Source organism: Streptomyces sp. JJ36 (genome assembly GCF_021696945.1).
Classification (GTDB): domain Bacteria; phylum Actinomycetota; class Actinomycetes; order Streptomycetales; family Streptomycetaceae; genus Streptomyces.
Map to the genome: position 1 here is coordinate 1 of NZ_JACYHE010000038.1, position 55459 is coordinate 55459.

Annotated in this window: 46 protein-coding genes and 1 pseudogene; 23 read left to right on the forward strand and 24 right to left on the reverse strand. The window is 74.9% G+C overall.

Features of this window, described 5'->3' with window-relative positions:
* The first annotated feature begins 235 nt into the window (after window positions 1–235).
* From HOY81_RS15875 to HOY81_RS15890, 4 genes are read left to right on the forward strand one after another with little or no spacing between them, the layout of a single operon-like run.
* On the forward strand, window positions 236–898 hold the full coding sequence (locus HOY81_RS15875) for a cytochrome c oxidase subunit II (RefSeq protein ID WP_237321067.1): 663 nt from the start codon (window positions 236–238) through the stop codon (window positions 896–898).
* On the forward strand, window positions 895–2589 hold the full coding sequence (locus HOY81_RS15880) for a cbb3-type cytochrome c oxidase subunit I (protein ID WP_237321068.1): 1695 nt from the start codon (window positions 895–897) through the stop codon (window positions 2587–2589). The genes HOY81_RS15875 and HOY81_RS15880 overlap by 4 nt, the downstream gene beginning before the upstream one ends.
* A 3-nt stretch (window positions 2590–2592) precedes the next feature.
* Window positions 2593–2955: a hypothetical protein gene (locus HOY81_RS15885; RefSeq protein ID WP_237321069.1), complete on the forward strand. Its 363-nt coding sequence runs from the start codon at window positions 2593–2595 to the stop codon at window positions 2953–2955.
* Complete coding sequence (locus tag HOY81_RS15890) at window positions 2952–3431, forward strand: hypothetical protein (RefSeq protein WP_237321070.1); 480 nt, start codon at window positions 2952–2954, stop codon at window positions 3429–3431. The genes HOY81_RS15885 and HOY81_RS15890 overlap by 4 nt, the downstream gene beginning before the upstream one ends.
* Before the next feature lie 25 nt (window positions 3432–3456).
* Here HOY81_RS15890 and HOY81_RS15895 read toward each other — a convergent pair whose 3' ends face one another.
* Window positions 3457–5058 carry a cytochrome b N-terminal domain-containing protein gene (locus HOY81_RS15895; protein WP_237321106.1) on the reverse strand — a complete coding sequence of 534 codons (1602 nt, stop codon included), beginning with the start codon at window positions 5056–5058 and terminating at the stop codon, window positions 3457–3459.
* A gap of 206 nt (window positions 5059–5264) precedes the next feature.
* On the opposite strand from HOY81_RS15895, the gene HOY81_RS15900 reads away from it, so the two are divergent.
* Both HOY81_RS15900 and HOY81_RS15905 read left to right on the forward strand, forming a co-directional pair.
* Entirely contained in the window at window positions 5265–6539 is a 1275-nt protein-coding gene (locus tag HOY81_RS15900; protein ID WP_237321071.1) for a cytochrome P450, read from the forward strand.
* Between the two features lie 164 nt (window positions 6540–6703).
* Window positions 6704–8509: a glycoside hydrolase family 15 protein gene (locus HOY81_RS15905; protein WP_237321072.1), complete on the forward strand. Its 1806-nt coding sequence runs from the start codon at window positions 6704–6706 to the stop codon at window positions 8507–8509.
* A 21-nt stretch (window positions 8510–8530) separates the two neighbouring features.
* On the opposite strand, the gene HOY81_RS15910 is transcribed toward HOY81_RS15905, so the two are convergent.
* Window positions 8531–9649: a PP2C family protein-serine/threonine phosphatase gene (locus tag HOY81_RS15910; RefSeq protein ID WP_237321073.1), complete on the reverse strand. Its 1119-nt coding sequence runs from the start codon at window positions 9647–9649 to the stop codon at window positions 8531–8533.
* Between the two features lie 693 nt (window positions 9650–10342).
* Here HOY81_RS15910 and HOY81_RS15915 point away from each other — a divergent pair.
* From HOY81_RS15915 to HOY81_RS15940, 7 genes are all read left to right on the forward strand, one after another.
* Complete coding sequence (locus HOY81_RS15915; protein ID WP_237321074.1) at window positions 10343–11629, forward strand: MFS transporter; 1287 nt, start codon at window positions 10343–10345, stop codon at window positions 11627–11629.
* The gene (locus HOY81_RS15920) at window positions 11626–13680 is read left to right on the forward strand and encodes an alpha/beta fold hydrolase (protein ID WP_237321075.1); all 2055 of its coding nucleotides are present in this window, start codon (window positions 11626–11628) and stop codon (window positions 13678–13680) included. The genes HOY81_RS15915 and HOY81_RS15920 overlap by 4 nt, the downstream gene beginning before the upstream one ends.
* Window positions 13677–13802 (forward strand): hypothetical protein, encoded by a 126-nt coding sequence (locus HOY81_RS27420; protein ID WP_272892874.1) that lies wholly within the window; start codon window positions 13677–13679, stop codon window positions 13800–13802. Before HOY81_RS15920 ends, HOY81_RS27420 begins: the two co-directional genes overlap by 4 nt.
* A 140-nt stretch (window positions 13803–13942) precedes the next feature.
* Entirely contained in the window at window positions 13943–15901 is a 1959-nt protein-coding gene (locus HOY81_RS15925; protein ID WP_237321076.1) for a RiPP maturation radical SAM C-methyltransferase, read from the forward strand.
* An 85-nt stretch (window positions 15902–15986) separates the two neighbouring features.
* Window positions 15987–16634 carry a DUF5825 family protein gene (locus HOY81_RS15930; protein WP_237321077.1) on the forward strand — a complete coding sequence of 216 codons (648 nt, stop codon included), beginning with the start codon at window positions 15987–15989 and terminating at the stop codon, window positions 16632–16634.
* A 398-nt stretch (window positions 16635–17032) separates the two neighbouring features.
* On the forward strand, window positions 17033–17605 hold the full coding sequence (locus HOY81_RS15935; protein ID WP_237321078.1) for a DUF642 domain-containing protein: 573 nt from the start codon (window positions 17033–17035) through the stop codon (window positions 17603–17605).
* A 223-nt stretch (window positions 17606–17828) separates the two neighbouring features.
* Entirely contained in the window at window positions 17829–18152 is a 324-nt protein-coding gene (locus HOY81_RS15940; RefSeq protein WP_237321079.1) for a hypothetical protein, read from the forward strand.
* A gap of 520 nt (window positions 18153–18672) precedes the next feature.
* Here HOY81_RS15940 and HOY81_RS15945 read toward each other — a convergent pair.
* On the reverse strand, window positions 18673–19248 hold the full coding sequence (locus tag HOY81_RS15945; RefSeq protein WP_237321080.1) for a transcriptional regulator: 576 nt from the start codon (window positions 19246–19248) through the stop codon (window positions 18673–18675).
* The gene (locus HOY81_RS15950; RefSeq protein WP_237321081.1) at window positions 19248–20711 is read right to left on the reverse strand and encodes a DNA-binding transcriptional regulator; all 1464 of its coding nucleotides are present in this window, start codon (window positions 20709–20711) and stop codon (window positions 19248–19250) included. Before HOY81_RS15950 ends, HOY81_RS15945 begins: the two co-directional genes overlap by 1 nt.
* Window positions 20712–21202: 491 nt before the next feature.
* Between HOY81_RS15950 and HOY81_RS15955 the strand changes: the two genes are divergently transcribed.
* On the forward strand, window positions 21203–21715 hold the full coding sequence (locus HOY81_RS15955; protein WP_237321082.1) for a hypothetical protein: 513 nt from the start codon (window positions 21203–21205) through the stop codon (window positions 21713–21715).
* A 196-nt stretch (window positions 21716–21911) separates the two neighbouring features.
* Window positions 21912–23492: a PepSY domain-containing protein gene (locus tag HOY81_RS15960; RefSeq protein WP_237321083.1), complete on the forward strand. Its 1581-nt coding sequence runs from the start codon at window positions 21912–21914 to the stop codon at window positions 23490–23492.
* 184 nt (window positions 23493–23676) lie between these two features.
* On the opposite strand, the gene ribA is transcribed toward HOY81_RS15960, so the two are convergent.
* Window positions 23677–24339, reverse strand: a complete 663-nt coding sequence (gene ribA / locus HOY81_RS15965; RefSeq protein ID WP_237321084.1) for a GTP cyclohydrolase II — start codon at window positions 24337–24339, stop codon at window positions 23677–23679.
* Between the two features lie 200 nt (window positions 24340–24539).
* On the opposite strand from ribA, the gene HOY81_RS15970 reads away from it, so the two are divergent.
* Both HOY81_RS15970 and HOY81_RS15975 read left to right on the forward strand, forming a co-directional pair.
* Window positions 24540–25358: a creatininase family protein gene (locus tag HOY81_RS15970; RefSeq protein ID WP_237321085.1), complete on the forward strand. Its 819-nt coding sequence runs from the start codon at window positions 24540–24542 to the stop codon at window positions 25356–25358.
* A 203-nt stretch (window positions 25359–25561) separates the two neighbouring features.
* Window positions 25562–26317 carry a RibD family protein gene (locus HOY81_RS15975; protein ID WP_237321107.1) on the forward strand — a complete coding sequence of 252 codons (756 nt, stop codon included), beginning with the start codon at window positions 25562–25564 and terminating at the stop codon, window positions 26315–26317.
* On the opposite strand, the pseudogene HOY81_RS15980 reads toward HOY81_RS15975, so the two are convergent.
* From HOY81_RS15980 to HOY81_RS16000, 5 genes and pseudogenes are all read right to left on the reverse strand, one after another.
* Window positions 26213–27163: pseudogene (locus HOY81_RS15980) on the reverse strand (lysylphosphatidylglycerol synthase domain-containing protein); the annotation flags it as partial. The gene HOY81_RS15975 and the pseudogene HOY81_RS15980 sit on opposite strands and share 105 nt — an antisense overlap.
* The gene (locus HOY81_RS15985) at window positions 27160–28089 is read right to left on the reverse strand and encodes an SAM-dependent methyltransferase (protein WP_237321086.1); all 930 of its coding nucleotides are present in this window, start codon (window positions 28087–28089) and stop codon (window positions 27160–27162) included. The pseudogene HOY81_RS15980 and the gene HOY81_RS15985, both read right to left, overlap by 4 nt.
* Window positions 28086–29156 carry a glycosyltransferase family 4 protein gene (locus tag HOY81_RS15990; RefSeq protein ID WP_237321108.1) on the reverse strand — a complete coding sequence of 357 codons (1071 nt, stop codon included), beginning with the start codon at window positions 29154–29156 and terminating at the stop codon, window positions 28086–28088. The genes HOY81_RS15985 and HOY81_RS15990 overlap by 4 nt, the downstream gene beginning before the upstream one ends.
* A gap of 47 nt (window positions 29157–29203) precedes the next feature.
* Window positions 29204–29602, reverse strand: coding sequence for a 6-carboxytetrahydropterin synthase (locus HOY81_RS15995; RefSeq protein WP_237321087.1), 399 nt, complete (start codon window positions 29600–29602; stop codon window positions 29204–29206).
* A 161-nt stretch (window positions 29603–29763) separates the two neighbouring features.
* Window positions 29764–30741, reverse strand: a complete 978-nt coding sequence (locus HOY81_RS16000) for a zinc-binding alcohol dehydrogenase (protein ID WP_237321088.1) — start codon at window positions 30739–30741, stop codon at window positions 29764–29766.
* Window positions 30742–30855: 114 nt separating this feature from the next.
* Between HOY81_RS16000 and HOY81_RS16005 the strand changes: the two genes are divergently transcribed.
* Together HOY81_RS16005 and HOY81_RS16010 are read left to right on the forward strand one after the other, a co-directional pair.
* On the forward strand, window positions 30856–31629 hold the full coding sequence (locus tag HOY81_RS16005; RefSeq protein WP_237321089.1) for a CDP-alcohol phosphatidyltransferase family protein: 774 nt from the start codon (window positions 30856–30858) through the stop codon (window positions 31627–31629).
* Window positions 31630–31925: 296 nt separating this feature from the next.
* Window positions 31926–34106, forward strand: coding sequence for a SpoIIE family protein phosphatase (locus HOY81_RS16010; RefSeq protein WP_237321090.1), 2181 nt, complete (start codon window positions 31926–31928; stop codon window positions 34104–34106).
* A 103-nt stretch (window positions 34107–34209) separates the two neighbouring features.
* Here HOY81_RS16010 and HOY81_RS16015 read toward each other — a convergent pair whose 3' ends face one another.
* The gene (locus tag HOY81_RS16015; RefSeq protein ID WP_237321109.1) at window positions 34210–35898 is read right to left on the reverse strand and encodes a sulfatase; all 1689 of its coding nucleotides are present in this window, start codon (window positions 35896–35898) and stop codon (window positions 34210–34212) included.
* 479 nt (window positions 35899–36377) lie between these two features.
* Between HOY81_RS16015 and HOY81_RS16020 the strand changes: the two genes are divergently transcribed.
* Window positions 36378–37688 (forward strand): hypothetical protein, encoded by a 1311-nt coding sequence (locus HOY81_RS16020; RefSeq protein WP_237321110.1) that lies wholly within the window; start codon window positions 36378–36380, stop codon window positions 37686–37688.
* Between the two features lie 81 nt (window positions 37689–37769).
* On the opposite strand, the gene HOY81_RS16025 is transcribed toward HOY81_RS16020, so the two are convergent.
* Entirely contained in the window at window positions 37770–38252 is a 483-nt protein-coding gene (locus HOY81_RS16025) for a potassium channel family protein (protein ID WP_237321091.1), read from the reverse strand.
* Window positions 38253–38521: 269 nt separating this feature from the next.
* Between HOY81_RS16025 and HOY81_RS16030 the strand changes: the two genes are divergently transcribed.
* Both HOY81_RS16030 and HOY81_RS16035 read left to right on the forward strand, forming a co-directional pair.
* Entirely contained in the window at window positions 38522–39295 is a 774-nt protein-coding gene (locus HOY81_RS16030; protein WP_237321092.1) for an IclR family transcriptional regulator, read from the forward strand.
* Window positions 39292–40143, forward strand: a complete 852-nt coding sequence (locus tag HOY81_RS16035; RefSeq protein ID WP_237321093.1) for an SMP-30/gluconolactonase/LRE family protein — start codon at window positions 39292–39294, stop codon at window positions 40141–40143. The genes HOY81_RS16030 and HOY81_RS16035 overlap by 4 nt, the downstream gene beginning before the upstream one ends.
* Before the next feature lie 32 nt (window positions 40144–40175).
* On the opposite strand, the gene mmsB is transcribed toward HOY81_RS16035, so the two are convergent.
* From mmsB to HOY81_RS16095, 12 genes are all read right to left on the reverse strand, one after another.
* On the reverse strand, window positions 40176–41408 hold the full coding sequence (gene mmsB, locus HOY81_RS16040) for a multiple monosaccharide ABC transporter permease (RefSeq protein ID WP_237321094.1): 1233 nt from the start codon (window positions 41406–41408) through the stop codon (window positions 40176–40178).
* A gap of 8 nt (window positions 41409–41416) precedes the next feature.
* On the reverse strand, window positions 41417–42952 hold the full coding sequence (gene mmsA, locus HOY81_RS16045; RefSeq protein ID WP_272892885.1) for a multiple monosaccharide ABC transporter ATP-binding protein: 1536 nt from the start codon (window positions 42950–42952) through the stop codon (window positions 41417–41419).
* A 17-nt stretch (window positions 42953–42969) separates the two neighbouring features.
* Window positions 42970–44094: a multiple monosaccharide ABC transporter substrate-binding protein gene (gene chvE / locus HOY81_RS16050; protein ID WP_237321096.1), complete on the reverse strand. Its 1125-nt coding sequence runs from the start codon at window positions 44092–44094 to the stop codon at window positions 42970–42972.
* Between the two features lie 3 nt (window positions 44095–44097).
* Window positions 44098–45081 (reverse strand): U32 family peptidase, encoded by a 984-nt coding sequence (locus HOY81_RS16055; RefSeq protein WP_237321097.1) that lies wholly within the window; start codon window positions 45079–45081, stop codon window positions 44098–44100.
* 50 nt (window positions 45082–45131) lie between these two features.
* Window positions 45132–46142 carry a zinc-binding dehydrogenase gene (locus HOY81_RS16060; protein WP_237321098.1) on the reverse strand — a complete coding sequence of 337 codons (1011 nt, stop codon included), beginning with the start codon at window positions 46140–46142 and terminating at the stop codon, window positions 45132–45134.
* Window positions 46139–47296 (reverse strand): mandelate racemase/muconate lactonizing enzyme family protein, encoded by a 1158-nt coding sequence (locus HOY81_RS16065; RefSeq protein ID WP_237321099.1) that lies wholly within the window; start codon window positions 47294–47296, stop codon window positions 46139–46141. Before HOY81_RS16065 ends, HOY81_RS16060 begins: the two co-directional genes overlap by 4 nt.
* A gap of 232 nt (window positions 47297–47528) precedes the next feature.
* Window positions 47529–48944 (reverse strand): aldehyde dehydrogenase family protein, encoded by a 1416-nt coding sequence (locus HOY81_RS16070; RefSeq protein WP_237321100.1) that lies wholly within the window; start codon window positions 48942–48944, stop codon window positions 47529–47531.
* A 302-nt stretch (window positions 48945–49246) separates the two neighbouring features.
* Window positions 49247–49924, reverse strand: coding sequence for a class F sortase (locus tag HOY81_RS16075; RefSeq protein ID WP_237321101.1), 678 nt, complete (start codon window positions 49922–49924; stop codon window positions 49247–49249).
* A 193-nt stretch (window positions 49925–50117) separates the two neighbouring features.
* Complete coding sequence (locus HOY81_RS16080) at window positions 50118–50630, reverse strand: hypothetical protein (RefSeq protein ID WP_237321102.1); 513 nt, start codon at window positions 50628–50630, stop codon at window positions 50118–50120.
* 245 nt (window positions 50631–50875) lie between these two features.
* Entirely contained in the window at window positions 50876–51349 is a 474-nt protein-coding gene (locus HOY81_RS16085; RefSeq protein ID WP_237321103.1) for a nitroreductase/quinone reductase family protein, read from the reverse strand.
* A gap of 7 nt (window positions 51350–51356) precedes the next feature.
* On the reverse strand, window positions 51357–52916 hold the full coding sequence (locus HOY81_RS16090) for a GMC family oxidoreductase (RefSeq protein ID WP_308341077.1): 1560 nt from the start codon (window positions 52914–52916) through the stop codon (window positions 51357–51359).
* A 137-nt stretch (window positions 52917–53053) separates the two neighbouring features.
* The gene (locus HOY81_RS16095; protein ID WP_237321104.1) at window positions 53054–53782 is read right to left on the reverse strand and encodes an alpha/beta hydrolase family protein; all 729 of its coding nucleotides are present in this window, start codon (window positions 53780–53782) and stop codon (window positions 53054–53056) included.
* Window positions 53783–54084: 302 nt separating this feature from the next.
* On the opposite strand from HOY81_RS16095, the gene HOY81_RS16100 reads away from it, so the two are divergent.
* Window positions 54085–55452 carry a histidinol-phosphate transaminase gene (locus tag HOY81_RS16100; RefSeq protein ID WP_237321105.1) on the forward strand — a complete coding sequence of 456 codons (1368 nt, stop codon included), beginning with the start codon at window positions 54085–54087 and terminating at the stop codon, window positions 55450–55452.
* Window positions 55453–55459: the final 7 nt, after the last annotated feature.

The window sequence follows — 55459 nt, forward strand, 5'->3', positions numbered from 1 at the left end:
GGGACGGCTGCCGCCGTCCGCTGGGTATCACCGCTCCGGGAGGAGGAAACACCCGCGCGGTGCGGCCGGTGGAACCCGTCTGCGTCCTCCGTCCGGCGGGGTACCGGGACCCTCCGGTGTGTCACCCAGCGTAGTGATCCCGCAGTGCGTAGTGTCCCGGTCACCGCCGGTTGATCTTGCCCGGCGGCTCCGGACGGCACCGGCTTCGGATACCACGCCAGGGAGGACCGGCATCGTGCAGCAGCGAGAGATCTTCGAGCAGGTGTTCACCGTCGAGTCGGTCATGGCCGCGGTGGTGTTCGTCCTGGTGCTGGGTGCGGTGCTCTACGCCGTGTTCCTCCGGCGGGAGAGACGCGGGGTACGGCCCTCACGCCGCTGGGAGCGCAACACCCTGGAGTCGTTCTACCTGGCCGGTCTGGCGGTGGTGGCCGCCTTCCTGGTGGTCTGGACGACCTGGCAGAACAACCGCGACCCGGTGGAGAAGGAGGAGAAGGCGCAGCAGCCCGTGACGGTGGACGTCCTGGCGTTCCAGTGGTGCTGGGCGTTCACCCACCGGGCGGAGGGCGGGGAGCCGCCGGTGGCCTCGGGCGACTGCCGCGACCGCGACGACCTGCCCGAGCTGGTGGTGCCGACCGGCCGGCCGATCCGCTTCGAGATGACCTCCGAGGACGTGATCCACTCCTTCTGGGTGCCCGAGCTGCGGTACAAGCGGGACGTGTTCCCGGACCACGTGAACACCTTCACCCTGACCCTCGACGAGGAGGGCGAGTGGCTCGGCCGGTGCGCGGAGTTCTGCGGCAACCGCCACACCCACATGGACTTCCGGCTCCGGGCGGTCTCCCCGGAGGAGTACGAGACGTGGCTGGACACCCATGAGCCCGCGGGCGCGGCCGCGTGACGGGCACCACCGAGACCCGCCCCGACTCGTCCCCGGTTCCGGACGGCGGAGCCGCGCCGTCCCTGGCCCCCGGCGGCTGGCTGGGGTGGCTGGGCACCACCGATCACAAGCGCATCGGCCTGCTGACGATCTTCACCTCGGTGGGCCTGCTGCTGGGCATGGGCGTGCTGGCGTTGCTGATGCGCAGCCAGCTCGCCCAGCCGGAGCTGACCGTGCTCGACTCGCACACCTACAACCAGGTGTTCACCATCCACGGCTCGGGGATGATCTACCTGGTCATGACCCCGTTCGCGCTGGGCCTGGGCGTCTATCTGGTGCCGTTGCAGGTCGGCGCCCCGGCCATCGCCGTTCCGCGGCTGACGCTGCTGGGCTACTGGCTGTACGTGACGGGAGCGGTGGCGATGTTCTCCGGCTTCGCGACGAGCGGTGGCGCGCACACCAGCGGATGGTTCTCCTACCCGCCGCTCGCCTCCAGCGCCTACAGCCCGAGCCACGGCTCCGACCTGTGGATTCTGGGTGCGTTCCTCTCCGGCAGCGGGATGATCCTGCAGGGCTGGGCGGTGCTGTGGACGGCGCTGCGCAAGCGTGCCCGGGGCATGACGATGCTGCGCATGCCGATCTTCTCCTGGTCGATGGTGGCCACCTGCCTGATGGTGGTGGGCTCCTTCCCGGCGCTGCTGGCGGCCATGCTGCTGCTGACGATCGGCCGGGCGGACCCGTCGGTCTTCGACCAGAACGTGTGGAACATCGGCTACCAGCACCTGTTCTGGTTCTACGGGCACCCGGTGGTCTACGTGATGTTCTTCCCGTACCTGGGGGCGGTCGGGGAGGTGCTCGCGGTCTTCTCCGGCCGGCGCTTCTTCGCCTACCGCGGCACGGTGATCTCGCTGCTGGCCTTCGCCGGGCTGTCGATGAGCGTGTGGGGGCACCACATGTTCGCCACCGGGCAGGCGGAGAACAACTACTACTCGCTGACGTCGATCGTGCTGCTGGTCCCGGCGGGCATCGAGTACTTCGCGCTGGTCGGGACCATCCTGGGCGGGCGGCTGCGGCTGCAGGGCCCGATGCTGTTCGCCCTGGCCTTCCTGCCGCAGTTCCTCATCGGCGGCCTCACCGGCATCATGGTCGGCACCCCGGTCATCGACTACCACGTGACCGACAGTTACTTCGTCGTGGCCCACCTGCACTACGTGCTGTTCGCCGGGAGCGCCTTCGGCCTGTTCGCCGCGGTCTACTTCTGGTTCCCGAAGATGACCGGCATCATGCTGCGGCACCGGCTCAGCCGGCTGCACTTCTGGCTGCTGGTCGTCGGCGCGAACCTCACCTTCCTGCCGATGTTCGCGCTCGGCTTCGAAGGCATGCCGCGGCGGGTCTTCACCTATGAGGAGGGCTGGGGCTTCACCACCTGGAACCTGCTCTCCAGCATCGGTGCCGCGTTCATCGCCGCCGGGATGGCCACCTTCGCGGTCAATCTCTTCTGGTCGGTGCGCAAACCGCTGCCGGCGCCCGCCGACCCCTGGAAGGGTCACTCCCTGGAGTGGGCGACCTCCTCTCCCCCGCCCCGCACGAACTTCACCGACGACCATCCGCTGCCGGAGATCCGCAGCTACGCGCCGCTGCTGGACGAACGGGAGCGGACCGCGGAGCTGACGGCCGGCCCGGCGGCGGCACGCACGGCGACGAGGCGGTGAGCGATGCGCCATCCGGACTTCGTGGTGGTGGCGGGCTGGGCCGTCTTCAACGGCTTCCTGGCCGGGCTCCTGGGCGTGTACGGGGAGATGCCGCTCGCCCTGTGGACCTTCGGCTCCGCGGCGGCGTTCATGCTGCTGGTCGCCCTGGCGGTGCTGGTCTCCTCCCGCCGTAGCCCCGCAGGCTCCCTGCACTACCGGCTGCCGGTGGGCGGGGCGGCGGCCGCGCTGCCCGCGGCGCTGGCCGCGGGGCTGGCCGGGCTGGCGCTCGTCTACGGGCTGTGGCTGCTGGCCCTGGCGGTGCCGCTGGCCGGCGTCTCCGTCGCGATCGGTCTGCGCCGGGTCGCCACCAAGGGGCAGCACACATGAGCGCCGGCCCGGTGGGCATGGCGCTGTCCGGCGGGGCGTTGTCGGTCGCCGTCCCGGCGCTGGTCCTGGCCACCCGGGACCGGCTGCCCTGGGCACGGGTCACGCTGCCGGCGGGAGTGGCGGGGCCCGGTTTCCTGGTGCTGCACGCCCTGGTGGTGCTGGCCATGGGGCTGCGGCACCCCGGACCGGCCGCGGGATGGCTGCTGGAGGCGGTGCTGCTGGCCGGCGGCGTCCTGTTCTGGCTGCCGGTGCTGGCGCACTCCCGGCACCGGCTCGGCGGTGCCGGCCGCTGCCTCTACCTCTTCCTGGCGGCGCCGTCGCTGGACCTGCCCGCGGTGGTGCTCATCGCCCACGGGCACTCCTGGGGCGGCCTGGCCATGATCATCGCGATGCTGCCGCTCGGCGCCGCGGCGCTCCTGGCGACGTGGCGCTGGATCACCGCCGAGGAACGAGTGGAGGTCGCGCGGACCGCCTGAGCCGCGGCCGCCGAGCGGTGGGTGCTCAGCGGTCCTCCGCCGCCGGGGTTCGCGCTCCTGGTTCCCGTACCGGGGGGTGCTCGGGGCTGTGCTCGGCCGGGTCGGTGAGGATCTCCCGGACGGTGCCGCGTTCCTCGGGGGTGACCGGGAGCGGCACCCGGTCGCGGAAGTACCAGCGGTGCAGTGCCCGGCGCACCTTCTCCCGGCGTTTCACGGGCATATGCCCGCCGAGGGTGAGCGGCCGGGGCAGGTCGCGGGCGAGTACCAGACGCTCCTGCTCCTCGGGGAGCGGGTTGTGCTGGAGGGCGTAGCCGCCGCCCGCGGTGCGGCGTACGACGTCGGTCTCGTCCCCGCGGCGCAGCCGGGCCCGGTCCTGGGCCTGCAGGCCGAGGCAGACGCGCCGGGTCAGCCAGAACGCGACCACCGGGAAGAGGATCAGCCCGCTGCGGAAGCCCCAGGTCAGCGCCTCCATGTGGAGGGTGAACACATAGGCGACGACATCCTGCGCGCCGGCGAGCAGCAGTACGGCGTAGAACACGACGCCGGCCACGCCCAGCCCGGTGCGCACCGGCTGGTTCCGCGGCCGGTCGCACAGGTGGTACTCCCGCCCGCCGCCGTCCACCCAGCGTTCGAAGAGCGGATAGGCGTAGAGCACCGCGAACAGCAGCACCGGGATCAGCACGCCCGGGATGAAGACGTCCCAGGGCACGGTGTGGCCCCACAGATTGGTCTCCGCCTGCGGCATGAGGCGCAGGGCTCCCTCGATGAAGCCGACGTACCAGTCCGGCTGGACATCGATGGAGGCCTTGTTCGGGCGGTAGGGGCCGTAGTTCCAGATCGGGTTGATCTGCATCGTCGCCCCCAGCACGGCGAGGATGCCGAAGACGCCGAAGAAGAGACCGACGGACTTGGCGGTGTAGCGGGGGTGGAAGGGCGCGCCGATCACGTTGCGGTTCGTGCGGTCCTTCTCCGCCCACTGGGTGTGCTTCAGGTAGATCACCAGCCCGAGGTGCGCGGCGATCAGCACGATGAGCAGGCCCGGGACGAGCAGCACATGGAGGACGTAGAAACGCTCGACGATGTCGTGCCCGGGGTACTGGCCGCCGAAGGTGAACATCGTCAGGTAGGTGCCGATCACGGGGATCGACAGGAGGATGCCCTCGAAGGTGCGCAGCCCGGTGCCGGAGAGCAGGTCGTCGGCGAGCGAGTAGCCGCAGAAGCCCTCGAACATCGCCAGGGCGAACATCGTCACGCCGATCATCCAGTTGCCCTCGCGCGGGCGGCGGAAGGCGCCGGTGAAGAAGATGCGCAGCAGGTGCAGGCCGATGGCGGAGAGGAAGAGCAGCGCCGCCCAGTGGTGGATCTGCCGCATCAGCAGCCCGCCGCGTACGTCGAAGCTCAGGTCCACGGTGGAGGCGTACGCCTCGGAGACGAGGGTGCCCTGCAGCGGCACGTAGGGCCCGGCGTAGGGGTGTTCCTCCAGGGACGGGGAGAAGAAGAAGGTGAGGAAGACACCGGTCAGCACCAGCACGACGAAGGTGTAGAGGGCGATCTCGCCGAGCAGGAAGGACCAGTGGTCGGGGAAGGCCTTGCGCAGGAACTGCCGGCCGGCCTCCACCAGGGGCATCCGCCGGTCCAGCACGACGGCGGTGCGCTCGCCTGTGGTGCGGGGGCTGCTGACGTCTCGCCGGTCGGGCACGTTCTCCCTCCTCGGGGTGCAGCCATGCCACGCGCCCTGCCCGGCCCAAACCCGCGGGCGGCCGCACGGGTGAACCGGCGGCGGTGGCCGGGCCGGCCCGTTTCGTCCCCGCCCCCGGGGGCACCGGTCGGTCCATGACCCAGCGACACCGGTCCTTCGCGGACCGCACCGCCGCCCTGGCGGCCGCCGGCTACACCTGGCTGCCCGGACTGCTGCGGCGGGCCGGGACCGACTCCGTACTCACCCGGGTCCTGGGGCGGCCCACCGTGGGTCTGCACGGCCCGGACGCGGTGCGCTTCTTCTACGACGAGAGCCACGTCCGCCGCCGGGACGCCGCCCCCGACCGGGTCAAGAGCACCCTGTTCGGGCACGGGGGCGTACAGGGGCTGGACGGCAGGGAGCACCGGGTGCGGCGGGAGCTGTTCCTGTCCCTGCTCACCCCCGCCGACGCGGTGGCCGACCTGGTGACCCGCACGGAGGCGGCCTGGGACGAGGCGGTGCACCGGTGGGCACGGCGGGAGCGGATCGTCCTCTTCGACGAGGTGAGCCGGGTGCTGACGCGTGGCGTCTGCGACTGGGCCGGAGTGCCGGTGGAGCAGGACGACGAGGTGGCACTCGCGCGCGACCTGGTGGCCATGGTGGACGGCTTCGCGGCCGCCGGCCCGCGCCACCGGAGGGCCCGGCGGGCCCGTGCCCGGCGGGAGGAGTGGCTGTCCCGTCTCGTGGCGGATCTCCGTGCCGGGCGCGCCTTCGCGCCCGGGCGCGGCGCGGCGGAGGCCGTGGCACTGCACCGGGACGCGGACGGGGAGCGGCTGCCGCCGCGGGTTGCGGCGGTCGAGTTGCTGAACGTGCTGCGGCCGACCGTGGCGGTCGCCTGGTTCGCGGCCTTCTCCGCGCATGCCCTGCACCACCGGCCGGAGGTGGCCGACCGGCTGCGGGCGTCGGCACGCTCGGAGGACGTCGCGGACCGGTCGGGGTACGTGCACGCCTTCGCCCAGGAGGTCCGGCGCTTCTACCCGTTCGCGCCGTTCACCGGCGGGCGGGCGGTGGACGATCTCGACTGGCACGGGCTGCGGGTGCCGCGTGACGCGCTGATCCTGCTGGACCTGTACGGGCAGGACCACGATCCGCGGTTGTGGACGGAGCCGTACGCCTTCGCCCCGCAGCGCTTCCTCGCCCGCCCGTTCGGCGGCGAGGCGCTGGTGCCGCAGGGCGGCGGGGACATGCAGACCGGGCACCGGTGTCCCGGGGAACCGGCCACGGTGGCGCTGCTGCGCGCCCTGGCCGCCCGGCTGGCCCGGCTGCAGTACCGGGTGCCGCGGCAGGACATGCGGATCTCCCTGCGGCGGATGCCCGCGCGGCCGCGCAGCGGGATGGTGCTGGCCGGGGTGCGGCCGGGGGACGCCTGAGGGGCGGCAAGGCAGCAGCAGGAGAGCGCGAGCCGCCGCCGTGCCGCAGGGAGCACCGGCACCCGCCGCGGCGACGGGCGGCGGGAACCCGGACTCCGCACGCATCGGTGTGGCGCTCCCTCGCGTCACGCTGCGCACAGGAACGGTGACACTAGGGTGGGGTCATGGTGGAGATGCTTCCCCTCGGAGAGTTCTCCGGTGTGGTGTCCCGGCCCTGGGTGCTGCGCGACTACGCGCTCCTCGCGGACGGCGAGCGCGGCGCCCTGGTGGGGCCGCTCGGGGAGGTCGTCTGGCTGTGCGCCCCGCGCTGGGACAGCGACGCGGTCTTCTCCGCGCTGGTCGGCGGCGCGGGCGAGTACCTCGTACGGCCGGAGGACCCCTGGCACGTCTGGGGCGGCTACTACGAGAGCGGCACCCTGATCCGGGTGAACCGCTGGGTGACAGGCAACGGTCTGGTGGAGTGCCGGGAGGCCCTGGCACTGCCCGCCCGGCCCGACCGGCTGGTCCTCCTGCGCCGGGTACGGGCGGTGCGGGACGACGCCCAGGTCGAGCTGCTGCTCGACCCCCGGCCGGACTTCGGCAGGTCCGCGATGGCGGGACTGCGCCGGGAGGGCGACCTCTGGTGCGGTCACGGCCGCGGGCTGCGGGTGCGCTGGGCCGGCGCCGGCGGTGCGGCACCGGCGCCCGGCGGCGGTCTCCGCGCCCGGCTCACCGTCCCCGCCGGGGAGGCGCACGATCTCGTTCTGGAGATCCGTACGGAGGGCGCGAGCGGCGAGGAGCGCGGGGACGCCCTGCACGCGGGCCGCCTCTGGGAGGAGACCGAGCGGCGGTGGCGGGAGCTGGTGCCCGGCTGCGAGGACCTGCCCGCGCCGCACGACGCCCGGCAGGCCTACGCCGTCCTGAACGGCCTCACCAGCTCCCACGGCGGCATGGTGGCCGCCGCCACCACCTCGCTGCCGGAACGCGCCCGCGCCGGGCGGAACTTCGACTACCGCTACTCCTGGCTGCGGGACCAGGCCTACGCGGGTATCGCCGTGGCCGCGCACGGTGACCACCCGCTGCTCGGCCGGGCGGTGGACTTCGCCACCGCCCGGGTGCTGGAGGACGGCGAGGCGCTGCACCCCGTCTACACCCCCGACGGAGGCCGGGTGCCGAAGCAGACCATGCTGTCGCTGCCGGGCTACCCCGGGGGCAGCGACCGGGTCGGCAATGCGGCCGCCCGGCAGTTCCAGCTCGACAGCTTCGGCGAGGTGCTCCAGCTCTTCGCGGCCGCCGCCCGCCACCAGCGATGCGACCGGGAGGTGCGGCGGGCGGTCGACGTCGCAGTAACCGCGGTGGGGGCGCACTGGCAGCTCCCCGAGGCCGGCCTGTGGGAGCTGGAGAAGCGCTGGTGGACCCACTCGCGGCTGAGCGTGGTGACCGGGCTGCGGGCGCTGGCGGCCGCACTGCCCCGGGACCCGGCGGTCGCCCGGTGGCGGGATCTCGCCGACACCGTCCAGCGGGAGACGCGCCGCCGCTGCCTGCGGTCCGACGGCGCCTGGGGGCGGGCGGAGGACGACCGGCGGCCCGACGGGGCGCTGCTCCTGCCGCTGGCCCGCGGCTGTCTCGCCCCGGACGACCCGAGCGGGCCGCGCACCCGGCGGCTGGTCGAGCGGGAGCTGAGTGAGGACGGTTTCGTCTACCGCTTCCAGCACGGCGACCGCCCACTGGGCGAGGCCGAGGGCTCCTTCCTGCTGTGCGGGTTCGCGATGGCCGCTGCGGCCTGGCGTGAGGACGACCGGGTCGGCGCCTACCGCTGGTTCGAGCGGGGCCGGGCCGCCTGCGGGCCGCCCGGGCTGTTCGCCGAGGAGTACGACATCGGTCAGCGGCAGCTCCGCGGGAACCTGCCGCAGGCCTTCGTGCACGCGATGCTCCTGGAAGCCTCGGCGCGGCTGCGTGGCTCCCCGGACCCGCCGTCCGGCGGCTGCTGAGCGCCGGCAGCGACGCCCCCGTCAGGGGACCTGCGGCGGAGTGCGCTCCCACTCCACCGCCAGCAGCGCGGCGTCGTCGGTCAGGCGCCGGCCGGTGTGCCGGCGGACCGCCTCCAGCACGAGGTCGCACAGGTCCCCGAACGGCACCCCGCGCAGCGGCAGTGCCGCCTGCTCCAGGGGGAAGAAGGCGCCCTGTGCGTCGCGCGCCTCGCCGATGCCGTCCGTGTACAGCAGCAGCCGGTCCCCCGGCCGCCAGTCCCAGGACCGGGCCAGGGCCTCCCCGCGGCTGATCTGCGCCAGTCCCAGGGGCGGCAGCGGCTCCTCCGTCTCCAGAAGGACGGGCCTGTTCGGGGTGAGCAGCAGGGGCGGCGGGTGGCCCAGGCTGATCACCCGTACCCGTGGGCCGTCGATCTCGACCAGGGCGGCCGTCACGAAGAGCTCGGTGGCCTCCTGCGTGGAGGCGGCGGCCCCGGAGGGGTCGGTACGCTGCAGCCGCTCCACGGTCTGTGCGCAACGCCAGGCCACGTCCGCCAGACGGGGCTCTTCCAGCGCGGCCTCGCGGAAGACGCCCAGGACGACGGAGGCGGTGTGGATGGCCGGCAGACCCTTGCCCCGGACGTCCCCGATGAGCAGCCGGAGACCGTGCCGGCAGCCGACCGCCCGGTAGAAGTCACCGCCGACGCGGGCTTCGGCGTCCGCGGCCACGTACCGTGCCTCCAGCCGGAGCGGTCCCAACCGGCGCGGAACCGGCGGAAGCAGGGCGAGCTGGGCCGTCTCCGCGACCCGCTGCACCCGGCTGAGCCGCTTCTCCCGCCACTGGCGCCGCAGGGCGCCGAAGACACTTGCGAAGCTGACCACCACGACCGCGCTCAGCACCGTGCTCTGGTAGGCGAGCCCCTCGCCGTCGCCGTAGAAGGTCACCAGCAGTCCCGCCCCGACAGCGCCCGCGGACACCGCGGCCACGTCCCGCGGGCCGCCCCGGATCGCGGCCAGCGCCGGCGCCGGGGACAGCAGCGCGCCGGTGCGCAGCACCGACCCGTACACCAGCTGGTTGATCACTTCGGCCGCGGCGACCCCGATCACCAGCAGCCACGGCAGCAGCAGCCACGCCCCCCGCCGTGCCCCCGCGGCTGCCGTCATGCACCCATTCTTATGCTTCCGGCGCAGAGTGGAGGCATCGGCGGCCCGGGCAGGGGCGGTCACCCGCGTCTCCCCCGGCCGGACTCGGCGTCGTGCGTCCTCGTCCGCCGATCGAGGCAGGCCGGACGCTCCCGGTGGCGGACTCGCCGGGTGGGCCGGACAGCGGCCGGCCCGGTCCGGGAGGGCCCCGGCGGGGCCCGCAGGACGGACCGTGCCGCTCCGCCGAGGTGGCCGGTGGACCCGGTCACCTGGGAGGGGCGGCCGCCAGGCCGGTGAGCAGCTGGAGGCGGTCTTCGAGGTTGTCGCCCGGCCCGGCGGTGCAGGGGCCCGCCAAGCCCGGCGTCACGACGACGTGCCCCCGGGCACCGTCCTGATCAGCGCCCACGACCGGCTCGTCAGCCGGGCCCGGGCACACGGCACCCGGTTCCGCGGCCCCACGCTGCCACGCCGGGTGGCGTGCGCGGGGCACCGGACGTGCACCGGGCACGTCTGGTGCCTCACGTCCCGCGTATTGCGCAAGCTGTCAGCGGCTGATATTTCTCAGGGTGCGCACAGGGGCACCACAGAACCTTCACGCGATCCGACTCGTGAACCGGGGGAATGGTCCATGACGCATCACGGCCGAGGCTGCTTACCCCGCCCGCCGGTACCGTCCGCACCGCCCCCGGCACTCAGGCGCACCTCCACGGCCCGTTGAGCCCGGCGACCGCCCGCTTCCGCAGGCGGGCGACGGGGCCGGGAGTCGCGGACGGGGACTTCCGCCGCTTCTGGTGGGCCGGCACCGCCGACGCCCTCGGCACCCAGGTCTCCGGCCTGGCCCTCCCGCTGCTGCTGCTTACCCTCGGCACCTCACCCGCCGTCGTCGGCACGGTGGCCGGGGTGTCGGCCGGATGCGGCATCCTGGCCGGCCCGTTCGCCGCCGTCCTCGCCGACCACGGCGCCCGTAGGAGTGTGATGGTGGGCGCCGCGCTGGTCTCCGCCGGGGCCATGGCCTCGGCGGCCGTCGGCGTACTGCTCGGCGACCCGCCCCTGTGGCTGCTCGTCGCCGCCGTGCTCGTGGAGCGCACGGCGACGTCCTGCCAGGAGGCCGCCTCCGCCGGCACGGTGGCCGCCCTCGTGCCACCCGGCCGCTATCCCCGGGCCGTTTCCCGGCTCCAGGCCGGTGAGCAGGCCGGGCTCGTGGTGGGCCCGGCCCTCGGCGGTGCGCTGTTCCAGCTCGGCCGCTGGCTGCCGTTTCTCGCCGACGCCCTCTCGTACCTGGTCTCCGCGTTCTGCGTGGCGGCGATCCGTTCCGACCTCGGCCCGCGCCGGGACGGCGTACCGGAGCCCTGCGGCGAGCCGGCCCCCGCAGGTGGGTTCGCCGCAGCCGGCAGGGGCTTCCTCCGGGAACTCGTCGCCGGTGCAGGCCTCGTCCGCCGGGAGCCGTTCCTCCGCTTCGTGCTGCTCTGGTCGGCGGTGATGAGCCTCCTGCTGGCCGCCCTCTCCTACGGCACGATCTTCACTCTCCGGGACGCGGGCGCAGCCGGCGGACCGGTCGGGGCCGTGCTCGCGGTGGCCGGGGCCGCCGGTCTGGCCGGTGCACTCCTCGCGCCCCGCCTGGCGCGTGCACTGCCCCGGGCCCGCCTGGTGATCGCGGTGTCCTGGCTGATGGTGGTGCCCACCGCCGGTCTCGGGATGACCACCCGGGTCTGGGCGTACGCCCTGCTGTTCGGGCTGATCTCGCTGCTGCTGCCCGCGGCGGCCGTCGTCCTTCAGTCCCGGGCGATCGAGGTGACACCGCAGGAGCTCCAGTCCCGCACCGGCACCGTACTCGGCACCGCCACCGGACTCGCCGCCGCCGCGGGCCCGGTGGCCGCGGGAGGGCTCACCGGGACCGCGGGCACCGGCGGCACGGCGCTGTGCTGCGCCGCGGTGCTGGCCCTGCTCGCCCTGTGGTCCACGAGACGTGCACCCGCGGTGCTGCGGAAGGAGAGCGCATGACGACCGGCGGACCGGAGACGGAGGAGCCGGGCAGGGGCGCAGCGCAGGCCGGTACGGGGGCCGGTGCGGCGGAGACAGAACGCGGCTACCGCGTCTATCGCCCCGTCATTCCGGAGGTCTGCCCCACCGATCCGTACCGGATGGTGCTGACGGCCGACGCCGGCGGCCGTTGCGAGGTGTTCGCCCATGACGCCGCGACCGGACGTACGCGCCAGGTGACCGACCGGCCGCACGGCACGCTGCACGGCACCCTGGACCGGGACGGGGCGGTGTGGTGGTTCGACGAGGACCTCGCCGGCCACGGTGTGTGGCGGGTGCAGGACTTCGGCGGCGGCCCGGACACGGTGGGACTGCCGCCGGCCCCGGCCGGTACCCCGCGGGGGCTGGCGATGAACGCCGCCGGGCAGGTCGCGGCCGGCATCGGCAGCCCGGACGGGCTGACCGTCTGGCTCGGGCGGCGCGGCGGCCCGGCGCGCAGGGTCCACCGGGCAACGGGCCCCCGGCGACTGGCCGGGCTCTCGCCGGACGGCCGCCTGCTGGCCGTGGGCGGACCGCCCTACGCCGACCGCGCGGTGACGGTGCTGAGCCCGGACGGCCGCGTCGTGGCGGAGTTCGGCGGAGGCGACCTGCCGCGCCCCGGCGCCGACGTCGGGGCTGTGGCGCTTCCGGCGCCCGGGAGCGGGAAGGCGGTCGCCGACGCCGCTGCGGGGGCCGGGCCGGCCGGCCTCTGGGCGCGGGGCTTCGCCCCCGCCGCCCCACCCGCCTCATCCACTTCACCCACCTCAGCCGCCGAACTGCTGCTGGTCACCGAACACGGCGACCGGTACCGGCTCGCCACCTGGGACGTGCGGCGGGGACTCCGGGAGCACGGCTGGTGCGCCTTCGACACGGAGATCGACGCCCTGTGGTACCCCGACGGCCGCCGGGTCCTGATCCGTCAGGACCGGCACGGGCGGAGCCTGCTGCACACCGCCGACCTGGACCGCCGCACCCTGACGACCGTCACCACACCGCCCGGCAGCATCCCCGACGCCGCCCCGCGCGCCGGCGGGGAGATCCATTACGTGTGGACGGACAGCGCCACCCCGCCGCGGCTGTGCACCACGGCGCCGGAGGGTCCGGACCGTCCGCGCCTGCCGGTGCTCGGCAAGCTGCCCGAGCGCGTCCCCGGTGTGCACAGTGAACTGTGGACACCGGGACCCGACGGTCCGGTGCACACCCTGCTCAGCCTCCCGGAACGCACCGGAGCCCGTCCCGCGCCGCTGGTCTTCCTGCTGCACGGCGGTCCCGCAGCTCACGACCGGGACGCCTACGACGGCGTGGTGCACTCCCTGGTCGCCTCCGGCCTCGGGGTCGCGCGGGTGAACTACCGCGGCTCCACCGGCTACGGGCCCCGCTGGCGTGCTGCCTTCAGCGACGGCGTGGGGCTCACGCAGGTCGGCGACCTGGTGGCGGTACGGGCCGACCTGCTGCACCGCGGCCTGGCGCGGGAGGACGCCGTCGGCCTCTGGGGCACCTCCTGGGGCGGGACGCTGGCGCTGCTGGCCCTGGGGGTGCAGCCGGACCTGTGGCAGGCCGGCGTCGCCGTCAAACCGATCGCCGACTTCGCCGCGGCTCACCGCACCGGCCTGCCGGCTCTACGGGCCCTGGACGAGCGGTTGTTCGGCGGCACGCCGGCGGACGTACCGGAGCTCTACGCGCGGAGTTCGCCGGTGACCTACGCGACCCGGGTCACCGCCCCGGTGCTGGTCGTCGCCGCCGCCCGGGACACCAAGTGCCCGCCGCAGCAGATCGCCGGCTATCTGGCGGCGCTGCGGACGGCGGGGGTACCGCACGCGTCGCTGTGGCTGGATTCCGGCCACGATGGCTACCGGGGCTCCGACCACGTGGCCACGCTGCGCCGCGCCCTGGAGTTCCTGCACGGCCACCTGGGCGCGGGGACGCGCCGGGTGGCCCCCACGACGCCCCGTTCCGACCGGGGCGGGGCCCGTCAGGCCGGTGATCCGGGCATCTCGGGCACCGTCCGCCGACACGCCGAAGGGAGGCCATGACCATGCAGAAGGACGTCATCCACAACAACCCGCTCGAGGACGACGAGGAGAACCGCAAGCCCGGCATCAGCATCACGATCACGGTTCCGATCCGCAACGCGGAGGAGGCCGAGGAGGCCTGATCCGGCGTCCCGGCCCGGTGCCGCAGGCACCGGGCCGGGGTCTCCCCGGCGTCCGCGGCGGAGCCGGTCTCCCGCCGCCGTGGGCCCGCACACCGCACCGCCCGCCCCGCCCGACAGCGACCGTCTCGAGGAGTCCGCCCATGCGTGTGCTGCTGGTCAACATGCCCTGGTCCCCCATCGACGTGCCCTCGCTCGCCCTGGGCATCCTCAAGCGCAGCGCCACCGAGAACCGGCCGGGCACCACCGCCGAGGTGTACCACGCCAATCTCGAGTACACGGACTGGATCACCGAGCGCACCGGGTTCGGCAAGGACGACTACGAGTACTACGCCCTCTCGTCCTACTTCCTCGGCTGCGGCGACTGGGTCTTCTCCTCGGCGCTCTACGACGACCCGGAGTGGCGGGCCGAGGAGTTCACCGCGGCGCTGCGCGGCAAGCTCTCCGCCTCCCGGATGCGGATGAGCCACGAACTCCATCGCCTCGCACCGGAGTTCGTGGCGCGGACCGCACGCGAGATCGTGGCTCGGAAGCCCGACGTGGTGGGCTTCTGCTCGACGTTCCAGCAGAACACCGCCGCCCTGGCGGCGGCCGGGCACGTCAAGCGGCTGGCGCCGCACATCACGACCGTGCTGGGCGGCGCCAACTGCGACGCGGAGCAGGGACACGCAGCGCACCGCAACTTCCCGTTCGTCGACTACGTGGTGCGCGGCGAGGGCGAGACCGCGTTCCCGCGGCTGCTCGGCGTCCTCAAGGGCTCGGGCAGCCCCCGTGCCATACCGGGCCTGTGCTGGCGGGACGACGAGGGCACCTCGGTGGCCAACCCGATGGCCACCTCCCCGCTTCCGCCCGCCGCCATCGTCTCCCCCGACTACTCGGGCTACTTCGAGCGGCTCGCCGCCTCCGCGGCACGGCACTGGGTGGAGCCCAAGCTCGTCGTGGAGGGGGCGCGGGGCTGCTGGTGGGGCGAGAAGCACCACTGCACGTTCTGCGGGCTCAACGGCACCTTCATGGAGTTCCGCAGCAAGACCCCGGAGCGGTTCTACGACGAAATCACGGAGCTCGCGCGGAGGCACCGGGTGCTGGACATGTACGTCGTCGACAACATCCTGGACATGGGGTACGTGCGGACGGTGCTGCCGCGCATCGTGGACAGCGGCTACGACCTGCGGCTGCACATCGAGATCAAGGCGAACATGCGCCGTGACCAGCTCCAGACCCTCGCCGACGCGGGAATGATCTACGTCCAGCCGGGCATCGAGAGCCTCAACAGCCGGGTGCTGGACCTGATGGACAAAGGGGTGAGCGGCTGCCAGAACGTGCGGATGCTGCGCGACGGTGCCGAGACCGGCCTGGCCGTCTCCTGGAACTACCTGCACGGCTTCCCGCACGAGCGCGACGAGGACTACGACCCGGTGATCGCGCAGCTCCCGGCGCTGGAGCATCTCATGCCGCCCGTCGACCTCTCGGCCCGCATCGCCATCGAGCGCTTCAGCCCCTACTTCAACCGCCCGGAACTGGGTTACGACAGGCTGCGCCCGGACGTCCACTACCGCTTCACCTACGACCTGCCGGAGTCCGAGCTCTACGACCTCGCCTACGTGTTCGAGGCACCCGACCGCGGGATCGGGGCGGAGACGGCGGAACGGCTCAACGAGGCCATCAAGGCGTGGCACGAGGCGTACGCGTCCAGCCGGCTCACCCATACCGACCTGGGAGACCGGATCGTGCTGGTCAGCCGCCGCCGGGCGTTCGACTGGCGTACCCGGGAGCTGACGGGACCGGTGGAGCTGGCCGCGTTCCGCCTGCTGGACCAGCCGCACCACCCCGCGGCTCTTGCCCGGAAGATCGCCGAACAGCTCGGGGCGGGGGCCGGCGGGGGCGAGGACGCCCCCGTGGACGAGGCGGTGGTGCGGGCGCTGCTGGAGCGCTGGTTGGAGTGGGGCCTGGTGTTCACGGACGCCGGCCAGTACGTGCAGGTCGCACCGGCGGCCGTCAACGAGGACCTGCTGCGCCTGGAGTTCATGCGCCGTACGGCGGCCGCACCGGAACCGGCGGACGCCGAGGAGCCCGGGACCCGGCCGGCCGTACCGGTCCCCTGACGCCGCCCGGCCCGGGCCCCGTCGGCCCCGCAGCCCGTCCCGCAGCCCGTCCCGCATCCGTCCGCACACCGCACCGAGGAGCACCATGGACACCGTCACCGCCTGGCGCGACTACGAACTCGAGGCCGCCGGCCTGCCCGGCATGGCACTCGGCGAGCTGGAGGCTGCCGGGCCGCCCGCAGAGACCGCCGCCCGCCTGTGGCAGGAGGGCGCCCGGCGGGTCCGCCTGCCCGGCACCGCCGACCTGCGAGCCGACGTCAACGCGGATGCCGCGGCGGCCGCCCGCACGGTACGCACGCTGTGCCTGGTGCGGGAGCTGACTGCGCATGCCGTGTACGTCGAATGGGAGCTGCGCACCGCGCCCGACGCCGACGCGTGGCGGCCGCTCAACCACCTCCAGCCGCCGCTGGCCCTGTCCGGTCCGCCCGACCCGGAGGCAGCCCTGCGCACCTGGCGCGAGGAGCACTACCTCTGCAAGTGCGTCTGGCGGCAGGGGCCGGGCTTCATCCAGATCCGGGACCGGCGGTGGGGCGAGCTCCACCGTTTCACCGTGGACGAGCCCGGCTACCAGGAGGCGATCGCCCTGCTCGCCGAAGGGGCGCCCGCCTCGGCGGTGCCGGCGGTGATCCTCGACGACTTCCGGTCCGAGCAGCTCGTGGGGGACGTCGGCCCGTTGGTGTGGTGGCTGCCGTACCGGGTGCGGCGGTGGATCCAGGAGGCGATGGCCATCTGAGCGGTGCTCCCGTGGCGCCTTCCGGCTTGGGCAGTACGTCAGCATCCGGGTTGTGCACGCCTCGCGCGGACCCGCTGCGCCGCGGAGTGCCCGCCCGGGGCGTCCAGGGCGAGGCCTCCGGCCCTGGTCTCCGGTTCGGCGGCGGGCAGAGCCGGCACCCGCGAGGGTGGCGCAGGGGGTTGTGCGGGGCGGACGGTGGTGCGCCGGTGTGCCGGCCCGGGGTGTTGTGAGCGGGACGGGATCTCTTGCGCATCGCTGGCAGGTGTTCCGTCGGCGGGTGGCCGCGGGAGGAGCGGAAATATCCCCTACGGATCGGCGCTCCGTCTTCCGCGGATGGCCGCGGCCCCCGGATGCGCCGTTCTTCGGACACTGCCGGACCACGGACGGGAGAACAAGGAATGAGAACTGCTGCCCGAACCGCCGCCCTCGCCGCTGCGCTGCTGGTCGGCCTTTCGGCGACGCAGGCCCACGCGGCTCACGGGGCGAACCTGGTCGACAACGGGACCTTCACCGAGCCGGGCGTCCTCAACGGAGGCGAGAACTACAAGGCGTTCAACTGGGATTCGGACGACAAGATCCCCGGGTGGGCGATCATCCGCGGTGAGGTGCACATCTTCTCGCGGACACTGTCCGGCCTGGAGCACTTCCAGGCGGCGAATCTCAGCGGCGGCGCGCCCGCCACTCTCACCCAGGCCGTCGACACCGTCCCGGGCCTGGAGTACAAGCTCAGCTGGCAGGACCACACGGAGACCCACTCCTCCTGCAAGGACATCGACGGCGAGCGCCAGCGGTACAGCGTCACGGTCTCCGGGACGCGCAGTGAGGAGTCCTTCACACCGAAGACGCACTGGCGGGGACGGGACGTGTTCTTCACCGCCGGGCAGGACGACACCGTGCTGACGTTCCACTCGAATTCCCAGGTGGCGAACTGCGGTGCCCTGATCAGCCGCGTCTCCGTTCGCCAGGCCTGACCGCGGGGGCCGGCTCACGCACGTGTGCCGGGTACGCACGACCTCAGGCAGGCGCTATCCGCGGCCACACGGACACACACGGTGGTCAACGGGGGCACGGAGTACGGGCGCGCCACCGGAACATGCGGTGGCGGCCAGGCGCGTCCGGCCGCCGCGGAACACGCCCACGGGCGTGAGCGAGCTGCCCGCGCCACCGACGACCCGAGAGAACAGGGAGAACGACATGAACCTGCGCAAGATCCTGAGCCTGGGAGCAGCATGCGCCGCACTCACGCTGGCGGCCACCGCCTCGCCGGCCTCGGCCGCGTCGTACTACATCGAGATCAACGGCAAGCGCATCCACGCCCCCGGCGGCTGCTACAACATCGCCGACTACGTCGAGCCCGACGCCTCCACCGTGAACCTCATCAACAAGTCCGGCCAGGCGCTGAAGTACCACGACTACGCCGACTGCAAGCATCCTTCCAGCCGGACGCTCCGCAGCGACGGTGAGGACACCCCTGTCGCCCCCCAAGCCAGCTTCTACGTCCCCATGTACCTGGGCTGACCACCCGGCCGTCCGCACGCCGCACCGGCACCGCGGACCGCTCCGCGGCCCCGCCCCGGGGCGAGGAGGGGGCCCGCGGTGGCCGGGGCAGAGCCCACGGGGCCACAACGGGGGCGGCCGGCAAGGGCGCTGGGGGACCACTCGGGGGAACGGTACGGCTCGTCCGCGGCACCGGCCCGCCGGCGCCCGCAGGCTGCCGGCCCCCGTCAGCCCGGCGGGGGCCGGCTCCGGCCCCCGCACGGCCCCCCCCGTTGACCCGTCACCCGGCCGGGTGACGGGTCACACTCGGCAACGGCGTCGGGAGCTGCCCACACGCGGGGCACCGCCGACCAGCGCCCGCTGATCCGGCCCTCATCGTCCCCCGCCCCCGGCATGCTCCGGGACGCAGCCCGCCACTCCCGTGCCTGGTTCGGCGCCGGGCACGCCGCGGGAGTCGCGCGGTCCCTGACACGCAGCTCGCGCCGTCACCGAAGGTCACGCGCCGACCGGGGCGCTGAAGCGGGCGTTCATGGGCGGCCGGTCAGGCGTTCCAGCCGAGGGAGGAGACGTAGGAGTAGGCGTCGTACTCGCTGCCGAGGTCCCGGATGACCTCGTCCCAGATCGCGTCGAGGGTGTCCTCGTCCTCGGCGAGCCAGGCGTCGACCGCGGTGTCCCAGTGGCGGGGGCGCACGGTCAGCCTGCGGACCCGGACGTCGCGGCGGTGGCGCGGGGCGACCCGGGACTGGTCGACGGGGTCGATCTCGATCCGGGTGCCGCCCCGTGCCGTCAGCCGGCGCCTCAGGTCGGCGGCGACGTTGTGGCGGCGCAGGTCCCAGTACGCGGCGTCCAGCCGGGCCCGGTTCGCCCGGTTCGGCAGGCGCTCCTCCGCCAGCCATGCGAACAGGGTCCGCGGCGTCACGCTGATCCCCGCGCGCTCCATCGCCGCGTAGCCCGCGGCGGAACCGGTCAGGTAGCGCAGGCGCGCGGCGACCCCCCGCTCGGTGTCCGGCGGGGAGGCGATCCCGGTGACCATGTTCTCGATCCCGGCACCCAGCGCGTGCGCCCCGGGCACACCGCGGGCGTTGTAGTGACCGAAGTCCCGCCAGCGGCCGGCCATCAGGCGTTCCGCGTGACGGTGTAGGTGACCGGCCGGCCGTCACGGTCCGTCTTGACCTTCATCTGGGCCAGGTCGCGGCCCTCGGACCACACCTGCCGCCAGTCCCCGGCGACGTGCAGTTCGTCGGTGCCGAGGGCGGAGACGACGGTGAGACCGGCCTGATGGGCCTTGTGGGCGCGGGACCAGAGATTCGCGAAGGCCTGGGAGCGGATGAGGTGCATCCAGTCCGGGCGCATCATCTCGCGGTTGTGGGACGACTCCCCCAGGGTGGAGACGAACTTGGCGTACATGGCCTTCACATAGGCGGCGGTGACGTCGTCGCCGGCGGCCAGCGCGTCGGCGCGGGCGGCGGCGAGGAGCCGGCGGAGGCCGTCCAGGAAGGTCTCCGTCGCCGCGCTGGTCCAGGACTCGTGGATGACGGGCGGATCGATGAGGCGGTGCTTCGGTCCGGACAGGCGCAGCAGCAGGCGCAGGGTGGCGTCGGTGACCCACAGCGGGCCGCCCTCCTCCCGGTCGCCCAGCGGGCTGGGCAGCTCCGAATGGGGCCAGGCCGGCGGGGTGATGAGGTGGACGCCGGAACGCTTCCGGTCGTGCACGCCCTCGCTGGAGTGGGTGAGCTTCCCGATCGGCAGCCAGGCCTTCATCGCCGAGAGGTAGGCGGCGTTGACGTCCAGGGCGGTCACCTGCAGGTCGCCGTCGGGGTGGCGGCGGTAGGCCGGGTGGCGCCAGGAGGGGCGGCCCTCCCAGATCAGGTCCGGGTCCGTCCTGCTGGGCTTGCGCAGGATGCCGGGCAGCGCGGGGTAGGCGGTGTACTCGTAGCGGGCGCCGGCGCGGGTGCGGGCGAAGAAGGTCATCACGTCCGGGATCGCGCGTTTCACCAGCGCGGTGGTCGCCGCGTCCGCGTCTCCCCCGGCGCGCTGCAGCTCCTGCTCGACGGCGGCGTGGAGCGTCTCCCGCAGCTCGGAACGCACCTGGTCCGCGGAGGTGGTGCGGCGCCGCGCCCGGTGCCGGGCGTGCCCGGCACGCGCCGCGCGGGCGGCCGGGCTCTCGGTGTGCGGCGCCTGCCCGGGCGGCGGGACGGCGGCCCCCGTGCCGGTGGCGTGACCCGGCGGTTCAGGCGCGGCTCCGGTCCGGGGGCCCGCGTCGGCCGGTACGGCCTCGGGGGCAGGCGGCCCGGTGGCCGGGGTGGGCGCGGATCCGGCGGCTCCGCCCGGGGGGTGGATCTGCGCGAGCCCCTCCAGCAGCCGCAGGTACCGCCCGCGGGCCTGGGGGGAGGGCATCGCGCCGCTCTCCCAGTTCGCCACCGTCTGCCGGCCCACCCCGACGGCCCGGGCCACCTGCTCCAGGGACAGGCCGGCCGCCTTCCGCAGCCGGGCCCGTTCCTGAGGGTCGTCGAAGGCCGCCGCCAGTTTCGCCTCCGCCAGCAGCGCGGCCACTCCGTCCCCGTCACGCCCGCTGTCCATGTCCGCACTCTACAACGCGAGGTGGACGGTGGCTGGACAGCGACTGGCGGCGGAGTGGAAGCGGGTCGGGCCGCGGCCACGGCGGGGAGAGCGGGAAACGCGTCCGCAGGGCCGGGGACGCTCACTCCCGGGTGCGCGCCCCGTGGAAGGCGGATGCGGTGTCGTCCCGCGCCGGAACGGACCGGCGCGACGGCCATACCACCACACAAGACCCTCTGCCGGCTTCCTTACTGACCGGTCACCGGTGAACCGGTCGGCACGGCCGACGGACGGCCCGCGGGTGGTTCCGGCGGCCGTTCTGCTCACGGAAGCACCAACTGCGGGTGGCGGGGCGGGAACTGTGGCACCGTGTGGGACGCCATCTCACCGGCGGGCGGCCCTGCGCGCGGCGGACGCGCCACCGCCCCGACCACCGGAGGCAGCCTGTGTACCGTGACCGGGAGCGGACGGCGCGAGCCGGTGCGCGGCGGGCCGTCCGGGGCCTCGCGGGCGTGCTGCTCTGTCTGTTCCTGGGCGGGGTCAGCCATGCGGCGGCGGGCGGGCGGCTGCCCGGCCCCGCGTGGCTTGCGGGCGCGTTCCTCGTGCTGGCCCCGGCCGGCGTGGCACTGGCGCGCAGGCGGCGCCACCCGGTCGTCCTCGCGGGCGCGCTGGGCGGTGCGCAGTGCGTCGTGCACCTGGTGCTGCACCACGGCGCGGCCGGGGGCGGTACCGGCGGCGGTCGCCACGGCGTCCACGCCGCCGGGCACATGGTGTCCGCGGGGATGGCGCTGGGGCACACCCTCGCCGCCCTCGGGGCCCTCGCGTGTCTGGTCTACGGCGAGCTGCTGCTGCGGCAGCTGGCGGACCTGGTGGTGCCCTCCGTCTTCTTCCGCCGGCCACCGCTGCCGCTGCCCGTACTCCGGCTGGTGCCCCGCGGCCCGGTCGTCCGGACGGCCAGGTTCGGGGTGGTGCTCGCCCGCGCGCTGTGGCGGCGGGGTCCGCCGCCGGAGGCCGTACCGGCCTGACGGCGGCCCCGTTCCGCCCGGCCCCCGGACGCGGCGGGAAGCCGCGCCGGAAGGGGTGCGGCGTGCCACCACACGCACGAGCCGTGAGGTCAGGCCGGACGTGCGGCTCCGGCCGCACGACTGCGCCATCCGCCCCCGGGCGGTTCCCCCCACCGACCTCGCGCTCGGGTTCTGCGAGCGCCTCCCTGGAGTTCTCATGTCCTCCTTGCCGCACCACTCGTCCCGGGCCGGCCGTGAACCGGCCACGCTCCCGGCCGCGGCCGACGCCTCGTCCGTGGCGGCCGGCACCTCCTCCGTGGCGGCCGCCGCACCGCCGCCGCCCGCCCCCGCCGGCGGCCGGGCCCCGCAACGCCGCTCCTGGCAGGGGGTGCGGGCGCTGCTCATACGTCTGCACTTCTCCGCGGGCGTGTTCGTCGCGCCCTTCCTCGTCGTCACCGCGCTGACCGGCCTCCTCTACGCCTTCGCCCCGCAGCTCGACCTGCTGGTCCACGGGGACCAGCTCCGGGTCGAACGGGTCGGGAGCACACCGCAGCCCCTGTCCGAGCAGGTCGCGGCGGCCCGCGCCGCGCACCCGGAGGGCACCCTGGCCTCGGTCGTCACTCCGGCCGCCCCGGAGGAGACCACGCGCGTGGTCCTGTCGGTCCCCGGACTGGGGGAGAAACAGCGGACGGTGTTCGTCGATCCGTACACCGGCGAGGTGACGGGGGCGCTGACCACCTCGTCCGGCTCCACACCCGTGACCACCTGGCTCAGCGACCTGCACGGCAACCTCCACCTGGGCGAGGCGGGCGGTCTGTACTCCGAGATGGCCGCAAGCTGGCTGTGGGTGCTGGCCGGCGTGGGCCTGGTGCTGTGGGCCGCCCGTGGCCGGCGGAAGGGGGCGAAGGGTGCGAAGGGCTTCCGCCGTCTGCTGCTGGGAGACCGGAACGCGCGGGGAGTACGCCGTACCCGCAGCCGGCACGCCGTCACGGGTGTGTGGCTGGCCGTGGGGTTGCTCTTCCTCAGCGCGACCGGTCTGACCTGGTCCGCACACGCCGGGGCCCGCTTCGACGCGCTGATGGAGCGGGTGAGCGCGCCGGCACCCGCGCTGGACACCTCTCTGCGGTCTGCCGCGGGCGGCCCCGGCGACGCGCACCGTGCCGGTGACACGCCCGGGCACGGGGGACACGACGCGTCCGGTTCCGCCCGGCAGGACACGGGTTCCGTGGCCGGCATCGACCCGGTGCTGGACGCGGCACGGGAGGCGGGCCTGGCCGGTCCGGTGGAGCTCACCCCGCCGGCCGGCGCGCACCACGCCTGGTCCGTGGCGCAGGACGACACGGTGTGGCCGGTCCGTCTCGACGAGGTGGCCGTCGACCCGGCCACCGGCGAGGTCACCGACCGCGCCCGGTTCGCCGACCAGCCCGTGCCGGCCCGGCTGAGCACACTGGGCATCCAGGCCCACATGGGCCGGTTGTTCGGCCTCGCCAACCAGGTGCTGCTGGCCGCGATCGCCGTCGGGCTGCTCCTCGTCATCGCCTGGGGGTACCGCATGTGGTGGCAGCGGCGGCCCACCCGGGCCGACCGCGGCGCGGCGCCGGGGCCGGCGCCCCGGCGGGGCGCGTGGCGTCGCCTGCCGCTGCCGGTCCTGGCGCTGGGTGTGCCGGCCGTGGCCTTCGTGGGGTGGGCGCTGCCGGTCCTGGGGGTGAGTCTGCTGCTCTTCCTGGCCGTGGACGTGGCGGCCGGGCTGCACCGGCGGCGCCGCCGGGCGCGTGACCGCATGGCGGCGGACGGCTGAGGCCGGACGCGGCACGCCGAGGTCGGGTGCGGGGCCCGTGCCGGGCTCCCGCGCACGGCCTCCGTGGTGTTGCCGGGCTGCGGCCCGGTGACGGCGGTTCCTGCCGGGTGGCGGCGGGATGCCGCACGCCGCACCGGTGGTGACCCCGGCTGCGGGGCTCGTACCGGGCTTCCCGCCCACGGCCTCAGGACGGTTCGGGCTCCGGCTCCAGGTGCGGGAGATGGTGACCGAGACGCTCCCGCTTGGTGCGCAGATAGGCGAGGTTCTCCTCGTGCGGCGGTATCAGCAGCGGGACCTGCTGGCTGATCGAGATGCCGTGCCGCAGCAACGCCGCCCGCTTGCGCGGGTTGTTGGAGAGCAGCCGCACGGAGCGCACCCCGAGATCGCGCAGGATCTCCGCCGCCACCCCGTAGTCGCGGGCGTCGGCCGGGAGCCCGAGGGCGAGGTTCGCCTCGACGGTGTCCAGACCCTCGGCCTGGAGCTGCATCGCCTGGAGCTTGGCCAGCAGGCCGATGCCGCGGCCCTCGTGGCCGCGGAGGTAGACCAGCACTCCCCGCCCCTCCGTGGCGATCGCGCTCAGCGCCGCGGACAGTTGCTCACCGCACTCGCAGTGCCGGGAGCCGAAGGCGTCTCCGGTGAGGCACTCCGAATGCATACGGGCGAGTATTCCGTTTCCCGCTATATCGCCGCGAACCAGTCCGATGTGTTCTTCCCCGCGACTGCGGTCCAGGTATCCGACAGCGAGAAATTCTCCGTACTCGGTGGACAACCGGACGTTTGCCACACGTTCGACGCCCGGTGTGGAAAGAGCAGCACCGTTGCCACGCGCACCATCACTGTCTGTCATCCCCTCATGTTATGAGGCGGCCCGGCGTGGCGCCGGGAAATTGATGAGAAGTGTCAATTCCCTGCTCGTTCCCCGGCGCCCGCACCGATTTCCGCGTAACCTGCCCCGGGGAAACGTGCGGAGCCGGCGGCCCGCCGTTCGCGCAGCGCGGCGGCGGTGACCGGGCGGTCCGCCCGGACGACGAATGAGGGGCGGAAATCATGCGAGTTCCGGGGAAACGGCCGCCGGGTTCCGGGCTGCTCCCGCAGGGGACGACGGAGGACGTGCGGTCCGGCCGGCCGGAGGTGGCGGTGCTGCCCGTCGGCAGCTTCGAGCAGCACGGGCCGCATCTGCCCCTGATCACCGACACGGTCGTGGCCTGCGCCGTCGCACGGGAGATCACCGCCGTGCATCCGGTCCACCGCCTGCCGCCGGTGACGATCTCCTGCTCGCACGAGCATGCCGCATGGCCGGGGACGGTGAGCATCTCCGCCGCGACGCTCCACGCCGTCGTGCGGGACATCGCCACGTCGCTCCGCGAGTCCGGTATCCGGAATCTCGTCCTGGTCAACGGACACGGCGGAAACTACGTCCTGCGCAACGTGGTACAGGAGGCCGCCGGCACCGGTACCCGGATGGCGCTTTTCCCCGGACCGGCCGACTGGGAATCCGCGCGGCGGCGAGCGGGCGTGCTCACCCCGGCGGTGGCCGATATGCACGCGGGAGAAGTGGAGACGTCGATCCTGCTGCACGACAGTCCGGAACTGGTGGGCCCGGATTTTGCGGCCGCGGACTGCCGCGCCGACGACCGGGAGCATCTGCTCACGCTCGGTCTGCGGGCCTACACCGAGTCCGGTGTGGTCGGGTGCCCGTCCCGGGCCACCGCCGCGAAGGGAAAGGAATTGCTGGCCGGACTCGCCGATTCCTTCGCCGCGTATTTCTCGCTCCTGGTGCCGGAGCCGGCGGCGGGGGCGCACCAGGACACGGCCGCTGCGCCCGGCGGTGCCCGGCGACCCGGCTCCGGCCGGAGGCCGGCGTGACCGCCGGGGCCGGGGGCCGGCCGGCCGGGGTGCTCGGTGCGGCGCCGGCCTGGGAACGGCTGCGCGGTGTCCGGTCGGCGGCGGACGCCGGGGCCGCCGGGCTGCTGCGGGAGGCGGACGGCCGGTACCGGTGGCGGGACGCCACCGCGGAAGCCGAGACGCTCGCCGAGCGGTATCTGCCGCTCTGCCTGGCCGGTCCCCGGGTGGTCTTCGCGCAACTGGGGCAGAGCCTGGACGGCTTCATCGCGAGCCGGACCGGTGACGCCGACTTCGTCACCGGCGCGGAGGACCGGGAGCATCTGCACCGCCTGCGCGCCCTCGCGGACGCGGTGGTGGTCGGTGCGGGCACCGCCGTCGCGGACGACCCGCGGCTGACGGTGCGCCACTGTCCCGGCAGGAGCCCGGTGCGGGTGGTCCTCGACCCGCACCGCCGGGTGCCGCCGCAGCGCCGGGTGTTCACCGACGGGTCAGCGCCCACGCTGTGGATCCGGGGGCCCGGCGGCGACGGTGAGGCGGCTCCGGCCACGCCGGCGACACCGGGCGTGGAGGTACTGACCCTGCCGGAGGGTGCGTTCGCCCCCGGGCGCCTGGTGCGCGAGCTCGCGCGGCGCGGTCTGGGCCGGGTGCTGGTGGAGGGCGGGGGCGTCACGGTGTCGCGGTTCCTGCGGGCGGGGGCACTGCACCGGCTCTACCTCACCGTGGCGCCGGTCCTGCTCGGCGACGGCGTCCCCGGGCTCCGTTTCGCCGGCCCGGAGCGGATGCGGGACGCGCTCCGGCCTCCGCTGCGCCGCACCGTCCTGGGCCAGGACACGCTCTTCGAGCTGGCGCTGGGGACGCCGCAGTGCGCGGCCGCCCTGGACGAGCAGCACGGCGAGGCCGGGGAGGCTCGCGGCGAGGGCGAGGAGCCCGTACACCACGGCGACGGTCAGCCCCTGCGCGGTGCCCATCCCCGCCACTGAGAAGGCCCAGGCGGTGACGCCCTCCCTGGGCCCCCAGCCGGCGACGTTCAGCGGCAGGGCCATGGCGAGCAGGGCCAGCAGCATCAGCGGCAGCAGGTCGGCCGCCGGCGCGGCGACGCCCGCGGCCCGTGCGGCGAGCAGGAACATGCCGAGATGGCCCGCGAGGACCGCGACCGACGTGAGCACCACGCCCGGCCAGATGCCTCGGCCGAGCAGCCCGCGGCGTGCCTCGGTCAGGGTGGTGCGGAGCACGCGCCGGCAGCGCCGCGCTGCCTGCTGCCCGCGGAGCCGGAGGGCGCACACCGCCAGGAGGACGGCGAGCAGTGCGGCGCCCAGCGCCGCAACCACGGTGTGCGGGGTGGCCGCCGTGCGGCCGGCGGCCCGGACGGCCTCCGTGAGGGCCGGTGCCGGCCAGGCGAGCAGCAGCGCCCCGCCCGCCAGGACGAGGACCGCCTGGCCTGCGGTGCGTTCCAGTACGACCGCGCGGACGCCCCGGCCGACGTCGCCGGCGCCCTGTCCGTGCCGCACCGCGCGGTGCACGTCGCCGAGCACCCCGGCCGGCAGGGCCGCGTTCAGGAAGAGGGCACGGTAGTAGTCGGCGACCGCCGGGCCCAGGGACAGCCGGAGGTGCAGGCCGCGGGCCACCAGGCACCAGCGCCAGGCGCTGAGCACGGTGGTGAACAGGCCGATGGCCAGCGCGGCCAGCAGGGTACGGCCGTCGATGCTGCGGAGCCCGTCGAGGAAGGCGCCGGGGCCCTGCCACCAGAGGAGCCCCGCCAGCAGGGCCGCTCCGGCGAGTGCGCCGCCGCGCCGCCCGGCTGCCCGGCGGAGGGTGCGCCGGGTCACGGGGTGTCCCCGGCGGTCCGGGGCAGCGCGAGCAGGTCGTGGTGGTGCACCACCACGCGCAGGGCGCCTGCCGCGCAGGCGTCCAGCCGGCGCCGCAGCGCGGCGTCGGCGCGCTGCGCCAGGTCCGGACGCTGGTCGGCGGCGGCGCCGGTCCAGCCCTTCAGCCACTCCGCCGCCAGGGCGGCCTGGCCGGAGCCGAGCCGCCATGGGCTCGCGTGCAGCCGTACGGTCATGCCGTGCCGCCGGAAGGCGGTGCAGGCCGCTTCCACGGCGTCCGGGCCGAGGAGCCGCCGGCCCTCCGGGTCGGCGCGGCGCTGGTGGGCGTTGAACGCCGCGGTGAGCACGGTGTCCAGGGGCTCCTCCGGGGTCAGTTCGACGCGTCCGGCGACCGAGAGGGTGAGCAGCGCGGGGCACCTGGCGCCGGCGCAGCTCGCCGCCAGGTGCTCCACCTCCTCCAGGGTCAGCAGGTCGAGCAGGGCGGAGGCCGTGACCAGCGAGGTGCCGTGGAGGTCGCCGGCGGTGAGCCGGGCGAGGTCCCCGGCCTCCGTGGTGAGCGTGACCGGGCCGCCGTCGGCGGCGGCCGCGGGTTTCCGTGCGGCGGCCCGGTCGAGCAGCGCGGTGTCGTGGTCGTGCAGGATCCAGTGCTGCGGCCCGGGCAGCCGGGGTGCGAGCCAGCGTCCCAGGGAGCCGGTGCCGGAGCCGAGGTCGCGGATCAGCAGCGGTGCGGCCTCCGGTGCCGTGCTCGCCGGGGCGCGGCGTCCGGCCGGTCGCCGCGCCTGCGGTCCGGCGGGCCCCCGCCGTCCGGTCTGCCGCGCCAGGTGACGCCGCAGCGGCGCCAGCAGTGCGGCGGCCCGGGCGGCGGCGTCGGCGGGTTCGCGCAGCGCCAGCCAGTCCGGGGCGTAGCGTGGTCGGGTGGCGGGGGTCATGGCTGCCTCCGTGGCTCCTGGCGGAGCCGGTCCAGTGCCCCGGCCAGGCTCCGCGCGGTCGTCTCCCAGCCGGCGAGCGCGAGGCGCCGGTCCCGGGCGGCGGCCCGGGCGCGGTCCTGTTCGCCGGGTTCGCACAGCCAGCGGCGCAGGGCCGCGGTGAGGGCCGCGCGGTCGCCCGGGGGCACCAGGGCTCCCGGCACGCTGCCGCCGGGTGCCGCGCCGACCGCCTCCGGGAGTCCGCCCACGGCGGAGGCCACCACCGGGACGCCCCGGGCGAGCGCCTCGGTCGCCACCATTCCGTAGGTCTCGGCGGAGGACGGGAGCACCAGCAGGTCGGCGGCGGCGTAGCTGGCGGACAGCCGGGCGCCGGTCCGGGGCCCCGCGAGATGCACCCGGTCGGCGAGGTCGCACTCCGCGATGAGTCCCCGCAGCCGGGCGGCATAGCCGGGGTCGCGGTCCAGTCCGCCCACGCAGACGCAGCTCCACGGCAGGTCGGAGAGGGCCGCGAGGGACTCCACCAGGCGCTGCTGGCCCTTCCGCGGGATGACCGCGGCGACGCACAGGAGTCGCGGTACGTCGCCGCTGCCGTGCGCGAGGGGCGCGACGTCGGCGCCGGGCGCGGCCACATGGACCCGTTCGGGGAGGAGCCCGTGGTGGTCCACCAGGCGGCCCGCGGCCCAGGTGCTGGTCGCCACCACGGCGGCCGCGGCGCGGAGGGTGCGGCGCTCCCCGAGGTCCAGAATGGTCGCCGATCCCGGGTCGAGTCCCGTCTCGTCCCCCAGCGGCAGGTGCACCAGCACCGCCAGCCGCAGCCGTTCGGCCTCCGGGACGACGATGTCCGGGGCGGCGCAGGCGACCAGCCCGTCGAGGAGCACCAGGCTCCCGTCTTCCGGTCTGCGGAGTATCCGGGCCAGTTCGGCGCGTCCGGAGATCCCGGGCCGCGGCCAGCCGCCGCCGGCGAGGTGCTCGTGGACCTGCCAGCCGATCCGGGGCAGGTCCCGGCACACCCTGCGGTCGTACGCGTTGCCGCCGCTCGGCGCGGACGGGTCGTGGACGCCTTCCGGCATCACCACGTGCACGGTGCGGTCGGGCGGTGCCGCGGCGGCCTCGGGGTTCACAGCGCCCGCTCGTAGCTCGCCCAGGCGAGGTGCGACTCGTGCAGGGTGACCGTGATGCCGGCCAGTCCGCGCGCACCCTCGCCCAGCGCCCCGGCGTGCACCCGGTCCGCGAGCCGGTCGGCGATCACCTTGGCCAGGAACTCCGTCGAGGTGTTGACCCCGGCGAACGCCGGTTCCTCGTCCAGGTTGCGGTAGGTCAGTTCGCCGACCACCGCGCCCAGTGCACCGGCGGCCCGGCCGATGTCGACGACGAGGTTGTCGGGGTCGAGTCGGGGACGGCGGAAGGTGGCGTCCACCACGAAGGTGGCGCCGTGCAGCCGCTGGGCGGGTCCGAAGACCTCGCCGCGGAAGCTGTGGGCGATCATGAGGTGCTCGCGAACGGTGACGCTGAACAACGGGACCTCCAGGTCGACATACGCCTCCGGCCGCCGGGGCCGATGCCGTGCAGCAGTACGGCCCGCGGGGGCGGCGTGTTCACCGTCCGCCCGGGTTCCTCACCGTCGCCTGCGCGCCGGCGGGGTGCCGCCGCCGGTTCCGCCCGTGGTGCGGGGCGTGGCTACGCCGCGTACCGGACGCGGTGGCACAGTCCGGGGATCTCGCCGGCGGCGATACCGGCCAGCGCGGACGGCAGCTCCTCGAAGGCGCATTCGCCGGTGATCAGCGCGTCGAACGCGGGGTCGGCCAGCAGTCCGAGCGCGAGTGCCAGGCGGTCGGCGTAGGTCCGCCGGGAGCGCCGGGCCGGGGAGACCGTGCCCACCTGGCTGCCCCGCAGGACCAGGCGGCCGGAGTGGAAGGCCTCCCCCAGCGGCAGCGCGACGCGGCGGTCTCCGTACCAGCTCAGTTCGAGCACCGTGCCTTCCGGCGCGAGCAGTTCCAGCGCCCGGGTGAGGCCCTCCTCGGTGGCGCTGGCGTGCACCGCGAGGTCGCAGTCGCCGCGGGCTTCGCCGGGGAGCGCGAACTCGGCGCCCAGCGCGGCGGCGACGGAAGCGCGCGCCGGGTCGGCGTCGATCAACTGGACGCGGACGGCGGGGTAGCGGGCGAGGAGGGCGGCGACGGAGCAGCCGACCATCCCGGCGCCGACGACGGCGACCCGGTCGCCGAGCAGCGGCGCCGCGTCCCAGAGGGCGTTGACCGCGGTCTCCACCGTCCCGGCCAGTACGGCCCGTTCGGCGGGGACGGTGTCCGGCACCGGGGTCACGGCGCCGGCCGGGACGACGTACCGGCTCTGGTGCGGGTACAGGCAGAAGACGGTGCGGCCCAGCAGCGGCGGCGGGCCCTCCTCGACCCGGCCGACGTTGAGGTAGCCGTACTTGACCGGCCCGGGGAACCCGCCCTCCTGGAAGGGCGCCCGCATCCGGGAGTACTGGCTCTCCGGTACGCCGCCGCGGAAGACGAGGCTCTCCGTGCCGCGGCTCACACCGGAGCACAGCGTGCGCACCACGACCTCCCCTTCGGCCGGCTCCGGAAGGGCCTCCTCGCGTATCTCGCCGTGGCCGGGGGCGCGGAGCCAGAAGGCGTGTGCTTTCCGCGGCATCGGACCTCCGTGGTGAACACCGGGCCGGGCGGGCCCGTTCTGAGGGGCGGAGGGGCCGCGCCGGAGCGCGGCACCCGACTCTGTCACACAACCGGAGTGCGCAGGAGGTACACCGTGGCGCTGAGCGAGACCTACCGGGCGGGGCTGCTGCGTCAGGAGACCACCGCGGGGGTGGGCGCGCAACTGCTGCTGCTCGTCCTGCTCACCGCGGTGAGCGGGCTGGGACCGGCGGGCTGGCTGGCCGGCCTGGTCTTCACGGCCGGTTCCTGGACCCTGCTGGCCCGGGCGCTGGGCCGCTCGGGGAGCGCGTCCTTCGGGCCCGCCAACGGCGTCACGCTGGCCCGGGCCGTCCTGGTCGGCGGGGTGACGGCACTGGTCGCGGACTCCGTCGTACAGCCGCCGCCGGCCGCCGTGCTGGTGCCGCTCGCCGCCGTCGCGCTGGTGCTGGACGCGGTGGACGGCCGGGTCGCCCGCCGTACCGGCACGGTCTCCGCGCTGGGGGCACGCTTCGACATGGAGGTCGACGCCTTCCTCATCCTGGTGCTGAGCGTCCATGTCTCCCTGTCCCTCGGCCCGTGGGTGCTGCTGACCGGCGCCATGCGGTACGTCTTCGGGCTGGCGGGCGGGGCGCTGCCGTGGCTGCACGGGCCGCTGCCGCCGAGCACCGCCCGCAAGACGGTGGCCGCCGTGCAGGGCGTCGTCCTGGTCGCGGCCGGCTCCGGCGTCCTCCCCCGCCCGGTCGCCGCGGCGGCTGTCCTGACGGCGCTGTCGTTGCTGCTCTGGTCGTTCACCCGGGACGTCGCCTGGCTGTGGCGGGCCGTGGGCCGGGGCCGGGACGTGCGACGGGGTGCTGCGGCCGGCCGGGAGGGCGTCCGCGGCGGCCGCTGAGCCGGACGCGCCGGCCGGGGCTGCCGGGTGACGCAGACACGCCGGGACGCGCCGTGCGGCGGCCCGGCCACGCACGGGACGCGGGTGGGAGCGGCCGGACGGCCGTGCCACGACCGCTTACATGAGACACCGCGCCCGGGGTATCTTCTGAACAGCGGCGAAAGCCGCATTCCGGACAGAGCCCGGGAGGGGCGTCGACGTGCGGCCGGGCGGCACGAAGTACCGGTTTCCCGGTGCATGCGGGCCTGTCCGTTGCCGTCCACCGCCGTCGTCGTCGCTGGAGGAAGGTGGGAACCGTGTGGGGGGACGCTACCGACCCCGCACCGGGTGCTCCGGGCCCGGAGTTCCTGGACGCCCCGCTGGCCGCAGTGGTGCAGGAGACCGGCGCCTCGGTCGGCATGGTCTACTGGCTGCCGCCCGGTGCCGACGTCCTGCGACTGGTCCTGCTCACCGGGGTGCCGGAGGAGTTCGCCGCGTCCTGGGCGAGGGTGAACCTGCGCGATCCGGTCCCGGTGGCGGACGCCGTACGGGAACGCCGGCTGGTGTGGCTGGCGAACCGGGAGGAGATGGCCCGGCACTACCCGCAGCCGGCGCTGGTGCTGCCGTACCCCTTCGCGCTGGCGGCCGCGCCTGCCGAGCCGGACGAGGGCGAGCCGGACACCGCACCCGCCGGGTCGCCGGAGGCGCCCGCCGGGGACACCGCAGGGCCCGGCCCCGTGAACGGCGGGCTGGTGCTGCTGTGGCCCGGCTCGCATCCACCGGAGCTGACCGGTCCGGAACGGCGCGCCGTCCGGGCCTGCTGCCGGGAGCTGGGCACCCGGCTGAGGAGAGCCGAGCAGGCGGGGCTGCCGTTGCTGCACGGTCCGGATCCGCGGCTGCTGACACAGGCGGACGAGCGCGCTCCCCGCGAGGGTGAGGCCGCGGCTGCCCTGTCCTTCATCGACCGCCTGCCGGGTGGGAGCTGCGCCCTGGACCTGGACGGCCGGGTGACCTTCGTGACGCCCGCGGCGGCGAAACTGCTCGGCGCGGCCGAGGACGAGCTGCTCGGGCTCGTCCCCTGGAAGACCCTGCCGTGGCTGGCGGACCCGGCCTTCGAGGACCGCTACCGCGGGGCGCTGATCAGCCGGGAGCCGACGTCGTTCGTGGCGCTGCGCCCGCCGGACCACCGGCTCTCCTTCGAGCTGTACCCGTCGGCGACCGGGGTGAGCGTCCGCGTCACGCCGGCGGAGCGGCGGAGTCCCGAGCCGAGCCGGTCGGCAGTCTCCGGCATGCCCAACCGGGCGACGACCCTCTACCACCTGGTGCACCTGGCCGCCTCCCTCACCGCTTCCGCCGGGGTCGGGGAGGTGGCGGCGCGGGCCGCCGACCAGATCCTGCCCGCGGCCGAGGCGCGGACGCTGGCGATACTGGCGGCCGAGGACGGCAGGTTCCGGCTGGTCTGCCACCGCGGCCGGGAGTCGCGAGTGGTGCACCTGTGCGACGGGGCGCCGCTGGCTTCGACGGGCCCGGCGGCGCAGGTCCTGGCCGACGGCGGGCCGGCGTTCTTCCGCACGGCCGCGGAACTGGAGCGGGCGCTGCCCGGCACCGACTCCCCGGACGGCCTGTCCTCCTGGGCGTTCCTTCCGCTCACCGCCTCCGGGCACGACGTCGGCATGCTGCTGCTGGGCTACGCCCGTCCGCACCGGTTCGCCCCGGAGCGGCGCGCGGTCCTCTCCGCCCTCGCCGGTCTGCTCGCCCAGGCGCTGGACCGGGCCAGGCTGTACGACGCCAAGCACGACCTGGCCCGGAGCCTGCAGTCCCACCTCCTGCCGCACGGGCTGCCCGAGGTGCCCGGACTGAACGTGGCGGCCCGTTACCGCCCGGCGAAGCGCGGCATGGACATCGGCGGCGACTTCTACGACCTCATACGGCTCGACGACACGACGGCGATGGCCGCCATCGGGGACGTCCAGGGTCACAGCGTGCAGGCAGCGGCTCTGATGGGTTCGGTGCGGACGGCCGTGCACGCGACGGCGGAGGCACCGCCCGGCGAGGTCCTCGCCCGCACGAACCGGCTGCTCACCGACCTGGACGGCGAACTCTTCACGAGCTGCCTGTGCGCCCGGATCGACCTGGCGCGGCACCGCGTGCTGCTGGCCTCCGCCGGGCATCCCCCGCCGCTGCTCCGGACACCGGAGGGGCGGGCGGACGTGCTGGACGTGCCGCCGGGGCTGCTGCTCGGCATCGACCGGGACGCCGGCTACCCGACGACCGAGATCGCCCTGCCGCCCGGCGCCGTGCTCGCGTTCTACACGGACGGGCTGGTCGAGACGCCGGGGACCGACCTGGGCGACGCCGTGGCCGCCCTCGCGGACCGGCTGGCGGCGGACGGCGGGCAGGGACTGGACCCGCTTGCCGACTCGTTGCTCCGGGACTCCGGGCGCACGCCCCCGAGCAGTGACGACGTCGCTCTGCTGCTCCTCGGCCCGACCGGCTGAGCAGGGCCGGCGCGGGCGCGGGTGCGCGGCGGGGTCTCCCGTACGCGGACGGGCCGGCCCGGGCCGCCTGGAGGCCCGGGCCGGCGGGCCCGGCCGGCCGTGGTCACCGGCGGGGCAGAAACCCGGGCGGACTACCGGCCGTCGCGGCCGGACGCCGGGCCGGGCGGGGTGGAGCGAGGCCGGGTTGCGGGCCGAAGGCGGCGAGGAAGCGGTCGCGGAAGGCGTCCATCCGCCAGACCGGCGCCTCCGGGCCCGGTTTCAGCCCGCCGTCCCAGCCCCAGCCGGATATCCGGTCCAGCACGGCCGGGTCGTGTGCGACCACGGTGACCGGCACGTCCCGCGACGCGTGCCGTCCGACGACGGTCGAGACCGGCTGGTGGTCGCCGAGGAAGACCAGCACGGTGTCCTCGTCGCCGTACTCCCGGACGTAGGAGATGAGGCTGCGCAGCGAGTAGGCGATGGCGCGCCGGTACTCGGTGCGCACCCGGTCGGGGTCCTGCCACACCTCCTGCGGGTCCTTCCCCGCCTTCTTGAGGGCGTGGAAGACCGAGCCGTCGCCGATCTCGTCCCAGCCGACCATGCGGGGTATGGGCGCCCAGGGGTTGTGGCTGGAGGCGAGGATGACCAGCGCCATCGTCGGCCTGCGGTGGGGCCTGCCGTGTTCCAGCCGCTCGAAGGCGGACAGGCTGAACTGGTCGGGTACCGGCGTCCAGCTGAACTCCGGCCCCCGGTAGCCGAGTTCCCGGGAGTCGTAGACGTGGTCGAGACCGTAGAACTCGCCCTCCGGCCAGGCCCGGGTGACGCCGGGCATGATGCCGACCGTCCGCCAGGCGCCGGTGCGGCGGAAGGCCCGGGAGAGGGTCAGCCGGCTGCTCGAGGTCAGGGTGCGGTAGCGCTGCTGGTTGTCGATCCACAGGCCGGACAGGAGGGTGGAGTGGGCCAGCCAGCTCTGGGCGCCCGTCGTCGGTGCGGTGAGCCAGGCGCTGCGCGCCGCGAAGCCGGCGTCGCGCAGCCGGCGGGTGCCCTTCCCGAGCACGGCGCCGATCTCGGGGGCGGCCGAGGGGTCCTCGAGGGCGTGCCGCCCGTAGCTCTCGATGAAGGTGAAGATCACGTCCTTCCCCCGCAGCCCCGTCAGCAGCCGGTCGCCCGGGGTCCCGCGGAAGCGGTCCACGGCGGCCGCCTCGGCGAACTCCTCCTTGTCCCGCAGTCCGGCCCGGACCTGGTCGACGCGGTTGCCGACCAGCACCGCGTTGCTCCGGGCCGCGAGCGTCACGTCCCCGACCCGGGCGCCGAAGGACGCGGAGACGATCCAGACCGTCCCGAGGACCAGGACGGCCGGGGCCGCCGTCGCCCGGTGCCGGGCGGCCACGCTGCTCAGCCGGACGACGGCGAGCGTCGTCAGCGCCAGCAGGAGCAGGGCGGCGACGGCCACGCCGGTCACGGTGATCAGGGCCTGCGTGGAGCCGGCCGTACCCTCCAGGAACTCCTGCGCGTCGTCGAGCAGGACCCAGTCGAGCACGAGGTCGAACGGCCGGCTGAGGACGGCGTAGAAGCCCATGTCGACGAGCTTCAGCAGGGTCAGCAGGCCGAGGGCCAGTCCGCCGAGCACGGCCGCCACCCGCCTCGTCCGGGCCCGCAGGAGCAGCAGCACGGCCAGTCCGAGGACCGCCTCGCCCGGGAGACGTACGAAGGCGCCGGGGGTGAGGCGCAGTAACCGGTTCGGGAGCAGCAGGGCGAAGAGCACCAGTGCGGCGGCCAGCGCCGTGACCGTCCGGGCGGTCGCCCGCCGCACCGCGGGGTGCCGGTACCACCGGCCGGTTCCCGCGGTCTCCGGGACGAGGCGCTCGTCCGGGGCGGTACCCGCGGCGGACACGTCGTCCCGGTCCGGGGGTGCGTCGTCGCCCGCACCGGTGTGGCGCGGGGCCTCCTCGTCTTCCGTGCCGTGGTGCTCCGCGAGGGGCTGCCGGCGGAAACGCGTCCAGAGAGACAAGCCGAAGGTCCTTCCGTGCGGGGCCGGTGAGGGCGCGGCGGCCGGGCCCGGAGCCCGGTCGCCGCCTTCCTGTACGGACCGGCACCGCCTCCGGCTCACCGCCACGGCACCGCGGGCCGGGTTCCTTAAGGGAGCCTCAACGCCGGCTCAACGCCGCCCGAAGCGTTGTGACCCACGACACAACGCCGGGCCGTGCCGGAGCGCAGCCGGTTCAGGCTGAGCGGGCGCATGGGGCGCCGCGGGTCCCTGCGGCGACGCGAAGGCGGCGGAAGGGCAGGCCGATGGAGAAGGTGACGGACGGCGGGCGGGCCGGGGCGGTCGCGGCGGACGGCGAGGACGGCGGGAACGGCGAACAGGCCGGGCACGGCGGAGACGGCGGAGACGGCGGAGACGGCGGGCACGCCAGGTCGGCTGCGGGCGGGGCGGAGGTCAAGTCCTGCGGGTACTGCGGGCGGCAGGTGGAGCAGCCGGCGGGCTGGGGCTGGCACACGTTCTGCACGGACAACGGCGGGGCGTGCGAGCGGGCCGCGGAGGAACAGCGCCGCCGCAACCGCCATGCGCCCGGGCTGACCGGCCAGGTCGCGGTCGCCTGGGAGATCGTCGACCGGCTGCAGGAGGCGGCGGGGTCGCTCGCGGAGTCGCTGTCCTCCGGCCTCAGCGTCGCCGGGGTGGAGCGGGCGCAGGCCGAGACGCGGGCGCAGGCCGCCGCGGAGGTGGCCGCCGCCCGCGCGGACGCGGACGCCGTCCGCCGGGAGGCCGCCGACGCGTGGGAGCAGGTGGCCACGCTGCGCCGGGACTCCGGGACGCTGCGGGAGGCGGTCGCCCGGCTCGAGGCGGAGCAGGAGGAGCTGAGCGGCGAGAAGCAGCGTCTTGAGGAGGCGCTGCAGCGCTCGGGGCGTGCGGCGCAGGAGGCCTCGGCCCGGGCGGCGCAGGCACTCGCCGAGCGGGACCGTCTGCTCAGCACGTCCCAGCAGGCGGAGGCGGCGCTCCAGGAGTCCCGTACGGAGGCGGCGGCCTGCCGGGAGCAGACCGGGCGGCTGCACGGCGAACTCGAGGCCGCCAAGGCGGAGTACGGCGCGCTCGTACGGGAGGTGCGGCAGGCCCAGCAGCGGCTGGCGGCCGCCGAGGAGGAGAAGCGGCAGTCGGTGCGGACCGCGAAGGAGTCGGAGGCGGCGGCCGCGGAGGCGGCTCAGGCGCGGGCCGCCTCGGATGCCGCGGCGGCGCAGATCCAGCGGCGCAACCGGGAGTTGTGCCAGGAGCGCGACCAGGCCGCCCGGTCGGCCCAGCAGGCGTTCCAGGAGCGGGACGCACACCACAGCCGGTTGCGGGAGGCGCACGACCGGATCAGGGAATTGGAGCGTACCGCTGCCGAGCAGCGCACGGCGCTGGAGGCGACCGCGGGTGAGCTGGAGGCGGCCAGGGCGGAGGCCGAGCGGGCCCGCGCCCGGGTGGACCAGATGGCACGTCACACGGTGGCCGGGGCGCGTCCGCTGCCTGCCGCCGTGGACGGCCCGGCGCCGGAGGGGCCTGCGCCGGCCGCTCCCGCGGCGGTGCGGGAGGAGGCTCCGGCCGGGGCTCCCGCCGCGCGGTGACGGTGCCGGCCGGCCCGTGCCGCCGGCCGGGGGAAGGGGCGGCAGGGTCCGTGCGGGAGGCCGGGGCAGCCGCCCGGCCGCTCAGGGCCGGCGGTCCTCCATGCGTTGTTCCAGGCGGTCGAACCGGGCGTGCAGGGTGCGCATCTGGTCGGCGAGTTCCTCGCTGTGCTCCCGGCGGATGCCGCGGAGCACGGCTCCCATCCGGTGCAGGTCGCGGGCCGCCCGGCCCACGAACCAGGTGGCGAGGGCGGCGGTGACCAGGCTGAAGGTGGTGATGCCGACGAGCATGACCAGGGTGGCGAGGAGCCGGCCGCCCGGCGTCACCGGGTAGATGTCGCCGTAGCCGACCGTCGTCGCGGTCTCGACGGCCCACCACAGCGCCCGGGGGAAGGAGGTGAGGGTGGCGTCCGGCGCGTCGCGCTCCAGCGGGACGATCGCTGCGGCGCTGCCGAGCACCGTCAGCAGGGCGGCGAGGGCCGCACCGACGGCGGCGCGCAGATGGACGTGCCGCCACCAGGGGGAGCCCCGGAAGCGTCTCCACAGCAGTGCGACGGAGGACAGCACGGCGGCACTCCCTCGGGCTCCGGGTGGCGGTGTGCGGCGCTACGCCGGCCGAAGAATACGCATCCGGAGCCGTCCGGCCCGGGCACGACACACGGTGCCGGGGGGGGGCGGGAACGTACGGGTGTGGGCGCCGAGGAGCGGTCGCCGCGGCGTCACCGCGGGCAGCGGACGGCACCAGGCGATGGACGGCGATCCGGCAGCGACACTAGGCTGTTCGCCATCTCGACCGAAGTCCGCTATACCGAACAGACGAGAGAGGCGGTGGCGGCATGGGACGGCAGGTTCCGGCGGTGTCCCGGGCTCTGGACATCCTCGAACTCTTCCTCGACGGCGACGGCACGCTCTCCCCGCCCGAGATCACCCGGAAACTGGACCTGCCGCGGACCACGGTGCACGAGCTGGTGAGCACCCTCACCGCACGCGGCTACCTGACGCCGGCGTCCGGCCAGCCCGGACGGTACCGGCTGGGCGTACGGAACTACCAGCTCGGCAGCCAGTACGCCGAGCAGCTCGACCTCGCCGCCGAGGGGCAGCAGGTCGCCTTCGACGTCGCGCAGACCTGCGGGGAGACGGTCCACGTCGCGATCCTGGAGGACACCGACGTCATCTACATCGCGAAGGTGGACAGCACGCACGCGGTGCGGATGGTCTCGGCCGCGGGACGCCGGCTCCCCGCGCACTGCACCGCCGTGGGGAAGATGCTGCTCGCCATGCTCCCGCCGCAGGAGCTGGACGCCCGGATCCCCGACGACCGCCCGCTGCGGGCGATGACGGAGAACAGCATCACCGCGCCGCGGGAGCTGCGGCGGCACCTGGCGGAGGTGCGCCGGCGGGGCGTCGCCGTGGAGGAGAAGGAGTCGAACCCGGACGTGAGCTGTGTGGCCGCGCCCGTGCGGGACGCCGCCGGGGAGGTGGTGGCGGCGCTGAGCATCTCCGTGCCGACCATCCGCTGGGCGCGGGAACGGCGCCCAGGGCTGGAGGAACTGGCGGTCAAGGGGGCCGGCGAGCTCTCGGGCCGGCTCGGCCACCGGGGCGCCCCGTGACCGGTACCGAGATCGCCGTACGGGAGAAGGCGCGGCTGGGCGAGGGTCCGGTGTGGGACGCCGAGGCCCGGGTGCTGCTCTGGGTGGACATCCTCGCCGGCCGCGTGCACGGCTTCGACCCGGCCGACGGCCGCCGGACGGTCCTGTGCACCCCGCAGCACGTGGGGGCGGCCCGGCCCCGGACCGGCGGCCGCGGCCTGGTGCTCAACCTGCGGGACGGCGTGGCGCTGCGGGACCCCGGCGGCGGCCTCTCCTGGCTGGTGCACGATCCCGCGCCGGGCCGGCGGGGGAACGACGCCGCCGTCGCCCCGGACGGCGCGCTCTGGGCCGGCACGATGCGGTACGACGAGGCGCCGGGGGGCGGCAGGCTGACCCGGGTCGCACCGGACGGTTCGGCGGTCACCGTGCTGGACGACGTGACCGTGTCCAACGGGACGGGCTGGAGCCCGGACGGCCGGCTGATGTACTACGTCGACTCCCCGACGCGGCGCATCGACGTCTTCCGCAGCGGGGACGGCCCCGGGCTCGGCGCCCGCCGGACGCTGGCGGTGATCGAGCGGGGCGCCGGGTTCCCGGACGGGCTGTGCGTGGACGCCGACGGCTGCGTCTGGGTGGCCCTCTGGGACGGCGGCGCGGTCCGCCGGTACACCCCGGACGGCCGGCTGGACCGCACCGTCCCGCTGCCGGTGCGCCGTCCGACGGCCTGCGCCTTCGGCGGTGCGGACCTGAGCGACCTGTACATCACCACGGCCCGCGAGGGGGACACGGACCCGCATCCGCACGCCGGGTCGGTGCTGGTGCTCCCCGGAGCGGGACGGGGCCTGGTGCAGCCGGCCTTCGCCGGCTGAACCAGGCCCCGCCGCCGGGGTCCGCGGCCGGTTCAGGAGCCGGCGCGGCGCTTGTTCCACACGTCGAAGCCGACGGCGGCGAGCAGCACGAGCCCCTTGATGACCTGCTGGTAGTCGGTGCCGATGCCGACCAGCGACATGCCGTTGTTGAGCACGCCCAGGACCAGCCCGCCGATGACGGCGCCCAGCACCGTTCCGACGCCGCCGCTCATCGAGGCGCCGCCGATGAAGGCCGCCGCGATGGCCTCCAGTTCGAACATGAGCCCGGCCTGCGGGGTGGCGGCGTTCAGGCGTGCGGCGTACACGCAGCCGGCGAGCGCGGCGAGCATGCCCATGTTGACGAAGACGAGGAAGGTGACGCGCCGGTCGCGGACTCCGGAGAGCTTGGCCGCGGCCTTGTTCCCGCCGAGCGCGTAGACGTGCCGGCCGATCACGGCGTTGCGCATCACGTAGCCCAGGGCGAGCAGCAGCCCGCAGAGGATGAGCAGCACCACGGGGACGCCGTGGTAGCTGGCGAGCGTCAGGGTGACGGCGACCACGGCGGCGGTGATCGCCACGCACTTGAGCACGAACAGGTCGAACGGCAGCACGTCGAGCTCGTAGGCCGCCTGGCGGCGCCGGTCGCGCCACTGCTGGACCAGCAGCACGGCGATCACCAGCAGACCCAGCAGCAGAGTGGGGTTGTGGTACTGGGTGTAGGGCCCCATCTCGGGGAGGAAGCCCTGCGCGATCTCCTGGAAGCCGTGCGGGAACGGGGCCACGGACCGTCCCTCGAGGACGATCTGGGTGGCGCCGCGGAACAGCAGCATGCCGGCCAGGGTCACGATGAAGGACGGGATGCCGACGTAGGCGATCCAGAACCCCTGCCAGGCGCCCGCCACCGCACCGATCAGCAGCGACAGGATCAGGGCGAGGACCCACGGCATGTCGTGCCGGACCATCATGACGGCGGCGACGGCGCCGACGAACGCGGCCAGCGACCCCACGGAGAGGTCGATGTGACCGGCGATGATCACCACCATCATGCCCATGGCGAGGATCAGGATGTAGCTGTTCTGCTGGATCAGGTTGGAGACGTTGTTCGGCAGCAGCAGTGTGCCGTCGGTCCAGACCTGGAAGAGCACCACGATCAGGCCGAGGGCGACGAGCATGCCGTACTGGCGCATGTTGGTGCGCGCGGCGTCCAGCAGGATGCGCACGGCGGGCCGGTGGGAGGAGGCCGGCGGCGGGGGTGGCGCGGGCGTGCGGGTTTCGGTTGCGGTCATGGCGGGCCTCAGTTCCTGTCCATGGTCATATGGCGCATGAGCACTTCCTGGGTGGCGTCCTCGCGGGGGATCTCACCGGTCAGCCGTCCCGCGGCCATGGTGTAGATCCGGTCGCACATGCCCAGCAGTTCGGGCAGCTCGGAGGAGATGAAGAGCACGGCCTTGCCCTCCGCGGCCAGCCGCGCGATGACGGCGTAGATCTCGTACTTGGCGCCGACGTCGATGCCGCGGGTCGGCTCGTCGAGGATCAGCACCTCCGGGCCGGCGTGGATCCACCGGCTCAGCACCACCTTCTGCTGGTTGCCGCCGCTGAGCCGCTGGACCTGTTCGAAGACGGTGGGCGTCTTGATGTTCATCGACGTCCGGTACTCCTCGGCGACCCGCCGCTCGGCGTGCTCGTCGACGACTCCGCGCCGGGCGAGCGCGGGCAGCGAGGTGAGCGAGACGTTGCGGTGGACGGTGTCGATGAGGTTGAGCCCGTAGGTCTTGCGGTCCTCGGTGACGTAGGCGATGCCGTGCGCGATGGCCTCCGGCACCGTCCTGGTCCGCACCCTCCGGCCGTTCACGGCGACCGTGCCGCCGTCGTGGATGCCGTAGCTGCGCCCGAAGACGTTCATCGCCAGCTCCGTGCGGCCGGCGCCCATCAGCCCCGCGACGCCGACGATCTCACCGCGCCCCACGTGGAGGGAGACGTCGTCGACGACCTTGCGCTGGTGGTCCAGGGGGTGCCGCACGGTCCAGCCGGAGACCTCCAGCGCCGTCCGGCCGGCCCCCTCGCCGGTGTAGGGGGTGCGTTCCGGGAAGCGGTTCTCCAGGTCCCGGCCCACCATCCCGCGGATGATGCGGTCTTCCGGCAGGCTCGGTGCGGCGCCCGGCGTCTCCCGCACGGGCAGGGTCTCCACGCTGCGGCCGTCACGCAGGATGGTGACGGTGTCGGCGATCCGGCGGATCTCGTCCAGTTTGTGGGAGATGACGATGCAGGCGATGCCCTGCTCGCGGAGGCCGAGGATGAGGTCGAGGAGGTTGCTGCTGTCCTCGTCGTTGAGGGCGGCGGTCGGCTCGTCGAGGATCAGCAGTCTCACCTGCTTCGCGAGCGCCTTGGCGATCTCGACGAGCTGCTGCTTGCCCACACCCACGTCGGCGACGCGGGTGGCCGGGTTGTCCGGCAGCCCGACGCGCCGGAGCAACCGGTCCGCGTGCCGCAGCGTCTCGCTCCAGCGGATGATGCCGCGGGAGGCGTGCTCGTTGCCGAGGAAGATGTTCTCGGCCAGGGAGAGGTGGGGGACGAGCGCGAGTTCCTGGTGGATGATGACGATGCCGCGCCGCTCGCTGGCCCCGATGTCACGGAAGGCGACCGGCTCGCCGTCGAACAGGATCTCGCCCTCGTAGCTGCCGTGCGGGTGGACGCCGCTGAGGACCTTCATCAGGGTGGACTTGCCGGCGCCGTTCTCGCCGCACACCGCGTGGATCTCGCCTGCCTGCACGGTCAGGTCGACCCCGGCCAGGGCCGTGACGCCGGGGAAGGTCTTGGTGATCCCGCGCATCTGGAGTACCGGGCGGGTCACGTGAGCTGCTCCTCGGTGTAGTAGCCCTCGTCGACGAGCAGGCGGACGTTGGACTTGTCGATGCTCACCGGCTTGAGCAGGTAGGCGGGGACGGTCTTCTTGCCGTTGTCGTAGTCGGTGGTGTTGTTGAACTCCGGCTTCCGGTCGTTGAGCAGGGCGTCGCCCATCTGCACGGCCTGCGCGGCGAGCTTGCGGGTGTCCTTGAAGACGGTCTGGGTCTGCCGCCCCGCCAGGATCGACTTGATGGAGGCCAGCTCCGCGTCCTGCCCGGTCACCACGGGGAACGGCTGCTCCTCGGTGCCGTAGCCGGCGCTCCGGAGCGCGGAGATGACACCGATCGAGATGCCGTCGTAGGGGGAGAGCACGGCATCGATGTCGGTGCTGCCGTAGTGCCTGCTGAGCAGGTCGTCCATGCGCTTCTGGGCCTTGCCGCCGTCCCAGCGCAGAGTGGTGGCCTGGTTCATCTTCGTCTGCCCGCTGCGGACGACGAGCCGCCCCCGCTCGAGGTAGGGGTGCAGCACCTGCATCGCGCCGTTCCAGAAGTAGCGGGTGTTGTTGTCGTCGGGCGATCCGGCGAACAGCTCGAGGGTGAACTTCTCGCCCTTGTTCTTCTCGAGCCCCAGAGCCTCGACGAGGTAGCGGGCCTGGAGTTCACCGACGCGTTCGTTGTCGAAGGAGGCGTAGGCGTCGACGTTCTCGGTGCCCATGATGAGCCGGTCGTAGGCGATGACCTTGATGCCGGCGTCCTCGGCCCGCTGGAGGACGTTGGTGAGGGCGGAGCCGTCGATGGCGGCGACGACCAGGAGCTCGTGACCCTTGGTGATCATGTTCTCGAGCTGGGCGACCTGGTTCTCCACCTTGTCGTCGCCGTACTGCAGGTCCGTCTTGTAGCCGGCGCTCTGGAACTTCTCGGCCATGTTCCTGCCGTCGGTGATCCACCGCTGGGAGGACTTGGTCGGCATGGCGATGCCGACGGTGGAGCCCTTGCCGCCCTCGGGCTCGTAGCGGCTGCCGCCCCGGGCCTCCTGACCGCAGGCGGTCAGTGATCCGGCGAGCACCAGGGCCGCGGCGACGGCCGCCGCCGGTGCGGTGCGGGTGTGCGGTCGTATGGGGTTGCGCATGGTTCAGCTCCTCTCCGGCAGCGGGAAACGCCGCAGTGCTCCGGGTTCGTGCCGGCCGACGGGGGACATGCCGCCGTCCGCGCCGTGCCGGGCCAGCAGGTCGAGGGCGAGCCGGCCGCGGCGCACCCGCTCGCGGGCGGTGTCCAGCGTCACGTCACGCAGGTGGCTGCCGTACGGGTAGATGCCGGGTGCTCGGCTCAGGCCGAACTTCAGGTAGATCGGTGCGCCGCGACGGATCAGTTCCGCCGCCTCGTACATGCGCACGAAGCCGCCGAGGTCGTCGGGGGCCTCGACGTACAGGTCCATGGGCGCGGGGCTCACCCGCCGGATCTCGGCGATCTGTTCCAGGGACAGGTCGGAGGGGATGTTGAGGGAGTCGGCGCCGAGACCTTCCCAGACCGCGTACGACGCCGGGTTCACCGGGCCGACCAGCGCCGAGACCTTGAAGGTCATCGCGGACGGCAGCGTCCCGGCCGCACGCAGCCGGTGCAGCGTCCAGAGCACGCCCTCGTCGGCGACGAGCAGGCACCGCACGCCGAGTTCCGCGGCGCGCAGCGCGTCCTCGACACATCCGGCGACCGCGCCCTCGCCCCGGGCGCGCAGCCCGCCGCCGCCGGAGGGGGTGCGGGTGGCGGCGCCGATGTCCCAGTTGCCGCGGGGCCCGGTGAACAGGCACAGCTCCACGGCCCGTTCGGCGCAGGCGTCGACCATCTCGGTGATCTCGGCGTCGGTGAGCATCCACACGCCGCTGCCCTGGCTGATCCGGTGCACGGGCACGTCCAGCCGGGTCGTCTCCTTGAGCACGGTCGCCAGGGCCTCGGGGCCCTCGACCGAGGGGATCTCCGTGCGCCAGGTGCCGCCGTCCGGGAAGGCGTACGGCGACGCGTGGGCGGGGTCCTCGGCGGGGGCCGGGTGGCCGATGCGTTCCAGGGCGGCCGCGGCGGGACGTCGCGTGCCGTGGTCCGGGGGCGGGGTGGGGTGGGCCATGAAGCTCCTCGGTGGTGCGGGGTACAGGGGGGTGTCTGCGGGCCGGGAGGTCAGGGGTGCAGCAGGACCTTGCCGACCGCGGGATCGGCGGAGCCGACGAGGGCGATCGCGGCCCCGGAGTCCGTGAGCGGCTTGCGGTGGGTGATCAGGGGGGTGGTGCGGAGCAGTCCCGTCCGGAAGGCGCGGACGGCGTGCGACCAGGCGCGTGGTGGAGCACCGAAGACGGTGCGCACCTCGATGCGCCGGACCACCAGGTCGGCCGGGTCGAGGCCGGCGGCTCCCGGGCCGGGGATGCCGGTCAGGACGAGCCGCCCGCCGCGGCGCAGCAGGGCGGCGGCGGCCTGCGCGGAGGCGGGCGCCCCGGCCGTCTCCACCACCACGTCGTATCCGGCCCGGTCGGGGCCGGGCGGATCGTCCTTGGTGCGGAAGACCCCGGCGCCCAGGGACCGGGCCAGGTCCGCCCGGTGGCGGCTGCCGCCGACGAGCAGCAGTTCGGCCGGTGACATCGCGGCGAGGAACTGCAGGGCGGTCAGCCCCAGGGTGCCGTCGCCGACCACCGCCGCCCGCTCCCCGGGGCGCAGGCCGGCCTCGAGGGCGGCGGCCGCGCTGCAGGCGGCCGGTTCCAGCAGTGCGGCGGCCGTCAGGTCCGCGTCGTCGGGCAGCGTGTGGACCAGCCGGGCGGGCAGGGTGAGGGTGTCCGCCATGGCCCCGGGGCGGGTGAAGCCGGTCTCGTCGTATCCGGCGGTGCACAGGGTGGTGTCGCCGGCGCGGCAGCGGTCGCAGGTCTGGCAGTTGCGGAAGCCTTCCCCGACGACCTTCCGGCCGACCAGGTCGGGGGTGACTCCCTCGCCGGCCGCCTGGACGGTGCCGGACCACTCGTGGCCGGGCGTCACCGGGTAGCGGACATAGCCGTCGGGCCGGGTGCCGTGCCAGAGTTCGCGGTCGCTGCCGCAGACGCCGCAGGCGTGCACCGCGACCAGGACCTCGCCGGGGCCCGGCGCGGTGGGCGGGGTCTCGGTCAGCCGGAAGGCGCCGGGTGCGTCCAGGACGACGGCGGTCATGACGGGGACTTCGGGTCGCGCTTCTCCCAGCCTTCCGCCCACAGGTCGAAGCGGGCCTGCTGCTGGGGGAACTCGGCGGCGGCGTCGGTGTCGAGCTCCACGCCGAGGCCGGGCGTGTCCGGCAGTTCGAAGTAGCCGTCCACGACCCGGGGCGCGCCCTTGACGACATGGGTGATCTCCGCGTCGGCGAAGTCGTTGAAGTGCTCGAGGATCTTGAAGTTGGGGGTGCAGCCGGCGAGCTGGAGCGAGGCGGCGGTGAGCACCGGCCCGCCGACGTTGTGCGGGGCGACGAGCACGTAGTGGGTCTCGGCGGTGGCCGCGAGCTTCCGGGTCTCCGCGATCCCGCCGAGGTGGCCCAGGTCGGGCTGGACGACGTCGGCGGCCTGCGACTCGAACAGCTCCCGGAACTCGATGCGGTCGTGGATGCGCTCGCCGGTGGCGATGGGGAGGTCCACCTTCTGCGCCACCTTGGTGAGGGCCTTGAGGTTCTCCGGGGGAACCGGTTCCTCGATCCAGGCGGGGGCGAAGGGCGCCATCTCCCTGGCCAGCCGCACGGCCGTCGCCGGGCTGAACCGGCCGTGCATCTCCAGCATCAGCTCGCACTCGGGGCCGATCGCGTCGCGGACGGCCTCGATGAGCGAGACGGCGTACCGGGTCTTCTCGTGGTCGAGTTCGAGGTGCCCGGTGCCGAAGGGGTCGATCTTCAGGGCACGATAGCCGCGTTCGACGACCCGCCGGGCCGCGGCGTGGTACGCCTCCGGGGTGCGCTCGGTGGTGTACCAGCCGTTGGCGTAGGCCTTGACCCGGTCGGTGACCCGGCCGCCGAGGAGCTGCCAGACGGGAACGCCGAGCGCCTTGCCCTTGATGTCCCAGCAGGCCGTCTCCACGCAGGCGATCCCGGACATGACGATCTCTCCGGCCCGCCCGTAGTCGCCGTACTTCATGCGGCGGACGAGGTCCTCGACGGCGAACGGGTCGGAGCCGGCGATGTGGTTCCGTTCGGCCTCGCGCAAGTACCCGAGCAGGGCGTCGGTGTGGCCGAGCATGCGGGTCTCGCCCACGCCGGTGAGGCCCTCGTCGGTGTGGACCCGGACATGGGTGAGGTTCCGCCAGGGCGTGCCGACGACATGGGTGGTGATTCCGGTGATCCGCACGGGGCACCCCGTCCTATCTGTTCGAGATTTCGTACAACGTTCGAAATGTTGGCCAGAATGTATGCGGGGCCTCCCCCGGTGTCAATGGGTCGCGCACCTGCCGCACCGGGGGAATCGCCCGGTCAGCGGCTTCGCGCCGCCCGGGCGCCGGATGCGGCGGTACGGCCGGCCCCGGGCAGCACGCGGCCGCCCCGCCGTCCGCTCGGGACGACGGGGCGCCGGCGGGCGGGAGTCACCGCCGCAGCGGGCCGGGCAGCAGCCGCTCCGGGACGCCCTGGTAGACCACCGGGACCTGGAAGCGCCGCACCGACTCGGTACCGATGGAGGTGAACTGGGCGCCCGTGGTGGCGGGCCACGGGCCGCCGTGGTGCATCGTGCGGTTGACCGCGACACCCGTCGGCCAGCCGTTCCACACCACACGCCCGGCCCGGCGCGTCAGCACGGGAAGCAGCTCGCGGGCGAACGTCTCGTCCTCCGGGTCACCCTCCTCCGCGTGCAGGGTCGCGGTGAGCGAGCCGGGCAGGTCGCGGGCGAGTTCCAGCGCCTCGTCCCGGGAGGCGTACTCGACCACGAGACCCGCGGGCCCGAAGCACTCCTCCGCGAGTTCGGGGCGGGCACGGAACTCGGCCGCGGTGGTGGTGAACAGGTGCGGCCCGTCCGGGACGGCGGCCAGACCGGCGGCCGAACGGGAGAGCCGCTCCAGGCCCGCACGGTAGTTCTCCAGGATGCGCGCGTTGAGCATCGGCGCGGGCTCCGCGCCGCCCACGGCCTTCCGCAGGGGCTCGGTCAGCCCGTGCCCGGAAGGGAGCAGCAGGACCCCGGGGTTCGTGCAGAGCTGACCGTGGTAGCGGGTCAGCGAGGTGAGGTAGCCCTGCACGAGTTCCTCGCCGCGGGCCCGTACGGCGGCCTCGGTGACGAAGACCGGGTTGACGCTGCCGAGCTCGCCGTAGAACGGGATGGGATCGGGGCGCGCGGCCGCCGCGTCGAAGAGCGCCCGGCCCCCCGCCCGGGACCCGGTGAAGGCCGCCGCCCTGATGCGCGGGTCCCGGATCAGGGCCGTACCGGCCTCCATGCCGTGCAGCACGGCGAACGTCCCGTCGGGCGCCCCGGCGTCGCGCAGCGCCGCGCCGGCCACCTCGCCGGTGCGGCGGGAGGTCAGCGGGTGACCGGGGTGCGCCTTGACCACGACGGGGCAGCCGGCGGCGAGCGCGGCGGCGGTGTCCGACCCCGCGACCGAGAGGGCGAAGGGGAAGTTGCTCGCGGCGTACACGGCGACCGGCCCGACGGGGCTGAGCATCCGCGCGAAGGCGCCCTCCTCCCACCGGGGAGCGGCGAAGTCCTCCCGCTGCACCTCGGTGGCGAGCAGCCGCAACTGGTTGGTGGCGCGGGTGAGTTCGGCGGTCAGGGGGCCGGACCCGAGTGCGGTCTCGGTGTCCGCGAGGGCGACCAGCCCGGGGCCGGCCTCGTCCAGCGCCTCCGCGACTTGTTCCAGCAGCCGGGCACGGGCGGCCGCCGGCAGCCGGGCCAGAGCGGCGGCGGCGTCCTCGGCGGCGGCGCAGGCCTCCCGCACCTGCTCGCCGGAGGAGGCCGGGACGGGGTCGTCGAGCCGTTCGCCACTGCGGGCGTCGATGCCGTGCAGCACCGTCATGGTGGGTGTCCTCTCGCGTCGGGGATGTCCGGCCGCGGCGCCGGGGCCACCGCCCCGCGCGGGATGCGGCGGGAGCCGGGGGCGGCGCGGCGCGCCGTGCGGTCACCGGGCGGGCGGGGCACCGGGCCGCGGCGGTCAACCTACCGACGTACGGAGGATCGGTCAATGTTCGAAATATCGACCATGGGGCACCCCTGAGCCGCCGGCCCCACGGGGCTCCGCGGGGCCCGGGGTGGTCCCGGGGCGGACGGCGTCCGCCACCGGCGGTGCGCGGGCCCGCTGCCGGCGCCGGCCGGGTGTGGTCAGCGGGCGGTGACCAGACGGGCGAAGACGACGACGTTGCCGCGGTAGCCCGCCGCGGCGTCGTAGCTGCCGCCGCAGGTCAGCAGGCGGAGCTCGGGGCGTGCGGTGCCGGCGTAGACCCGTTCGGCGGGGAAGGCGTCGTGCGCGTGGACCTCCACGCCGTAGATGCGGAAGACGGCGGTGGTGCCGTCGTCACGGGTGACCTCGACGCGATGGCCCTTCCGGAGCGCGCCGAGGCCGTAGAAGACGGCCGGGCCGCGGTCGCTGTCGACATGCCCGGCGAGCACGGAGGCCCCGCGCTCCCCGGGGGTGGGGCTGGACTGCAGCCAGCCCGCGAGGTCCGTCTGCGCCGGCGGCGGCTCGATGAACCCCTCCACGTCCAGACCCACCGGTCGCACCGGAACGTCCAGGCCGATCGCCGGGGCGGCGACGCGCGTGGGGGGCGAGGCGGGCAGCGGCCCCGCGGTCTCGTCCGCTCCCGGGGACGCGGCGGGCGACTGCCGGTGCCCGCTGGCGCTCACGGTGCTCCGGCCCCCGTCGGAGTGCGGCTGCGGCGGCCCCGGAGGGTCGCCCAGGGCGCCCCGCAGCAGGAGGGCGCCGAGGCCGAGCAGGACGAGGACCAGGGCCCACCGAGCCCCGGAGGCGCGGGCCGGGCGGGCCCGGCGTCTGGGTGCCATGTCCTCACTCCCGGGACTCGTCGTGACGGAGCGGCAGAACGGAGCGGTGACCGCCCGGGAGGGCGCTCCCCCGGCGGACCGCCGCCGGGGAGCGCTCCACCGTGCGCGCCCGGACCTGCCGCGTCCGGGCGCGCTCCGCCGGCACGCACCCTTCCGCGTGTGCCGGCGGTGTCCGCACGGTCCGCAGGAGCTGTCAGGCGGTTTCGCCGCTCCGGCGGCGCCGCATCAGGTACACGCCGCCGGCCGCCGCGGCCGCCAGGGCCCCGGCACCCGCGGCGACCTGCGCGGAGTCGCCGCCCTGGGTGCCGCCGAGGCCGCCCTTGGCACCCCTGGCCGGGACGACGCGGAAGGTGCCGCCGGTTATCGACTTGCCGCCGCAGGTGGCGGTGACCTTGTGCAGGCCGGGTCTGGCCTTGTCGAAGACCCTCGGGTGGGCGACCGCGGCGCCCTCGTGCTTCAGGGGTCTCAGGGGCGTACGCGGGAACGCGTCGGACTCCACGAAGGCGTGGTGGAAGCCCTTGCCGTCCCGGCAGGCGGTGCCGTCGACCGTCACCGTGAGGGTGCCGCCCTGCTTCACGACCTTCGGGAAGACCTGGATGTTCGTGGGCCCGGTACCGCTGGGTGCGGCCTCGGCGGCCGGAGCCGAGAGAGCCGCGGCACACAGCCCCGCCGCGAGTACGGCGGAGGCGCGTCCGATGACACGCATGGATAACTCCTCTCCACCGGCACGGCGCTGGGCCTCCCTGGGCGGAGGGCCACGGCAGCACCGGCCGTCGCCCCCAGCCGACCGTGTCCACGGCGCGGCCGCATCCCGGGCGTCCCCCCACACGGGTCGCGCCCGGTGCGGCGCCGGCGGGCGGAGTGCCTGGTCACGGGGCGGCGCGTCCCCCGTACGGGGCGACCCTGCGGCACCCCCGCCAGGCGTGTGGCCCCGGGACCACAGGACGCGGGTCAGGCGTGCGGGTGCGGGACGAGCCGGAAGACCCGGATGTCGCGCTGCGCGCGGGCCGCGTAGGTGTCGTACACCGGTACGGCCGCACGGATGCGGTGGCGGTGCCGGTTCCTCTCCTCCTCGGAGAGCAGGTGGGCGGTGACCGGTCGCGTGCGGCCGCCGGCCGTGAGGCGGGCCTGCGGGTGGTGGAGGAGGTTGGTGCTCCAGGCCGGATGGCGGGGCAGGCCGAAGTTGCTGCCCACGACGATCCAGCTTCCGTCGGGGCCCGGGTGGGCGCAGAGGGGCGTGCTGCGGGGCAGCCCGGTGCGGTGGCCGGTGGTGGTGAGGACGACGGTGGGGACGAACAGGCTGCTGGGCACCCACCGGCCCCGGGTCAGCCGGTGGACGGCCAGGTCGCAGCGGGGCAGCAGGTGGGGCGCCAGGCGGGTGAAGGCCCGGGTACGGCCGAGGCGGACGAGGAGCGGATGAGGCATCGGCGGGCTACTCCGGAGACCGGGCGGGACGGTGGGGCGGGCCCGGAGGGGGGTGGTCGCCGGGGGCGCCGGCGGGGGGCCACGCCGCGAAGGCGCGTTCGGCGAGGGCGGTGACGGTGAGGGCGGGGTTGCCGCCGAGGTTGGCGGGGACGACGGAGGCGTCGGCGAGGTGCAGGCCCGGGTGGCCGTGCACCCGGTGCCAGGGGTCGGCCACGCTGGTCCGCGGATCGGTGCCGAGGGGGCAGCCGCCGAGCAGGTGGGCGGTGCAGGGCAGACGCAGCAGCCGCTGCGGCCACCAGGTGTGGGCGGTCCCGCCGAGCTGCTCGGCGTAGCCCCGGGCGACCTCCTCGGCCGCGGGGAGCCGTACCGGTTCGGCGGGACCGTCGGCGTGACGGAAGGTCAGGCGGCCGTGGCGGTGGCGGGAGGTCAGAGAGGAGGAGCGCCCCTCCATCGCGAGGAGCAGGGCCGTACGGCGCCCGAAGTGCCGCAGCGGCGGGCGGTGCGCACGGGCGCGCCGGGGCCCGGGCAGGGGGGTGAGGGCGGCCGCGAGGGGGTTGCTGCCGCGCCCGAGCCGGGCGAGCTGGACGAGCGTGCCGTCGCCGGCGTGCACGGCGGCCCGGATGGCGACGCCGGGGCCGGTGTCGAAGCCGGGGGCGGAGACGGCGAGGAGTACCTCGCGGTTGGTGCAGGTGCGGGTGCCCAGCGCCGGGGAGAGGCGGGGCAGGGCGCCGGCGGCGCGGGCACGGTGGAGGAGTTCGGCGGTGCCCCAGGCCCCGGCGGCCAGCACGACCTGACCGGCTCTCAGGACCGTACGGCGGATGGGGAGTCCGGTACGGGTGGTGTGGACGTCCCAGCCGCCGCCGGGGCGGGGGCGCAGGCCGGTGGCGGTGGTCAGGGGGCGGATGCGGGCGCCGCGCTTCTCGGCGAGGTACAGGTAGTTCTTCACCAGCGTGTTCTTGGCTCCGACCCGGCAGCCGAGGACGCAGCGTGCGCACTGCGTGCAGCCGGTGCGGGGCGGCCCCTGGCCGGAGAAGTAGGGGTCGGGTTCCGGGACGCCCGGGGTGCCGACGTGGATGCCGGTGCGCACGGCGTGGGGACCGGCGGGCAGCCCGAGGGTCTCGGCCGCCCGGTGCAGTGCGGCTTCCGCGTCCACCGTGGCCGGGTCGGGCGGGGGCGGCCCGGAGGTGCCGAGCATGCGCTCGGCGGTGGCGTAGTGCGGGGCGAGTTCGGCCGCCCAGTCCACGGCCGGGTCCCAGCCGGGGGCGCGGAAGGCTGCCGCCCCAGGCCGGTGGTGGACGCCGGCGTAGGCCAGTGACCCGCCGCCGACGCCGATCCCGGTCAGGGCGAGCAGGCGGCGGCGCAGCCGGAGCCGGACGATGCCGGTCAGGCCCAGCCACGGCGCCCACAGCAGGCGGTGCACCTGCCACGAAGAGGCGGCGAAGTCCGTGTCGTGGAAGCGCCGTCCGGCCTCCAGGACCGTGACGCGATACCCCTTCTCCGCCAGCCGGAGGGCGGCCACACTGCCGCCGAAGCCGGAGCCGATGACGATGACGGACTTGTCTGTCACTCCCGGTAGTGTAGTGGAGGCGCAGGTGTGCGGGCGGGCCCGCGCCGGGGCCCCGCTGAGGCTTGCGTCACCGCGGAGGGGCGGAGCCCCCGCAGGGACGGCCTGGGCGCGGGGGTGCCGCGGGGAGCCGCCCGACGTCACGCGGGGGCCGGCTGCCGCTCGGGGTGGCCCCACAGCGCCAGCCAGTCCAGCCCGAGGTGGGTCATGCCGGCGCGGACGGCGTGCGGATGCTGGAGCGGGTGGACGAAGCCGCTGTAACCGGCCGCCGCACGGAACATGCCGGGGCGCCGCGCGGCGTACGAGAGGGCGCCGAAGCCGCCCTGCGACTGCCCGGCGACCACGCGCCGCGGCCCGGCGCCGTAGTGCCCTTCCACGAGCGGGACCACCTCGTCCAGAGGGAAGGTCGCCACCCGCGGTGGGCCGCCGGCGCCGTGGTTCCACCAGTCGGAGGAGAAGCCGTACAGCGGCATCTCCGGCATCACCACGAGGCTGTCCCGCAGTGCGGGCAGCTCCTGGATGGCGTAGTCCCGGGTCCAGGGCAGGTGGTCGCCCTCGCCGCCGGGCAGCAGGTACAGGGCGGGCCAGCGGCCGCCGCGGGCCCGGTCGCGCCAGCCGTCCGGCGTGAGCAGCCGTACGCCGGCGGGGCCGCCGGGGGCCGGGGAGTACAGGGTGAGGTCGGTGATGCGGTCGCCGGTGTGGCGCTCCGCCACGACCCGCGGCCGTCCGGGACCACCGCCGGGTGGCGCGCCGGGCGCGGGCCCGGCCGCCGCGGGCCCGGCCGCGGCGGTGAGGAGCACGGCGGTCAGCAGGAGAGCGAGGCGGCGGAACCGCCGGGCGCGGCGCGAGGCATGGGGATGTCCCTCCACGGGTGAGACGTCGGGCACCCACTGTCGCCGCCCCGGGCGCCGGCGGCATCGGTGACTCCCCCGGTCGGCCCCCGAGTTCACCCTGACGGCACCCGCCACCGGGGCCGCACAGCCGGGGCTCGCCCAGACCGCGCCGGCGCACCGTAGTACACCGGGTCGCCGGAGTCCCCGCCTTTCCCGGACTCGTACAGATTCCGCACCGGTGCGCCACGGCGCGGCATGCTGCTGACCGGCCGGGCGGGGCGACCCTCCCCTCCCCCGCCCGCACCTTCGCGTTCCCGCCAGCAAGGAGGCCCACGGACGTGTCCCCGCTTCCCGGTGCAGCCGGTGCCCTCGACACGCTGACGCACAGCCCCTCGTGGGCCGCGCTCGACCGCCTCGCCGGCGCCCCGCGCCCCACCGGGCCGCCGGGTACGGTCGCCGGCGCCCGGCCGGAGCGGCCCCGGCTGGACTTCTGCATCCCCTGCAACCCGTACTTCCCCCCGCCGGAGGTCTTCGACCGGCTGCGGGATTCCGTGGAGCGGATCCTGCGGTACTACCCCAGCGACGCCGGCACGGTGACGGCCGAGCTCTGCCGCGTGCTGGGGCTGAACCGGCAGACGGTGGTGATGGGCAACGGCTCCACCGAGCTGATCACCTGGATCGATCATCTGCTGGTGCGGGAGAGCCTGGCGGTGCCGGTGCCGACGTTCGGCCGCTGGACCGACCAGCCGATGGAGACCGGCAAGCGGGTGGACATGTTCCCACTGCGCGAGGAGCAGGACTTCGCCCTGGACCCGGCGGAGTACGTCCGGTTCGTGCGCAGCCGCGGCTCCCGGGTCGCCGTGCTCTGCAATCCCAACAATCCCGACGGCGGTTACCTGCGCCGCAGCCAGGTGCTCTGGCTGCTCGACCAGTTGGCGGCGCTGGACCTGGTGGTGGTCGACGAGTCCTTCATCGACTTCGTGGACGCGGAAGCCGAGCCGTCGGTGGCGGACGAGGCGTGTGTGCGGCACAACGTCGTGGTGCTGAAGAGCCTGGGCAAGAACTTCGGACTGCACGGCGTCCGCTTCGGCTATCTCGTCGCCAACCCGGCGCTGGCCGCCACGGTCCGGGACGCGCTGCCGAAGTGGAACCTGAACGCCTTCGCGGAGACCGTGGTCTTCCTGCTGGGCGAGTACGCGTCCCAGTACCGCCAGAGTCTCACGCTGCTCTCCCGCGACCGGTCCCACATGTCCCTCGCCCTGGCGGGCGTGCCCGGGCTGGTGGTGTTCCTGTCGCAGGGCAACTTCCTGCTGGTGAGGCTGCCTGCGGGGGTGGACGGCGTGGAGCTCCGCGACCGCCTGCTGACGGAGCACGGCATCTTCGTCCGCGAGTGCGGCAACAAGCTGAACAGCAGCAGCCGGTTCCTGCGGCTCGTGGTACGCCCGGCGCAGGACGTCGACCGGTTGGTGACGGCGTTGCGGGCCGAACTGGGTGCGGGACGTGCCGCGCCGGCGGCCCCGCCCGTTCCGTCGCCGGTCGCTCCGCCCGGCGCGTCCTCGGGCCCCTCACCGTCCGCTCCGTCCACGACATGGCCGCGGCCGCTGCCGCCGGCCCCGGCTGTGGTCCCCTGCGCGCCCGCACCGGCGCCCGCACCGGCGCTCGTCCCCGCCCGGTGGCCCGGGCCGGGCCCGGGCTGCCCCGCCTGAGGCGGCA

What these genes read in the sequence shown, in the direction of transcription:
- HOY81_RS15885 (WP_237321069.1), top strand. Translation starts at nt 2,593, where the DNA reads ATGCGCCATCCGGACTTCGTGGTGGTGGCGGGCTGGGCCGTCTTCAAC.
- HOY81_RS15890 (WP_237321070.1), top strand. Translation starts at nt 2,952, where the DNA reads ATGAGCGCCGGCCCGGTGGGCATGGCGCTGTCCGGCGGGGCGTTGTCG.
- HOY81_RS15895 (WP_237321106.1), bottom strand. Translation starts at nt 5,058, where the DNA reads ATGCCCCTGGTGGAGGCCGGCCGGCAGTTCCTGCGCAAGGCCTTCCCC.
- HOY81_RS15900 (WP_237321071.1), top strand. Translation starts at nt 5,265, where the DNA reads ATGACCCAGCGACACCGGTCCTTCGCGGACCGCACCGCCGCCCTGGCG.
- HOY81_RS15905 (WP_237321072.1), top strand. Translation starts at nt 6,704, where the DNA reads ATGGTGGAGATGCTTCCCCTCGGAGAGTTCTCCGGTGTGGTGTCCCGG.
- HOY81_RS15910 (WP_237321073.1), bottom strand. Translation starts at nt 9,649, where the DNA reads ATGACGGCAGCCGCGGGGGCACGGCGGGGGGCGTGGCTGCTGCTGCCG.
- HOY81_RS15920 (WP_237321075.1), top strand. Translation starts at nt 11,626, where the DNA reads ATGACGACCGGCGGACCGGAGACGGAGGAGCCGGGCAGGGGCGCAGCG.
- HOY81_RS27420 (WP_272892874.1), top strand. Translation starts at nt 13,677, where the DNA reads ATGACCATGCAGAAGGACGTCATCCACAACAACCCGCTCGAGGACGAC.
- HOY81_RS15925 (WP_237321076.1), top strand. Translation starts at nt 13,943, where the DNA reads ATGCGTGTGCTGCTGGTCAACATGCCCTGGTCCCCCATCGACGTGCCC.
- HOY81_RS15930 (WP_237321077.1), top strand. Translation starts at nt 15,987, where the DNA reads ATGGACACCGTCACCGCCTGGCGCGACTACGAACTCGAGGCCGCCGGC.
- HOY81_RS15935 (WP_237321078.1), top strand. Translation starts at nt 17,033, where the DNA reads ATGAGAACTGCTGCCCGAACCGCCGCCCTCGCCGCTGCGCTGCTGGTC.
- HOY81_RS15940 (WP_237321079.1), top strand. Translation starts at nt 17,829, where the DNA reads ATGAACCTGCGCAAGATCCTGAGCCTGGGAGCAGCATGCGCCGCACTC.
- HOY81_RS15945 (WP_237321080.1), bottom strand. Translation starts at nt 19,248, where the DNA reads ATGGCCGGCCGCTGGCGGGACTTCGGTCACTACAACGCCCGCGGTGTG.
- HOY81_RS15950 (WP_237321081.1), bottom strand. Translation starts at nt 20,711, where the DNA reads ATGGACAGCGGGCGTGACGGGGACGGAGTGGCCGCGCTGCTGGCGGAG.
- HOY81_RS15960 (WP_237321083.1), top strand. Translation starts at nt 21,912, where the DNA reads ATGTCCTCCTTGCCGCACCACTCGTCCCGGGCCGGCCGTGAACCGGCC.
- ribA (WP_237321084.1), bottom strand. Translation starts at nt 24,339, where the DNA reads ATGACAGACAGTGATGGTGCGCGTGGCAACGGTGCTGCTCTTTCCACA.
- HOY81_RS15970 (WP_237321085.1), top strand. Translation starts at nt 24,540, where the DNA reads ATGCGAGTTCCGGGGAAACGGCCGCCGGGTTCCGGGCTGCTCCCGCAG.
- HOY81_RS15985 (WP_237321086.1), bottom strand. Translation starts at nt 28,089, where the DNA reads ATGACCCCCGCCACCCGACCACGCTACGCCCCGGACTGGCTGGCGCTG.
- HOY81_RS15990 (WP_237321108.1), bottom strand. Translation starts at nt 29,156, where the DNA reads ATGCCGGAAGGCGTCCACGACCCGTCCGCGCCGAGCGGCGGCAACGCG.
- HOY81_RS16000 (WP_237321088.1), bottom strand. Translation starts at nt 30,741, where the DNA reads ATGCCGCGGAAAGCACACGCCTTCTGGCTCCGCGCCCCCGGCCACGGC.
- HOY81_RS16020 (WP_237321110.1), top strand. Translation starts at nt 36,378, where the DNA reads ATGGAGAAGGTGACGGACGGCGGGCGGGCCGGGGCGGTCGCGGCGGAC.
- HOY81_RS16030 (WP_237321092.1), top strand. Translation starts at nt 38,522, where the DNA reads ATGGGACGGCAGGTTCCGGCGGTGTCCCGGGCTCTGGACATCCTCGAA.
- mmsB (WP_237321094.1), bottom strand. Translation starts at nt 41,408, where the DNA reads ATGACCGCAACCGAAACCCGCACGCCCGCGCCACCCCCGCCGCCGGCC.
- mmsA (WP_272892885.1), bottom strand. Translation starts at nt 42,952, where the DNA reads ATGCGCGGGATCACCAAGACCTTCCCCGGCGTCACGGCCCTGGCCGGG.
- chvE (WP_237321096.1), bottom strand. Translation starts at nt 44,094, where the DNA reads ATGCGCAACCCCATACGACCGCACACCCGCACCGCACCGGCGGCGGCC.
- HOY81_RS16055 (WP_237321097.1), bottom strand. Translation starts at nt 45,081, where the DNA reads ATGGCCCACCCCACCCCGCCCCCGGACCACGGCACGCGACGTCCCGCC.
- HOY81_RS16060 (WP_237321098.1), bottom strand. Translation starts at nt 46,142, where the DNA reads ATGACCGCCGTCGTCCTGGACGCACCCGGCGCCTTCCGGCTGACCGAG.
- HOY81_RS16070 (WP_237321100.1), bottom strand. Translation starts at nt 48,944, where the DNA reads ATGACGGTGCTGCACGGCATCGACGCCCGCAGTGGCGAACGGCTCGAC.
- HOY81_RS16075 (WP_237321101.1), bottom strand. Translation starts at nt 49,924, where the DNA reads ATGGCACCCAGACGCCGGGCCCGCCCGGCCCGCGCCTCCGGGGCTCGG.
- HOY81_RS16080 (WP_237321102.1), bottom strand. Translation starts at nt 50,630, where the DNA reads ATGCGTGTCATCGGACGCGCCTCCGCCGTACTCGCGGCGGGGCTGTGT.
- HOY81_RS16085 (WP_237321103.1), bottom strand. Translation starts at nt 51,349, where the DNA reads ATGCCTCATCCGCTCCTCGTCCGCCTCGGCCGTACCCGGGCCTTCACC.